Consider the following 57,671-nt stretch of genomic DNA (forward strand, 5'->3'; position numbering starts at 1 on the left):
AATTGATTATATATTTAAAAAATATTTTTAAATTAAAATATTATTCAAAATCAAAAAATTTATCTTTATATTCAAATAATAATATTATTAATATATCTATTATTGGAAAACCAAATGTTGGAAAATCTACTTTAATAAATAAATTAGCAAATGATAAAAATAGAGTGATTACTTCTAAAATATCTGGAACTACAGGAGATTCAGTTTTAGTTTCTGTATATTATAATAATCAAAAATATAATATTTTTGATACTTCAGGAATTAGAAAAAAATCAAAAATAAAAAGTTCTTTAGAAAAAATTTTTATAAAAAAATCTATCTCTACTATAAAAAAATCTAATTTATCTATATTAGTAATAGATGCTTCAGAAAAAATCATTTCTAAACAGAATTTAATTTTATTTAATTTAATTAATAAAATTGGTCGTTCTGTAATTTTTTTAGTAAATAAGTGGGATTTATTAACTAAATCAGAAAAATCAGATTTTAAAAAACTATTTTTTTTTCGTTTTCGATTTATGAAAAATTTATCAGTTCTTTTTATTTCTTTTTTGTTTGAAAATAATTTAAGAAAATTAATATTTAAGTTAATAAATAAAATGTATTTTCTTACTAAAAAAAGATTTAATAGTGCTTTTTTAACAAAAATATTAAAAAAAGCTGTATTAAAACAAAAACCTCCATTTTTAGGAAATAAGAGTAGATCAAAACTTAAATTTGCTCATTCTGGTGGAATAAATCCACCAATTATTGTAATACATGGAAATAAATTAAATAATTTATCTCGGTCATATAAAAAATATTTAATAAATTTTTTTTCTTTAGAATTAAATTTATTTGGATTTCCTATTTTCTTAGAATTTAAGAATAGTAATAATCCTTATATTTATAAAAATAAATAATAAAAAAAATCTATTTTTTTTTATTTTCTTGAATATGATTTGCTGTATACAAAGGTATTTTTATTTTAACATTTTTATTTCCTAATTTTGCTTGACAAGATAATCTACTTTTTTCAGTTAATCCCCATGCTTTATCTAAGATATCTTCTTCTTTTTCTTTCATTTTTGATAATGTAGAAAATCCTTTTTTTATAATACAGTGACATGTACTACAAGAACAAGATTTTTCACATGCATGTTCTATTTTTATATTATTTCTTAATGCTACATCTAAAATAGATTCTCCTTTTTTTCCAAAAAAAGAACCTCCTTTTGGTAGTAATTTTTTATGTGGTAAAAATTTTATTATAGGCATTTTATAACTCTTTTTTTAGATAAATAAAATATTTATATTTTTAAAAAATTAACTTTTATAAATTATTTTTATGTTATTAATTTTTTATTTTTTCTTTTTTTTTTAGTTTTTTTTTTTTTTTTTTCATTATTTTCTTTTTTTTATATATATATTTTTTTTTAATTTTGAATTATTAATTTTTTATTTTTTCTTTTATTTTTTTTAAAAATATAATTTTTTGAAAAATAAAAAATGAATTTTTCCATAATTTTTTTGAAAGTGTAATTCTAATTTTTTTTTTATTTTTTTTTAATAAGTTATTTATTTTTATATAAAATTTTTCAATTTTTTCTTTGTTTTTTGAATTATTAATTTTTTCTAATTTTTTATAATATTTATATTGTTTTTTTAAAAATTTTTTATTAAAACAAATTTTTTCTTTGTTTTTTTTAATATTAAATCCATTAATTTTTAAAATATATTTTATTCTTTTTGTGGAATTTTTTAATGTTTTGTAACATTTATTAATATAAATACATTTTTTTAAAAAATGCTTTTTTTTTTTTTTGAGCTATTTTGATGTAAATCTGGATGATATTTCTTTTGTAAAGAATAATATTTTCTAGATAATTTTTTTTTATTAATTTCAAAACTTTTAGGTAATTTAAAATAGGAAAAATAATTCATTAAGTTTTCTCGAATTAAAATTTTAATGATTTTTTTAATGTATTTTTAAAAATATTAAAATATTTATTTTAAAATAAATAAAATTTGTTAAGATTGATTTTTTTTTCTATAATCTTGAATTGCAGCTTTAATTGCACTTTCAGCTAAAACTGAACAATGTATTTTGACTGGAGGTAAGCTAAGTTTTTTTGCGATATTTTTATTTTTTATTTTATTTGCAGAATTAATTGATTTTCCTTTTATCCATTCTGTAATTAAAGAACTAGAAGCAATAGCTGAACCACATCCATATGTTTTAAAACGTACATCTTTAATAATTCCTTTTTTATTTACTTTTATTTGAAGTTTCATAACATCTCCACAAGCTGGAGCTCCTACTAATCCATTTCCTATTTTTTTACTTTTTGAGTTTTTAAATGAACCAACATTTCTAGGATTTTCATAATGATCAATTACTTCTTTACTATATGTCATAAAAATTTCTCCTAATTTAATTATTAATTTATAAAAATATTAAAATTTTTTATTCTTTCCAATTAACTTTATTTAAATCTATTCCTTGTTTAAACATTTCCCATAAAGGTGATAAATTTCTTAATTTTTTTACAGATTTTTTAATTAGTTTAATAGTAAAATTAATTTCTTTTATAGATGTAAATTTTCCTATAGAAAATCTTATAGAACTATGTGCTAATTCATCTTTTAATCCTAATGCTTTTAAAACATATGATGGTTCTAAACTTTCTGAAGTGCATGCCGATCCAGAAGAAATTCCAATATTTTTTAAAGACATAATTAAAGATTCTCCTTCAATGTAATTAAAACTTATATTTAAAATATGAGGAACTCCTATTTTTAAATTTAAATTACTATTTAAAGAAATTTCTTTAATTTTAGAAAGGCCTTTCCATAAAGTATTTCTTAATTTTTTTATTTTTAAGAAATCTTTTTTTTTATTTTTTCTTGCAATTTTACATGCTTCACTCATTCCTATAATTTGATGTACAGGTAATGTTCCAGATCTCATTCCTCTTTCATGACCACCTCCATGAATTTGAGGATTTAATCGTATTCTTGGTTTTCTTTTTACGTATAATACTCCAATGCCTTTTGGACCATATATTTTATGAGCAGAAAAAGATAATAAATCTACTTTTAATTTTTTTATATTGACAGATATTTTACCTACACTTTGTGTTGCATCTACATGAAAAAAAATATTTTTTGAAATACAAACTTTAGATATTTTTTTTATATCTTGTATTACTCCTATTTCATTATTTACATGCATAATAGAAATTAAAATAGTTTTTTTAGTAATTTTTTTTTTTAATTCTTCTATATCTATTAATCCATTTTTTTTTGGTGTTAAATATGTTACTTTAAAATTTTTAGTTTCTAAATATCTACATGTATCTAATACTGATTTGTGTTCGGTTTTACAAGTTATTATATGATTTCCTTTTTTTTTATAAAATGAAGTAATTCCTTTTATTGCTAAATTATTTGATTCTGTTGCTCCAGAAGTAAATATAATTTCTCTTGGATCAGCATGAATTAATTTTGAAATTTCATATCTAGAAGTATTAACAGCTTCTTCAGCTGACCATCCAAATTGATGTGATCGAGAGGAAGAATTTCCAAATATTCCTTTTATAGTAAAATAATTCCTCATTTTTTTTTCAACTAATGGATCTAATGGAGTTGTAGATGCATAATCTAAATAAATAGGAAGTTTCATTTTTTTAACTCTTAATTAAATTTTGATAAAATAAATTTTTTATATTTTTTTTTAAAAAATTTTTAGATGTATATAATAAATTTTTTTTATTAAAAAAACGAAATTAATTATACTAAATATTATTATACATTATAGTATAATAAATTATTAAATTTTGTTTTTTTTTACTAAAAAATTTAAAAAAAATTAATTTTCATTAACTTGATTTTTTATTAAAATTATATTATATAAATTAGTTATAATAACTATTTAAATAAGGGTGTAGTTCAATTTGGTAGAGCATCGGTCTCCAAAACCGACTGTTGGGGGTTCAATTCCCTCCACCCTTGTAATTTTTTTTAATAAATTTTTTAACATTTATTATTAATAAAATAATATTTAATATTTTTTTAATTAAAAATTTTTATAAAATTTTATTAAAAAATTTTTTATGGATACAAAATATGCCAGAATATCGTTCTAGAAAAACTACTCATGGAAGAAATATGGCTGGAGCAAGAGCTTTATGGAGAGCTACTGGAATGACAGATCAGGATTTTGGAAAACCTATTATTGCTGTAGTAAATTCTTTTACAGAGTTTGTTCCTGGACATATTCATTTAAGATCTGTTTCAGATATTATTTCTAAAGAAATATATAAACAAGGAGGAATTCCAAAAGAATTTAATACTATTGCAATTGATGATGGAATTGCTATGGGTCATTCAGGTATGTTGTATTCATTACCTTCACGTGAGTTAATTTCAGATTCAGTAGAATATATGATTAATGCACATTGTGTAGATTCTATGATATGTATTTCTAATTGTGATAAAATTACTCCTGGGATGTTAATGAGTGCATTAAGATTAAATATTCCTACTGTATTTGTTTCTGGTGGACCAATGGAAGCTGGAAAAAATAATTATCATAAGAAAAATATTTTAAATAGTTCTAAATTAGATTTAGTAGATGCAATTATGAGTGGTGCTAATTCTCAATTTTCTGATTTAGAAGTAGATAAAATTGAAAAAAATGCTTGTCCAACTTGTGGTTCTTGTTCTGGAATGTTTACTGCTAATTCTATGAATTGTTTAATTGAAGCATTAGGTTTATCTATACCTGGAAATGGGACGCTTTTAGCTACACATATTGATAGAAAAAAATTATTCTTAAAGGGAGCTAAATTAATTGTAAAAATTTCTAAAAAATTTTATGAAGATAATGATATTTCTTTATTACCTAGAAAAATTGCAAATAGAAAATCTTTTTTAAATGCTATGTCTTTAGATATAGCAATGGGTGGATCTACAAATACTATTTTACATTTATTAGCTGCAGCTCAAGAAGGAAAGATAAATTTTAGTATTAAAGATGTAGATATTTTATCTAAAAAAATTCCTCATTTATGTAAAGTTTCTCCTAGTACTTCTTTATATCATATGGAAGATGTACATCGTGCGGGAGGTGTTTTTTCAATTTTATCTGAATTAAATAAAAAAAAATTGATATATTCTATGACAAAAAATGTTTTTGGTTTAACATTAAATGAAATGTGTAGTAAATATGATATTTTATTAAATAAAAATAAAAAAATAAAAAAAATGTTTTTAGCTGGTCCTATGGGTTTAAGAACTAAAAAAGCTTTTTCTCAATCATTTCGTTGGAAAAATTTAGATTTAAATAGAAATAGTGGTTGTATTCGTTCAGTTGAGAATGCATATAGTAAAGATGGAGGATTAGCTGTTTTATATGGAAATTTAGCTTTAAATGGAAGTATTATAAAAACTGCTGGAGTAAGTAAAAAATTACATATTTTTAAAGGTCCAGCAAAAGTTTATGAATCTCAAGAAGATGCTTCATTTGCAATATTAAATAAAAAAGTTCATTCTGGTGATGTAATTGTTATTCGGTATGAAGGACCAAAAGGTGGTCCAGGAATGCAAGAAATGTTGTATCCTACAACATATTTAAAATCTGTAGGTTTAGGAAAAAAATGTGCATTAATAACAGATGGAAGATTTTCTGGAGGAACTTCAGGTCTTTCTATAGGGCATATATCTCCGGAAGCAGCAAATAAAGGCTTAATTTCTTTAGTTAAAAATGGTGATTTAATTGATATTAATATTCCTAAAAGAATTATTAGATTATTAATTTCAAAAAAAGAAATAATTAAAAGAATGAATGAACAAGATAAAAGAAATAAACCTTTTACACCTAATAAAAGAAAAAGAAAAATATCATCTGCTTTAAAATTTTATTCTTTTTTTGCAACTAGTGCAGATAAAGGTGCTATTAGAGATCAAGATAAGTTAAGAAATTTAAATTTTTTATAAAAATTTAATATTTTATAAATTTTTTTAAAAAAAATTTTAATATAATAATTTTTATTAATAGTGGAGTATTTATTTAATATGTTAAATTATTTTAATCAGTTAAATTTTCGTGAAAAAAATAAAGAATTAAAAGATTGTATATTAATAAAAAAATCTCGTTTTAAAAATAAACTAAGAATATTAAAAAACAAAAAAATAGTTATAGTAGGATGCGGTTCTCAAGGTTTAAATCAAGGTTTAAATATGAGAGATTCAGGATTAGATGTATCTTATGCTCTTAAAAAAAGTAGCATATTAAAAAAAAATATTTCTTGGGTTAGAGCTGTAAATAATAATTTTGTATGTGATACATATGAATCTCTTATTCCAAATGCAGATTTAGTAATTAATTTAACTCCAGATAAACAACATAAAGATGTAATAAAAAAATTACAACTTTTAATGAAAAAAAATTCTGTTTTAGGATATTCTCATGGATTTAATATAGTAGAAATGGGAACTGTAATTCGTCCAGATATTACTGTGATTATGGTAGCTCCAAAATGTCCAGGAACTGAAGTTCGTGAAGAGTATAAGAGAGGTTTTGGAGTTCCTGCATTAATTTCAGTTCATAAAAAAAATAATATTTTTAAAAATGGTATAGAATATGCTAAAGCATGGGCTTATTCTATTGGTTCACATAAAGCTGGAGTATTATATTCTTCATTTTCAGCTGAAGTAAAATCTGATTTAATGGGTGAACAAACTATTTTATGTGGTTTATTACAATCTAGTTCTATTGTTTATTATGAATATTTAATTAATCAAGGTTATGATAAAGGATATTCTGGAAAATTTATACAAAATGGTTGGGAAGTTATGACTGAATCTTTAAAACATGGAGGCATTACTTTGATGATGGATCGATTGTCTAATGAATCTAAAATTAAATCTTATGAATTATCCGAATATTTTAAAACAATTTTCAAACCTCTTTTTAGAAAACATATGGATGATATACTTTCAGGAACTTTTTCTAAAAAAATGATTCGAGATTGGAATAATAAAGATAAGAAATTATTATTTTGGAGAAAAGAAACAAAAAATTCTTTATTTGAAAATTCTCCTAATTATAATAAAAAAATTCAAGAAAAAGAATATTTTGAACGTGGAATATTCATGATTTCTATATTAAAATCAGGAATTGAATTAGCATTTGAAACTATGTTAGAAGCTGGAATTTGTAAAGAATCTGCTTATTATGAATCTTTACATGAATTACCATTAATTGCGAATACTATTTCTAGAAAAAAATTGTTTGAAATGAATTTAGTTATATCAGATACTGCAGAGTATGGAAATTATTTATTTTCTAATAGTGCTGTTCCTTTATTAAAAAATTCTATTTCTCATTTAAGAAATGAAAATTTAGATGAAATTCGTTCATGTGAAAGAATTGATAATATTGTTTTAAAAAAAATTAATGACAAAATTTATTATCATCCAGTTGAAAAAATTGGAAGAAAGTTAAGAAAATATATGAAGAATATGAAAAAAATTCAATTAAATTAAATAATTTTTTATACTTTTTTTTTGTTAATATTTTTTAAAATATTTCAATAGTATTAAGTAGATTAATAAATTTAAAATTTTATAGAGATTTTATATATGAATAAAAATATTCAACATTTAACAGATAAAAATTTTAAAGATTATATTTTAAATTGTAAAAAGTACATTTTAGTAGATTTTTGGGCAAATTGGTGCGCTCCATGTAGATCTTTATCTGTAAATTTAAAAAAAATTCAAAATGAATATATTAATAATTTAGAAATTGTAAAAGTAGATATTGAAAAAAATTCGAATACTGCTTTAAAATATTCTATTCAAAGTATACCTACTTTAATATTATTTAAAAATAATAAAGTTTTAAAAATAAAAACAGGTTTTCTTTCTAAAGAAGATTTGAAATTTTTTCTAGATAAATATATTAAATAATAGTTATAAAAAATTTTTTAAAATTTTTTATTAATAAATAATTTTTTAATGAGTATTAATTTTAAAATAAATATAATTTTTTTAAATTTAATGAATATTTCGAATAGTAATTACCTCGATTTTTATTAAGAAACCCACCATTATGAATCTTACTAATCTTAAAAATACATTGTTTTCTAAATTAATTATACTTGGCGAAAATATGGGGTTAAAAAATCTCGCTCGTATGAGAAAACAGGATATTATTTTTTCTATTTTAAAAAAACGTATAAAAATTGGAAAAGATATTTTTGGAGATGGAGTTCTTGAAATATTACAGGATGGTTTTGGTTTTTTAAGATCTTCAGACAGTTCTTATTTAGCTGGATCTGATGATATATATGTTTCTCCTAGTCAGATTAGAAGGTTTAATTTAAGAACTGGAGATACTATTTTAGGAAAAATAAGACCTCCTAAAAAAGGAGAAAGATATTTTGCTTTATTAAAAGTTAATAAAGTAAATTATGATCAACCTGAAAATTCAAGAAATAAAATTTTATTTGAAAATTTAACTCCTTCACATGCTAATTCTCGTTTAAGAATGGAGCGTGGAAATGGATCTACAGAAGATTTAACAACTCGAGTATTAGATTTAGCATCTCCTATAGGAAGAGGTCAAAGAGGTCTAATTGTAGCTCCTCCTAAAGCTGGAAAAACTATGTTATTGCAGAATATTGCACAAAGTATAGCTTATAATCATCCTGAATGTTTATTAATGGTTTTATTAATTGATGAACGACCTGAAGAAGTTACAGAAATGCAAAAATTAGTAAAAGGAGAAGTTATTGCATCTACTTTTGATGAACCCGCTTCTCGCCATGTTCAAGTAGCTGAAATGGTTATTGAAAAAGCTAAAAGATTAGTTGAACATAAAAAAGATGTGATTATTTTACTAGATTCAATTACTAGATTAGCTCGTGCATATAATACTGTTGTTCCATCTTCTGGAAAAGTATTAACAGGGGGTGTTGATGCTAATGCATTACATAGACCAAAAAGATTTTTTGGAGCTGCAAGAAATGTAAAAGAAGGAGGAAGTTTAACAATAATTGCGACCGCATTGATTGATACTGGTTCAAAAATGGACGAAGTAATTTATGAAGAATTTAAAGGAACAGGGAATATGGAACTTCCTTTATCTAGAAAAATTGCAGAAAAAAGAGTTTTTCCAGCAATTGATTATAATCGTTCTGGTACAAGAAAAGAGGAATTATTAACATCAATAAGTGAATTACAAAAAATGTGGATTTTAAGAAAAATTATTCATCCTATGTCTGAAATCGATGCAATGGAATTTTTAATTAATAAATTATCTATGACTAAAACAAATAATGAATTTTTTGATATGATGAAACGTTCATAAAATTAATATTTTAAATTATAAAATATATTAAAAAATTAATTAGATGATTCTAAAGCGCTTTTTTTTTTTAATTTATAATTTTTTATTAACATTAATTATTTTAAATTTTTTAAAATAAATATAAATTTTAAATATTAATTATTGTAAATTCTAATAAAAAAATAAATTTTAAATTTATTAAAAAAAATATTATTATTAAAAATAAAAATTTCAGGTAATATTTTTTTTAGGTATATAAAAATATAAATTTTGTTTATATTGATAAATTTTTTATTTTATAATATTATTAATAAATAATTAAAATTTTTGGTGGCTATAGCTCAGTTGGTAGAGTCCTGGATTGTGATTCCAGTTGTCATGGGTTCAAGTCCCATTAGCCACCCCATTTTAAAAAAATATTATATTTTCTTTTTTTTTTCTTTTTCTTATTTTTTTTTTTTTTTTTAATTTTTTATTTAAGAGCAAATTAATTTAAAATTTTTTATTATCGGCGAATAGCGCAGTTTGGTAGCGCAACTGGTTTGGGACCAGTAGGTCAGAGGTTCAAATCCTCTTTCGCCGAAAAAAATAAAAAAAATAAAAAAAAAAATATATAATTTTTTTTAAAATTTAACAAAAAATATTCTCTTTTATGTGTTTTTTAAAAAAATTATTTAAAAATTTTTTTATTTCAATATTATTTTTTTTACATATCCATTTTTTATTTTTATATTTAAAATAATATCCTTTATATTTTGTAGCTATCCAAATTTGTTTTAAGAATTCTTGTCTACTTATTATCATTTCATTTTTATATTTTATATTAATTTTTAGTATTTTATTATACGATTCATAATCAATATTTAATTTTCCATTATATTTATCTAATTTTTTTTCTATTTTAAGTATTAATTTATTAACTAAAATATGAAATTTTTTTGTTGTTAGTATTTTTTTTTTTAACATAATATTTTTTAACCATTTTATTTTTAATTTTATAAATTTTTATATAATTTAAATTTTATTTTTTTATAAATAATTTATTATAAAAATTTTTATATATATATTAGAATTAATATTTTTTTTTATAAAGTGAATTTTATATGAAAAATTTAAAAAAATTATATTTTTCTAAAATGCATGGGTTAAAAAATGATTTTATGTTAGTTGAAACTTTAACTCAAAAATTTTTTTTTACAAAAAAATTAATACAAAAATTTTCTAATAGAAATACTGGAGTTGGATTTGATCAATTACTTATAGTAGAAAATCCAATATTTAAAAATACAAATTTTAATTATCGTATTTTTAATTCAAATGGATTAGAGGTAGAACAGTGCGGGAATGGTGCAAGATGTTTTGCTAGATTTGTTTTTAAAAAAAAATTAATCAAAAATAAAAAAATTAAAGTAAGTACGAAGAATAGAATTATTACTTTAACAATAAAAAATAATAATAATGTATTAGTTAATATGGGTAGTCCAGAATTTAATCCAAAATGTATTCCTTTTTTAAGTAATTTTGAAAAATCTTTTTATTCTTTATATATTAATAAAAAAAAATATTTTTTTGGAGTTGTTTCATTAGGTAATCCACATTGTGTTTTAATTGTAAAAGATATCAATAAATGTGAAATTAATAAAATAGGTTCTATTTTAGAGAATCATTATTTTTTTCCTAATAAAGTAAATGTTAGTTTTATGCAAATATTAAGTAAAAATCATATACTTTTAAGAGTTTTTGAAAGAGATGTAGGAGAAACTCAATCTTGTGGAAGTGGAGCTTGCGCTGCAGTTATAGTTGGAATTAAACAAAAAAAGTTATTTCATAAAGTTAAGGTAGATTTATTAGGTGGAACATTAAAAATTTTATTTAATAAAAATAAAAATTTAATATATATGCTTGGTTCTGCTCAACATGTATATGATGGAATAATATATTATTAATTTTATTTTTAATTATTTATTTTTCTTATTTTTTTCTTTTTTTTTTTTTATTTTTAATTTTTTTTTTTTTTTTTGTTTTATATTTTTTTTCTTTTAAAATATGTTAAATATATATTTATTCTGATATTTGGATTATATTATATATGTTAAAAAATAATAATCGTGTTTTTATTCATAAAAAAATTAATAATAAATATATAAAAAAAAATACTACAGATTTTTATAAAACTATTTTTTCTTTGTTTTTAGCTGGTTTTTCTGCTTTTTCTATTTTATATTCTATTCAACCTATTTTACCTATTTTTTCAAAAATTTTTTATTTAACTCCTTTTCAAAGTAGTTTAGCTTTATCTGTTTCTACTATTTCTATGGCATTAGGTACTTTATTTATTGCTTCTATTTCAAATTGTATAGGAAGAAAACAAGTTATGTTTGTATCCTTGTTTTTAGCTTCTTTATTAACAATTATATGTTCGTTTTCTAAGAATTGGTTTGAAATTGTTTTTCTTCGATCGTTAATTGGATTTTCTTTGAGTGGAATTACTTCTATTGCGATTATTTATTTAAGTGAAGAAGTTGAAATTAGTATTTTACCTCTTTGTATTGGTTTATATATTAGCGGAAATACCATTGGTGGTTTTTTTGGAAGATTAGTTAGTAATATTATTATAAAATATTTTTCTTGGAATTTAGTTTTTATTTTAATTGGTTTTTTTTCTTTGTTTATTTCATTTTTATTTTTTTTAAATTTACCTTCTTCTAAAAATTTTACAATTTCTGTTTTAAATTTTAAAATTTTATTAAAAAATCTTTATAAATCATTTCAAACAAAATTATGTATTTTTTTGTTTTTAATTGGTTTTTTTTTAATGGGAAGTTTTGTTACTTTATTTAATTATATTGGATATAGATTAATCATTAAACCTTTTTCTTTAAATTCTGTTTTTATTTCTTTTTTATCACTTATATATTTAATAGGAGTATATTTTTCTCCAAAAGCTAGTTTTTTATCTAAAAAATACGGTAAAATAAATTTATTAATAGGTTCTTTTTTTTTAATGATTTTAGGAATTTTTTTAACATATTATAATTTTTTATTTTTAATAATTTTTGGTTTATTTTGTTTTACATCTGGATTTTTTTTAGTTCATTCTACTACTAGTAGTTGGATAAGTTTTTTATCAAAAAAATATCAAGTTGAAATTTCTTCTTTATACTTTTTTTTTTATTATTTAGGTTCAAGTTTATTTGGAAGTATAGGTGGATTTTTTTGGTTTTATTGGGGTTGGAGTGGAGTTTTTTGTGTAATTAATTTTATGTTAACGTCTTGTTTAATTTTTATTCTATTAATAAAATATGATTATTAATATATGTTTTTTTTATCTTTATAATAAATATCAAATCTAATTTTTTTTCCATAAATAATGTGATTTGGTTTTTTGTTAGATAAAAATGGAGCTTTAATAAATCTTTTTACAACTACTTTTGTTTTAGCTGCTTTAATTGCTGAAGGTAATAAACATTTTTTATTTTTATTTTTTTTTAATAAAATTCTTAAAAAAAATAAATCTTTTTTAGGAAGAGATTTTTTTTTTTTTATAAACATAGGATCTAAATAAATAACATCTGCGATTATTTTTTTTTTTTTGAATATTTTAAAACTATCATTGTGAAATAAAATCATTCTTTTTTTTATCCATTTTCCTATTTTTTTATCTTTTTTTGCTCTTTTTAATCCATTTGATAGTAATTTATAAATAGTTTTATTTTTTTCTATCATAAAAACTTTGTATCCTAAAGAAGCTAAAATAAAAGAATCTTTTCCTAATCCTGCTGTTGCATCTAATACAGTTATTTTTTTTTTATTTTTTATTCTGATTGCTCGATTAATAATTTCTTTTTTTTTTGTATATTTTCTTCTAAAATTAATTGATTTGGATAGAAAATTAATAGATAATGAATTTATTTTTTTTTTTTTATTAAATCTATTTGATATAATTTTAATTTATTTTTTTTTTTTAATAAAATAATTTTAATTTTTGTTTTTTTCATTTTCTTTTTTTTATTTCTTTTTTTAAATTTCGTTATGATATAATATAACAAAAATTTTTATAAAAAATTTTATTTATTAATTTATATATTTATTATTTATATTTTTTTGATATTTTTTTCTTAAAAAATTATTTTTGATAATTTTTTCAACTGTTAATATTAATTTAAATAAAAAAATTTAAATTAATTTAATTATTTTATAAAATTTGTAAGTATTCCGAAAAAGGATAAAAATATGATTTCTGTTTTCAATCTTAAAAAAACAGATTATATTTATTCTAAAAAAAGAATAAATTCTAGTTCTTCAAAAAAAAATCATACAAATCATATACGTACTAATAACATAAAAAATAATCTTATTTCTTTTAAATCTTTTCAATTTGAATCAAATAATATAAATAAAAATTTAAAATTAAGAAATATATTTTTTAAAAGTTTTATTAATAAATTTTTGTTTAATAAAAAAAAACATTTTAATTTAGATAATAAAAAAAACGTTTTTTTAAAAAATAAAAAAAATTCTTTTCATATAAATAATAATAAAAAATTTTTAAATAATTTAAATTCAAATATTTATTTAAAAAATTTAGGTATTTATAAAAAAGTTTATAATGAAATAGATGATAATTTAGACGATAATTCTACTATAGAAGATTATTTAAACAGTTTAAAAGAAAAATTATCTGAAATGACTCCGAATGATTCTAAAGATGATGTTTGTGATGATATTATTAGTTCTGATTTAGTTAATATTAACTGGAAAGATTTCAATCAAGTAAATGATTATGATAGTTCTAAATCATTATTATATAATTTACAAAAAAAATATTTGAATTTAATTAAAACTAAAAATTTATCTTCAGATTTTGATATATATGATTCTACATCAAATTTTAAGTTTGAAAATCATTATGTATATAAACATTCTAAATGTGCAATTTTAAATAATTTAAAAAGATTTTTTCCAAATTTAGAAGATAGACAATTAATTTCTAATTATGTTAATGGAAAAGTTTTACTCAATGCACATAAAATTTTTTTAAGTGAAAAACCTGAATTTAATAAATTTTATCCAAATAATTCGCATATGAATTATGTAATTACAAAATTGCCAGATGGATATATTAGATTAATAGTAATGTATTTTACTCATTTAGGTCAGTTAGACGATAATTCTGATAGTTCAGATTATTCTCGTTTTGGAATGCGCGCTGTATTTATTTTATCTAAAGATCATCTTCCAAATGTAAAATATACTTATTTTTTTAAATAAATTATTTTATAAAATTTTATAAAAAATAAAATAACAGAGTACATTTTAAAAAAATTATTTTGTGCTCTGTTTTGAATTTATATAGAATATATTTTTTTATAAATTTTTTAAATTTAAATAATTTAATTTTTATAAATAAATTAAGTGTTTTTTAATAAATTTTTACCAATAATTTTCTCTTGTTATATTTCCAGGTTTTGATCTTAGGTTTTTTGTCATTTTTTTATGTTTTTTTAATAAATTAAACATTTCTTTTACCATGTTAGGATTTCCGCATAACATAACATGAGAATTTTTTTTATTCATTTTAGTTTTTGTATGTTTTTCAAAAGTTTTTTTTAAAAATAAATTAGTAATTCTTCCATGAAAGAAATTTTCTTTTTTTTCTCTACTTATTGTAATTAATATAATTAGTTTTTTTTTATATTTTTTTTGTATTTTTTTTATTTTGTTTAAATATTTTAAATCAGAAAAATAACGTACTGAATGAATTAAAATTATTTTTTTGAATTTTTTAGTATCTTTTTGTTCTTGTAAAATAGAAAAATATGGTCCAATTGCAGTTCCAGTTGAAAACATCCATAATATTTTAGATGGTTTTATTTCTTTTAAAGTAAAAAATCCGTAAGAATTTTTTGTAATAAATAATGTTGATTTTTTATTTAAAATAGCTAATTCTGAACTCATTTTTCCTTTTTTAATTAATGTTATATAAAATTCTATTTTTGAAGAGCTAGGCGGATTTACAAATGAATATGCTCTTTGAATATTTTTTTTATTTTTTTTATTTTTAATTAATATTTTAGAAAATTGTCCTGCTATAAATTTATTAATAGGTGCTTTTAAAATTATTTTAATAAGATTTTTTTTACAATTTTTTATTTTTTTTATTTCTGCTTTAATCCATTTAGTCATATATTTCCTGAAAAAAATTAAATTTTTTTAATAAAAATATTTTAATTTATATTTTTTATATTATTTAAATATTAATATATAATTTTATTTATATATTAATATTTAACATTAAAATATATAATATTTTTTATTTATAAATTTTTATATAAAATTTTATTATTTTTAAAATATAGTTTTTTAAAAATTTTTATTTTTTTTATATTATAAAATAAATTGGTTAAGATTTTCTTTAGATTTTAGTTTATTTAAATGTTTATTTACGTATTTTTCATCAATAATAATTTTTTTCCCTTTTTTTTCACTAGCATTAAAAGAAATATCTTCCATTAGTTGTTCTAAAACTGTATATAATCTTCTTGCTCCAATATTTTCCATACTTTCATTAACTTTCCATGATATTTCAGCTATTTTTCTAATACCTTTTTTTGTAAAGTTTATTTTTACGTTTTCTGTTTTCATTAAAGCTTTATATTGCATAGTTATAGATGCTTTAGGTTTTGTTAAAATTTTTTCAAAATCATCTATTGTTAGTGCTTTTAGTTCTACTCGGATAGGTAATCTTCCTTGTAATTCAGGTATTAAATCTGAAGGAGAAGATATTTGAAAAGCTCCAGATGTAATAAATAAAATATGATCAGTTTTTACTGTTCCATATTTTGTAGATACTGTGCATCCTTCTACTAAGGGTAATAAATCTCTTTGTACACCTTCTCTTGATATATCTGGTCCAGAACTATTATTTCTTTTGCATATTTTATCAATTTCATCAATAAATACTATTCCATTTTCTTCAACTGAATTAATAGCTTCTTTTTTTAATATTTCTGGATTTACTAGTTTTGATGCTTCTTCTTCTATTAAAAGTTTCATTGCATCTTTTATTTTTAATTTTCTGATGTTTTTTTTTGATCCATTTAAATTTTGAAATAATGATTGTAATTGATTTGTAAGTTCTTCCATTCCTGGAGGAGCCATAATTTCTATTCCCATAGGTGATTTTAAAACGTTTATTTCAATTTCTTTTTGATCTAATTTTCCTTCTTTAAGTTTTTTTCTAAATGATTGTATAGTGCTTAAAGGTCTTTCATTTTTATTTTCTTTTTTTGTTTTTAAATGTTCTTTTGCTCCTGGAACTAAAACTTCTAGAATTCTTTCTTCTGCTAGTTTTTTTACTTTTTTTTTGTTATTTTTTATAGTTTTTATTCGAATCATTTTTATTGAAATATCTGTTAATTCTCTAATAATTGAATCTACTTCTTTTCCAACGTATCCTACTTCTGTAAATTTTGTAGCTTCTACTTTAATAAAAGGAGCATTAGATAATTTTGCTAATCTTTTAGCTATTTCAGTTTTTCCAACCCCTGTAGGACCAATCATAAGTATATTTTTTGGAGTTACTTCATTTTTTAGTTCTTTATCTAATTGCATTCTTCTCCATCTATTCCTTAAAGCAATTGAAACTGCTTTTTTAGCTTCTAATTGTCCAATAATAAATTTATTTAATTCTTTTACAGTTCTTTGAGGTGTCATGTCAGGCATAACTATGTTCCTTACTTTTCTGTAGATAGTTCTTTTATAGTAAAAGTATGATTTGTATATATACAAATATTTGCAGCTATTTTTAATGATTTTTTTACAATATCATAAGCGTTTAAATTAGTATTATCTAATAATGCTTGAGCTGAAGCTTGTGCATAACAACCCCCTGAACCAATAGCTATTATTTTTCCTTCTGGTTGTATAACATCTCCATTTCCTGTTATTATTAATGAATATTTTTTATCAGCAACAGCTAATAAAGCTTCTAATTTTCTTAAAATTCTGTCACTTCTCCAATCTTTTGCGAGTTCTATAGCTGCTCTTTTCAGTTGACCTTGATACATTAATAATTTTTTTTCAAATAATTCAAATAAAGTAAAAGCGTCAGCTGTACCTCCTGCAAAACCTGATATAACTTTATTTTTATATAATGTTTTAACTTTTTTTACATTACTTTTCATTATAGTACTCCCTAAAGTTGCTTGTCCATCTCCACCAATTACTACTTTATCTTTAGATCGAATACTTAATATAGTTGTCATTTTTTTTTTCTTAATAAATTTTAATAAAAATTTAATTTTTAATAGTTTATAAATTATTTTTTTTTAAATTTTAATTTATTTTATATAAATAATATATATTATTTAATAAATGATTTAATATATATTTTTTAAAATTTTTTTAATATAATATAGTTTTATAAAATAAATATTTATTTTTTATGTTTAATATATTAATATTATTTTTTATGAATTTAATTTTAGAGGATTTTATGAAAAAAAATATTCATCCTAAATATTTTTCTAATTCTGCGAAATGTTCTTGTGGAAATATAATAATTTTTTTTAATACATTAGGAAATGATATAAATTTAGATATATGTTCTAATTGTCATCCTTTTTATACTGGAAAGCAAAGAGTAGTTGATACTGGAGGAAGAATAGAATTATTTAATAAAAGATTTAATATATCTAATTAGTAAAAATTTTTAAAAAATATATAATAAAAATTTTTCTAAAATATTTTTAATATTTAATTATTTGCCCACAATATAGTATTATCTAATATTTTTTTTCCATGTGTAGTTAAAATAGATTCTGGATGAAATTGAAAACCACAAATTCGATTTTTATTATCTCTTACTGACATTGCTAATTTTTTTATTTTTGAATTAATTTTTAGTTTTTTAGGTATATTTTTACATGTTAAGGAGTGATAACGAGCTACGCTTAAAGGATTTTTTATTTTTTTAAACATATATTTTTGATCATGATATATTATTGAAGATTTTCCATGTATCATTTTTTTTAATTGATATATTTTACCTCCATAAGATTGAATAATTGCTTGATATCCTAAGCAAATTCCAATAATTGGTATTTTTCCTTTAAATAAATATAAAATTTTCATCATATTTCCAGAATTTAATGGATTTCCTGGTCCTGGAGATAACATTAGTATAGGATTTTTCATATTTAAAATTTTTTTATTGATTTTAGATATTGATATATTATTTCTATATACAATTACTTTATGAAAACTAGTTTTTAATTGATCAACTAAATTATATACAAACGAATCAAAATTATCTAAAAGTAAAATTTCAGACATTTTTAAAACCTTTTTTTTTAAGAATTACAAATAGATTTTATAACAGCATGTGCTTTGTTCCATGTTTCTTTGTATTCTTCTTCAGGAATAGAATCTAATACAATTCCAGCTCCGGATTGTATTGTTGCAATTTCTTTTTCTATATATGCTGATCTAATTATTATACAAGTGTTTAATTTTTTTTTTCCAGTAAAATATCCAATAGAACCTCCATAACTTCCTCGTGTTTCTTTTTCAATTAATGAAATTAATTCCATTGCTTTTATTTTAGGAGCTCCTGTTAAAGTTCCCATATTCATACATGCTCGATAAGCATGAAAAATATCTAGTTTTTTTTTTAATTTTCCGATTACTATTGAAACTAAATGCATTACATGTGAATATTTATCTACTTGTGTTAATTTTTTTACATATCTACTTCCTTTTTTACAGATTTTTGCTAAATCATTTCTTGCTAAATCAACTAACATAATATGTTCTGAAAGTTCTTTTTTATTCATTCTCATTTCTAATTCAATTCTGCTATCTAAGTCATAATCAATTTTTCCATTATTATTTATTCCTCTAGGTCTAGTTCCAGCAATAGGATGAATTTCTATAATTCTATTTTTTGGTTCAAATTTTAAAAAACTTTCTGGAGATGATCCAAATAATATAAATTTTTTATCTTTCATAAAAAACATATATGGACTTGGATTATTTTTTTTTAGTTTTTTGTATGAATAAATTGGTGATAAGCATTTTATAAAAAATTTTCTTGATAATACAATTTGAAATATGTCTCCGTTTTTTATGTATTTTTTTGCATTTTTTATTTTTTTTGAAAATTCTTTTTTGTTTTGATTTTTTTTTATTTTATTTGAATTTTTTTGAGAATAAATTTTATCAAAATTTTTTTCATTAATAATATTTTGAATATTAATTATTCTTTTTTTTATTTTTTTATTTTCTAATACATCTTTTGTAAATATTGTAGATTGAATTTTTGATTTTTTTTTTTTATGGTTAAAAAAAATCATAGTTTCAGATAAATAAAAACAAAAATCAGGACATTTTTGAATTTTTTTTGTTTTTGGAATTTTTTCAAATTGTGTAATTAGATCATAAGAAAATAATCCTCCAAAAAAAATAGATTTTGAATAATTTTTTAAATCTACAATATTATCAATTATTATTCTAAAACAATCTAGTACAGATTTTTCTTTTAATTTAGAATCTTCATCAATATTTTTTATAGATTTAATTTTAAAAATTAATTTTAAAGTATTTTTTTTTTTTTTTATTTTTATTTTTTTTGAAATGATAGATTCTATAAATTTAGTTAAAAATAAACCATTTTTTGTTAGTGGTTTTAAATAAACAATATTTTTTAATAAATAAATTCGAATTGCGCTATCAATAATAATAATACTTTTTAAATTTTTTTTATTACTAATATCTGCAGATTCTAAAAGTAGTGTATTATTTTTAAATTTACAAAAGTGATTAAATATTTTTAATGGATTTTTATAATAATTTATTTTTTTTTGAATAACTTTAATTAAACATTTTTTTTTCATCTGTTACTTTCCATTTCTTTTTTAAAAAAATTAATAAATTTTATAGTATAATTTTTTATATGAAATAGCAGTATTAAGATATTTTAAAAAAAAATTTATAAAAAATTTTTATAAAAAATTTAAATTTTTTTTTTATTAATAAGGTTTTTTAATTTTTCTAAATAATATTAAATATATTTAATATAATGAAAATTAATTTTTTTATTAAATTTCAAAAATTTAAATATATTTAAATATTTTTTTATTAGCGGGAAACGAGTCTCGAACTCGCGACCTCAACCTTGGCAAGGTTGCGCTCTACCAACTGAGCTATTCCCGCAATTTAAAGATTTTTATTAATAAAATTAATTTTAAAAAATACTTATATATATTATATTATATACTAAATATTTTCAAGATATCTTTACAATTAAGTAATTATTTTATAAAAAAATTTTTTTTATAAAATAATAGTTCTTTAATAGAATCTCTAATATCTTGTAAAGCTGAATGATTATTTTTTTTATTATAATTTTTCCAGTGGTTTTTTTTCCATCTATGATATAATTCTTTAATAGTACTAATATCAATGTTTCTATAATGAAAATAAGATTCTAGATTTGGCATGTATTTTTTTAAAAATTGTCTGTCTTTCCAAATTGTATTACCACATAAAGGAGATTGATTTTTTTTTATCCATTTTTTTAGAAAATTTATAATTATTTTTTCTGCTTTTTTTTCATCGTATTTACTTTTTTTTACTTTTTTAATTAAACCTGTTTTATTATGAGTTTTTTTATTCCATTCATTCATTTTTTTTAGTTCTTTAGAACATTGATGTATATTTATTACTAATTCTTTTGTTAAAATATTTAAATTAGAATCTGTTATTGATACTGCAATTTCTAAAATTTTATGTTTTTTTGGACATAATCCAGTCATTTCTAAATCTATCCAAACTAAATTTTTTTTCATCATATATAAAAATAATTTTTTTTAAATTAAATATATTTTTATCATACATATTTTTTTTTTTTTTTAAAATCTTTTTTTTTTATATATAATTATTTTATATTTTTTTTCATAAAAAAAGTGATCATAATAATGAAAAATATTAATCCAATTTTTACTAAATCTTGGAAGAAATTATATAAACATTTTTTAGTAATAAAAGATAAACATATGAAAGATTTTTTTTTAGAAGATGTAAATAGATTTAAAAAATTTTCATTAAGTTTTAAAGATTTAATATTTTTAGATTTTTCTAAAAATAGAATTACAGATAAAACATTAACTTATTTAATAAATTTGGCTAAAGAATGTGGTTTAAAAAATTCTATATTATCCATGTTTAATGGAAAATTTATTAATGTTACAGAAAATAAACCAGTTTTACATACAGTTTTAAGAAATTTTGATAAAAAAAATATATTTATAAACGGAAAAAATATTTCAAAAAAAGTTTTTCAATCATTAAAAAAAATGAAAAATATTTCTAATTTTATTATAAATAAAAAATGGAGAGGTTATACAGGAAAATATATTACCGATATTGTAAATATTGGAATAGGAGGATCAGATTTAGGTCCTTTAATGGTTACTGAATCATTAACTCCTTATAAAAATCGTTTAAAAGTTCATTTTGTTTCTAATCTTGATGGAAGTCATATTTTTCAAATATTAAAAAAAATTAATTTAGAATCAACTATTTTTTTAATTTCATCAAAAACTTTTACTACACAAGAAACAATGACTAATGCAAAAACTGTAAAAAAATTATTTTTAAAAAATTCAAATTTTTTAAAATCTGATTTATCTAAACATTTTATAGCTTTATCGGCAAATAAAAATAAAGTAATGAAATTTGGAATTGATAAAAAAAATTTTATTCCTTTTTGGGATTGGGTTGGAGGTCGTTATTCTTTATGGTCTTCTATTGGATTTTCTATTGTTTTATCTATTGGGTATGATAATTTTTCTTTATTACTTGAAGGTGCTTATGATATGGATAATCATTTTTTAAATTCTCCTTTTAAAAAAAATATTCCAGTTTTATTAGCTTTAATAAGTATATGGTATAATAATTTTTTTAAATCACAAACAGAAGCGATTTATACATATGATCAATATATGCATAAATTTTCTTCATATTTACAACAGTTATATATGGAATCTAATGGAAAAAGAATAGATCGAAATTTTAATGTTGTTTCTTTTCAAACTGGATCAATTATTTGGGGAGAAAATGGAACTAATAGTCAACATTCATTTTTTCAACTTTTACATCAAGGTACAAAATTAATTCCTTCAGATTTTATTATTCCTATTCATACTCATAATAATATTAATAATCATCATATTAAATTAATTTCTCATTTTTTTGCTCAAACGAAAGCATTAGCATTTGGAAATTCTTTAAACAAAAATTCTAAAAATAAAATTTTTAAAAATAAAGAAATTAAGAAAAAATTTTTTATTTATAAAGAGTGTCCAGGTAATCAACCTACAAATTCTTTTTTAATTGATAAAATTACTCCTTATACTTTAGGAGCATTAATTGCTATGTATGAACATAAAGTTTTTTCTCAAGGAGTTATATTAAATATATTTAGTTTTGATCAATGGGGGGTAGAATTAGGAAAGAATATTGCTAAAGATATTTTATTAACTTTAAAAAAAAAAAATATTTCTAATAAATATGATTGTTCTACAAATGGTTTAATAAATTTTTATAATTCAAAAAAATAGATTTTTTATTTATTTTTTTTATATAATATTTTAAACAAAAAATTATTTTTATAAATTATATGAATAATAGTAAAAAAAATGTTATTTTTTTAATGGGTCCTACTGCTTCTAATAAAACAAAATTAGCTATTAAATTAAGTAAATTTTTACCTATTGATTTAATTAGTGTTGATTCTGGTTTAGTTTATAAGGAATTAGAAATAGGAACAGCTAAACCTACTAAAGAAGAATTAAAATTTGCTCCTCATAGTTTAATTAATATTAGAAGTATTAATGAATATTATTCTGCTGAGAATTTTAAACAAGATGCATTATTTGAAATTAAAAAAAGTTTTTCTAATAAAAGAATTCCTGTATTAGTTGGAGGAACTATGTTTTATTATAATTCTTTATTAAATGGTTTATCTCCTCTTCCAGCTAGAAATGATAATTTAAGAAAAGTTCTTTTAAAAAAATTTTTTCATAATTCAAAAAATAATTTACATAAAAAATTAATTTCAATAGATCCTATTTCTGCTTTTAGAATTCATCCTAATGATTCTCAACGAATATTAAGAGCTTTAGAAGTATATTATTTATCTAAAAAAAAGATGAGTGATTTAATTAAATTTAAAAATTATAAATTTCCATATAATTCATTAAAATTTATTATTTCTCCAAAAAATAAAAATATTCTACATAAAAAAATAGAATATAGATTTGAAAAAATGTTATCTTTAGGTTTTCAAAAAGAAGTAGAAAATCTTATTTCTAAAAAATTTTTTAATAAAAATAGTCCAGGAATGAATTGTTTAGGTTATAAAGAAATGTATGATTATATTTTTGGTCATATAAATTATAAAAAAATGTTTTTCCAAACTGTTTTATCTACTAAAAAATTAGCAAAAAATCAAATGAAATGGTTAATAAATTACAAAGATGCATTTTGGATAGATAGTGAAAAATTAAAATTTTCTATAAATTTTATTTTAAATAAAATAGAAAAATTTTTTTTAAAATAATAAAAATATTTTATTTTTTAAATTTAAAAAAAAAAATATTCTTTTATGTATAAAATAAATTTTTAAAAAATAAAATTAAAAATATTTTTTTAATATTAAAAATAAATATTATAATAGGTGAAATCTATTTTGATTAAAAATATTGCTGTATTAGGAATGCAATGGGGTGATGAAGGAAAAGGTAAAATTGTTGATTTATTATCTAAAAATTCAAATTATGTTGTTAGATATCAAGGAGGAAATAATGCAGGTCATACTTTATTAGTAGATAAAAAAAAGACTATTTTACACTTAATACCTTCTTGTGTATTATATAAAAATGTAAAAGCAGTTTTAGGTAATGGAGTAGTTGTTTCTTTACCTGATTTAGTTAAAGAAATAAATTTTTTAAAAAAAAATAAAATTTTTATTCAAGATCGTTTAATATTATCTAATTCTATTTCTTTAATTTTTGAATATCATATTTCTTTAGATAGAGCTCGTGAAAAAAATAAAGAATCTAAAATAATTGGAACTACTCATAAAGGAATTGGGCCAGCTTATGAAGATAAAATAGCTAGAAGATCTATTAGAATAAGTGATTTGTATGATACTAATTATTTTTCTTATATTTTAAAAAAAAATGTTCATTATTATAATTTTCAATTAGTTAATTATTTTAAAAAAAATCCAGTATCTTATAAAAAAATTTATTTTGATTCTTTAAAATATTTTAATAAAATAAAGAATATGATTCAAGATGTTAGTAAATTATTAAATAAAAAAATAAAAAAAAAATCAAAAATAATATTTGAAGGTGCTCAAGGATCTCTTTTAGATATAGATTATGGAACATATCCGTATGTTAGTTCTTCTAATAGTAGTATTGGAGGAATTATTACTGGAACTGGTTTAGGAATTAAAAATATTAATTATATTATGGGAATTTCTAAAGTTTATACTACTAGAGTAGGTAATGGACCTTTTCCAACTGAATTATTTAATGACGTTCATAAATATTTATGTAAAATTGGAAAAGAGTTTGGAAGTACAACTGGAAGAAAAAGAAGAACTGGATGGTTAGATTTAGTTTTATTAAAAAGAATGATAAAAATAAATTCTATATCTGGTTTATGTTTAACAAAGTTAGATGTTTTAGATAATTTAAATGAAATAAAAGTTTGTATTAAATATATTAATAAATTTTCTAAAAAAGAAATTAATTTTTATCCTATAACTCAGAAAGATTGGGAAGAAATTATTCCAGTTTATAAAGTTTTTAAAGGTTGGAAGAAATCTATTCGAGGAATAGTTTTATTTAAAGATTTACCAGTATTAACTCAAAAATATATTAGTTTTATTAAAAATTTTATTAAAATTGATATAGATTTAATTTCTACTGGTCCAGAACGTAATAATACTATTTTCATTAATAATAAAATAAAAACTTTTGTAAATTATAAAAATTAAAATTCATGTATTAAAAATAATTATAAAAAATAATTTTTTTAATTTAAGTTAATTTTTAAAAATATATATAATAAAAATATTAAAATTTTAATTTTATTAAATATGTTTTAATATAAAATAGGATAATTAATATAAAAATATTTAAAAAAAAAATAAATGCTATTAGTATTTGTAATCAAGCATTAAAAAAATTTAATATTCCAAATTTTTGGTCAAATAAAATTATTAAAGAAATTAATACATTAAAAAATAAAACATTTAAAAATAATTTTAAATCTAGAAAAGATTTAAGAAATATTTCTTTTATTACAATTGACGAAAAAGATTCTTATGATTTTGATGATGCAATTTATTGTTATAAAATAAAAAATGGTTTTCAATGGAAGCTTTTAGTAGCTATATCAGATGTAAGTTTTTATGTTAAAAAAAATTCTTTTTTAGATAAAGAAGCTTTTAATAGAGGAACTTCTATTTATTTTCCTTTAAAAGTTATTCCTATGTTTCCCGAAGAATTATCCACTAATATGTTTTCATTATTACCTAATCAAGAAAAATTTTGTATTATATGTGAAATGACTTTATCTAATAAAGGAGATTTATTAAGTTATAAACATTATAAAGCTGTGATTAGATCTCATGCAAGATTAACTTATTCTAATGTAATTAAGTTATGGAAAAAAAACAATTTTTATAAAAAAAAATTTTCTAATATAAGAGATAATTTAAAAAATTTATATTTTTTAAATAAAATTTTATCTAAAAATAAAAATTTAAAAAAAATGATTTTATTTCAAAATAATGAACCTATTTTTATTTTTGATACGTATTTTAAAATAAAAAAAATATTAACTAAAAAAAAAAATAAAGCTCATAATTTAATTGAATCATGTATGATATTAGCAAATAAATCTACTGCTATTTTATTAAATAAATATAATGTTTTTTCATTATTTAGAAATCATGAATATCCTAATGATATTAAAATTAAAAACTTTAGAAATTTATTAAAAAAATTTAACCTTATATTAACTGGAGGAAAAAAACCTTTATTAAACGATTATTTTAAATTATTTTATAAAATTCGAAGTAAACCTTATAAAGAGATTATAGAATTAGCTTTATTAAAATCTACTAAAAAAGCTTTTTATAGTGAAAAAAATATTGGACATTTTGGTTTAGCTGAGAAATTTTATACACATTTTACTTCTCCTATTAGAAGGTATTCAGATTTAACAGTTCATAGAGCTGTTAAATTTTTTTTAAAAAATAAAAATAAAAAAAAATTATATAATATTAATTCTAAAAAAAGTTTTTCTTTTAATTTAAAAGATTTTAAAAAAATTGGTAAAAAATGTTCAATAACTGAAAAAAGAGCAGATAAAGCTTATAAATTTGTTATTGAAGTATTAAAGTTAGAATATATGAAAAAAAAAATAGGAAAAAGTTTTTTAGGAATAATTTCTCATATAACTGAATTTGGTTTTTTTGTTAGATTAAATTCTTTTTTTATAGAAGGGTTGGTTCATGTATCTCAATTAAAAGATGATTATTATTATTATAATAAAAAAAATATGACTCTTCATGGAAAACGGTCTAAAAAAAAATTTTCTATTGGAGAGAAAGTTTTTGTAAAAATAATATCTATTCAAAAAAGAAATAAAACAATGAATTTATCTCTTTTATAATTTAGTTTTTTAAACTAATTATAATATTTTTATTTCTAAAGTATTCTTGTGGTAATATATTTTATTAATATTATTTTAATAAAAAATTTTAATATAAGGAATTTTTTAACGTGCGTTATTACGAAATCGTTTTTATGATTCATCCAGATAAAAGTGAAAAATCTAATAAAATTATTTTAGAATATAAAAAAATTATATCTGATCTTTCAGGTAATATTACTCGTTTAGAAGATTGGGGAAGAAGACAGTTATCATATCAAATTAAAAAATTAAGTAAAGCTCATTATATTTTAATAAATATAGAATTACCTTCTAAAAATATTAATAAAATCGAAAATAATTTAAAATTAAATGATTCTATTATTAGATATATTATTATTGGAGTAAATAAAAAAATTTCAAAAATGTCTCCGATTTTAAAAGAAAAATTAGAAAATCAAGATAAAAAAGAAAATATTGTTATAAAAAAAATTAATGTATAATTTTTTTTTTATTTATTTATAAATTTAGGAAAAAATATGATTCGTTATTTTCGTAGAAGAAAATTTTGTAGATTTACATCTGAAGGTATTAAAAAAATAGATTATAAAGATATTTTTATTTTAAAAAATTATATTACTGAAAGTGGAAAAATTGTTCCTAGTAGAATTACTGGAACAAAAGCAAAATATCAACGTCAGTTATCAAAAGCTATAAAAATAGCTCGTTATCTTTCTTTAATTCCATATACTGATCATCATAAATAAAAACTTTTTTTATATTTTAATATAAGGGTTAACATATGAATGTTATACTTTTAGTTTCTTTTAAAAGATTAGGATTATTAGGAGATATTGTTAAAGTAAAACCAGGTTATGCAAGAAATTTTTTATTTCCTAAAAATATTGCTTTACCTGCTTTTCAAGAAAATATAAATTATTTTGAAAATAAAAAAAGAATTTTAGAAGAAAAAATTTCTAAAGCATTGATTTTAGCAAAATTACGTGCAAAAGAAGTTAAAAAATTTAAAAATATTGTTTTATTTTCTAAATCAGGAAGTAATGGAAAATTATTTGGGTCTATTAATTCTCGTGATATTTCTAGAAAATTTTTAGAGTTAGGAATTAATATAAAAAAATCAGAAATAAAATTAAAAAATAAAGTATTGAAAACTGTTGGAGAGCATTTTTTTATTTTTAAACCGCATAAAGAAGTTAGTGTTCAAATAAAAATTTTAATTAAATCTAAAGAAAATACATAATAAGATTTTTCGCTTATTTTTTTATCTTTAATAATATTTTTTAAATTAATTAAATTAAACTTATATAGATAATATTTTTATGAAAAAAATTGATATAAAAATTTTAAAATCAAGTTCAAAAAATAAAATTTTTATTCCTGAATATTCTACTTTTGGTTCTTCTGGAATGGATTTAAGAGCATGTATTTTAAAAAAAATTGTTTTAAAAGGTAATGAGTCTTTTTTATTTCCTACTGGAATTGCTATTGATATTCAAGATTCTTCTATAGCATGTATTATACTTCCTCGTTCTGGTTTAGGTCATAAACATGGAATTATATTAGGAAATTCAATTGGTTTAATTGATTCTGATTATCAAGGAGAAATTATGATTTCTTTATGGAATAGAAGTAATAAGAAATATATTATTTATCCTAATGATAGAATTGCTCAAATGTTATTTTTTTCTATTAAAAAGGTAAAATTTAATATTGTAAAAAATTTTTCTAAAAAAAGCAAAAGAGGAATTAAAGGTTTTGGTCATACTGGAATTTCTTAGTTTTTTCGAATTCTTTTTTTTTTAATTTATGTTTAATTAATATTTTTAATTCTTTTTTCATTATATTTTTTTTTTTTAGATAATGAATAATATCATTTATATTAATTATTGAAGATATTTGAAACGAATTTTTTTTCCTTTTGTTTTTAGATAAATTTAATTCTTTAAATTCTTTTCTATCTAATGATAATAATATATGTTTTATTTTTATATCTTTATATTTTTTAATAATTTTAATAGCATTTTTTATTGCTGTTCCAGAAGTGAATACATCATCTATAATTATTATTTTTCCTTTAATTAAATTTCCAACAATATTTCCTTTTTCTCCATATGTTTTGGTTTCTTTTCTATTAAAAGAATAAGGAACGTTTATATTAAATTTATTTTTTAAAGCAATTACTGTTGCTATAAGAATAGGAATTCCTTTATATGCTATTCCAAATAAAGAATCAAATTTTATATTTAATTTAATTAAAGTTTTAGCATAAAATTTTCCTAAAGTATACAAATCTTTTCCAGTAGATAATGAAGAAATATTAAAAAAATATGGACTTTTTATTTTTGATTTAAGGATAAAATTTCCAAATATTAAAATTTTTTTTTTTAATATAAATTTAATAAATTTTTTTTTTATTTCTTTCATTTTTGAACCTTTTTCTTTAAATTCTATGTTTTTTATTTAATAAATTAATTAAAATTTTTGGCCCTTACTGGATTTGAACCAGTGACCAAGCGATTATGAGTCGCCTGCTCTGACCACTGAGCTAAAGGGCCTAAAAAATTATTAAAATTTTTCTATAAATTAGAATTATAATAGAATTATGAATAATAATCTACTAATCTTTATATAAAATAAAATAATTTTATAAATAACATTTATATATTGATTTTTTTTATAATTTTATGGTATAGTTTAATTTTCCTCTGTAGTTCAGTTGGTAGAACGGCGGACTGTTAATCCGTATGTCACTGGTTCGAGCCCAGTCGGAGGAGCTATTTACGTTTTATAATAAAATTTATTTTATAATTTATTAAATATTTTTTTTATTAAATTTTTTAAAAATTTTTTTTGCTTATTTTTTTATTTTTTTTTTTTTTTTTTTTCTTATATATATAATTATTAATTAATTTTATATTTATAAAAATAAATTAATTATGAAAAATTTATTAAATTTTAGTTTTTTATTTTACGATTATGAAACTTTTGGAAAAAATCCGGTTTTAGATAAACCTGCTCAATTTGCTTGTGTAAGAACAGATATTAATTTAAAAATTATTTCTAAACCTTTTGTTTTTTATTGTTATCCTTCTATAGATTATTTTCCTGATCCAGAAGCAGTTTTAATTACTTCTATTACTCCTCAATATACAAGAATTCATGGAATGAATGAATCAAATTTTTCAAAAAAAATTTATGATATTTTTATTCAATCTAATACTTGTATTTTAGGTTTTAATAATATTTTATTTGATGATGAAATTACTAGAAATCTTTTTTATAGAAATTTTTTTGATTCTTATGAATGGAGTTGGAAAAAAAATAATACTAGATGGGATGTTATTAATGTAATTCGTGCTTTTTATGCTTTACGTCCTGAAGGAATTGTTTGGCCTAAAAATAAAAATAATTGTGTTTCTTTTAAATTATTTGATTTAGTTAAGAAAAATAAAATTAATTATTATAGTTCTCATGATGCTTTATCAGATGTTTATTCTACAATAAATTTATTAAAATTAGTTAGAAATAATAATGAAAAATTTTTTAATTTTTTATTTTTAATTCGAAAAAAAAAAAAATTATTATTGTTAATTAATAAAAGAAAAATGAAACCTTTAATTTATATTTCTCATTATTATGGTTCAAAAAATAAAAATATAGGTAGAATTTTTCCTTTAATTTTTCATAAAAAAAATAAAAATATTTTAATTGTATTTGATTTAGATAGAGATTATTCTTCAAATTTTTTTCTAAAAAATTATTATAAATTTGGTAATTTAAATTATTTGTTTTCAGAAGGAATGAGATTTATTTATTTAAATAAAGCTCCTATTATTCTTCCTACAAATGTATTAAGAGATATAGATATTTCTCGATTAAAATTAAATGAAAAAAGATATTTAAATAATATAAATTTATTAAAAAATTTTTTTAATTTAAAAAGAAGAAAAAAATTATCTATGTTAAAGTTTAAAAAAAAAAAATTTTTACATAGTGATTGTAAGTTATATAAAAATTTTTTTAGTTTTAAAGATATAAAAAAAATAAAAATATTAAGAAAATTAATAAATTTGAAAAATATTAATAATAATATTTTTATAGATGATAAACGTTTTAAAGATCTTTTTTTCTTTTTTAAAGCAAGAAATTATCCAAATTTTTTAAATAAAACAGAAAAAATAAAATGGATTAAATATTTAAAAAATATTTTCTCAAAAAAAAATATTAAAAATTATAAAAAAAAAATATTTATTTTAAAAGAAAAAAATAAAAATAATTTAAAGAAAAATAAATTATTAAATAAATTATTGTTATATATAAAATATATTAAAAATATATATAATAATTTTAATTAATTTTTATTTTTTTTTTTTTTTTTTTTTATTTTTTTTAGATTTTTTATAAAGAAATTTTATCATTTCTTTATAAATTATTTTTTGGTCTTTTTTAAATAACATATTTAATTTTTTTTCATTTATTATTATTGTTTGTTTTTTTATCCATTTATTCCATGCTTTTTTAGAAATTTCATTATATATTTTTTTTCCTAATTTTCCTGGATATATTTGAAATTCTAATCCAGTCATATTTTTTTTAAAAAATTTACAATATATTTTTCTTTTCATTGTTTTTTTTTTTTTTCTCTTTTTATTTTATTTTTTTGTTATTTTTTTTAATAATTTTTATATATTTTTTTATAATTTTTTTTATAGGAGAAGGAGTTCCTATTTCTTTCATTTTAAAAAAATTACACCAAATTCCATTTTTTTTTTTTAGATATTTTTTTTTTTTAACTTTAATAATAATTGTTTTTATAAGTAAAGAATATTTATTAAATTGATGTAAAAAAGGTTTTATTTTTTTATTTTTTTTTGTTATTTTTTCTTTTTTTAATTTTTTTTTTAATTTTATTTTTTTAAAATATATTGGAAAATAATATAAATTTTTCCAAATATTATATTTTTGTTTTTTTAAAAAATAAAAATTTTTATATGTTTTTAATAAAAACCAACATTTTTTAATTGTTTTTTTCTTTTTTTTTATATCTTTTTTTTTAGTAATAGATTTTTTATTTATAAAAAATAAACATTTTTTTTTAAGAGGGCATATATTACATAGAGGATTTTTAGGTTTACATATTTTTTTTCCTAAATCCATCATAGATTGATTAAATTTTTGTGCATTATGAATAGGTATTAATAAATTTAATTTTTTCCATATTTTTTTTTCTAGTTTTGTTTTTTTTATTTTTAAATTATAAAAATTTCTTAATACTCTTTTTATGTTTCCATCAAGTATGGGAAAATAATAGTTATATGTTAAAGAAAGTAATGCTCCTGCAGTAGATTTTCCTATTCCAGGAAATTTAATTAAAGTATTAAATTCTTTTGGAATTTTATTTTTATATTTTCTTTTTATAATTTGAGCTGTCTTATATATATTTTTTGCTCTATTATAAAATCCTAAACCACTCCATATAAAAAGTATTTCATCTAAGGAGCTTTTTGAAAGAGTTTTAAAATTTGGAAATTTTTTTATAAATTTTTTAAAATATGGAATAACAGTTTTTACTTGGGTTTGTTGTAACATTATTTCTGAAATCCAAGTTTTATAAATATTTTTATTAATCTGCCATGGTAATTTTTTTCTTCCATGTTTATGATACCAATTTATCATAGTATTTGAAAAATTAAAAATATCGCTCATAAATTTTTTTATTTCCTTTTTTAAATCTTTTTTTTTAAAAGTTGTAATTTTTTTAAATTTTAATATAATATTTATAAATTTTAAAAATATAATTTTAAGGATTTTTTGTTATTTTTTATTATGAATATAAAAAAATATAAAATTGTTAAAACTTTTAAAATAAGGAATAGAAAATTAAGTAAAAAAAAAAAATATCTCCTTAATTTTTTATGGCCTTTAATTGGAATAAATTTAAAAAAAAGTTTTATTAAAAAATATAATTTTTTTCATTTCCAAGCTCCAATTATTTTAGAAATTGGTTTTGGAAGAGGAGATTCTTTAATACATTTATCTAAAATTTTTAAAAATATAATTTTTTTAGGAATTGAAATGTATATTCCTGGAATTTGTTATTGTTTAGAAAAAATTTATAAAAATAATTTAAATAATGTAAAAATAATTTATTGTGATTTTATTATATTTTTAAAAAAATATTGTAATGGAATTTTTTTTCATAGAGTAAATATATTTTTTCCTGATCCTTGGCCAAAAAGAAAACATTATAAAAGAAGAATTATTAATAAAAATATTTTAAAATCTCTTTTTGATAAGTTAATTTTAGGAGGAATATTACATATTATGACAGATTGTTTATCTTATGCAATGAGCATTTTAAAAAATTTAAATAAATTAAATTCTTTAAATAAAATTTCTTTTATAAAAAATCATCATTTTTTTAAAAATTATAATTTTTTTACTTGTTTTAAAAACAAAGCTAAAAATAATAAAAAAACAATATATGAAATAATATTTCAAAAAAATTTTTAAAAAATGAAAAATTATATTTTTAAAAATAATTCTAATAAATCATTTAAAAATAATTTTCCTTTTTTTGTTTTTTTCCAAAATTTTTTATTTTCAATGATATATTTTTTTTTTATAGCTTTTTGCATTGTTTTTTTTATTTTATTTTTTTTTATTCCAGTATATATTTCAAAATCTTTTTTTTTACATGGTTTATTTAATCTAAAATTATTTAAAAAAAATTCAAATGGAAGATTTTTTTTTTTTACGTAAATAATTTTTTTTGTATATTTTCCTTGTAAGAACTCATTAATATTTTTATTTTTAAACGTTCTTAATATTTTTCCATTTTTTAATGTTATTTTTCCATGAGCTCCACATCCTATACCTAAATAGTCTCCAAATTTCCAATAATTTAAATTATGTTTACATTGATTATTTTTTTTAGCATAAGCAGATATTTCATATTGTATGAAATTTTTTTTTTTTAATTTTTTATGGCCTTGGACAAACATTTTCCAAGATTCATTTTCATTAGGTAATTTTGGAGTTTTTTTATAGAAAAAAGTTTTTGGTTCAATACAAAGTTGATACCATGAAATATGAGAAGGTTTAAATTTAATAGCGTATTTTAGATCTTGAATTGCTTCTTTTTTTTTTTGTAAAGGTAAAGAATACATTAAATCAAAATTTACTTGATTAAAATTTATTTTTTTTATAATTTGAATAGTTTCAATTAATTCTTTAAATGTATAATTTCTATTAATTTTATTTAAAATTTTTTCATTAAAACTTTGAATTCCTAAAGATAAACGATTTATTCCAGATGATTTATATTTAAAAAAATAATCCTTTTTTATAGAATTTGGATTAGATTCAAGAGTTATTTCTATTTTTTTATCAAAATTAGTTCTTTTTTTTATTTCTTTCATTAGATATTTTATATATTTTGGTTTTATTAAATTAGGCGTTCCTCCTCCTATAAAAATAGAGTGTATTTTTCTAGATTGAATAAATTTTATATTTTTATCTAAATCTAAAATTAAATTTTGTATATATTTTTTTTGTGGAATTTTTTTTATTTTTATAGATTTTGAATAAAAATCACAATAAGGACATTTTTTTAAACACCATGGTATATGAATATATAAACTTAATAATGGAAGTTTCATAAAGTAATCTTTTTAAATAAAATTTATTAATTTTTTTATTTTAAAAATTTTTTTAGAATAAAATTTAAAAAAAAAAAAGATTAAAATTATTATATTGATTATAAATTTATTTGTTTTGAAATTATTTTTTTATATTAAATGGAAAGTTCTATTAAAAAAATTTTAATTTTCTTTTATTTTTTTGTTTCTTTTTTTCATATAACCAGCTTTTTAAAATAATATATGCTGAAGTAGAATTAATTTTATTTAAAGTAAGTAATTTTGATCCTTTTTTTTTGAATAAAATCGATTTTGCTTCAATTGTTGAGAATCTTTCATCATGTAATATTACTTTTATATTAAATTTTTTAAATATATTTAATGCAAAATTTTTAGCTTTAACAGTAGTTTTTTGAAATTTTCCTTTATAATTTAATGGTAATCCTACAATTATTTTTTTAGGTTTCCATTCATATATTATTTTTTCTATATGTATTAAATAATTTTTTTTATAAGAAATACATTTTATTGGTCTAGCAATAGAAGTAAAAAATTCTCCTATAGCTACTCCTATTTTTTTTGTTCCATAATCAAAAGCTAAAATTATCATTTTTTTAAATTTATCCATTTTTTATTATTAAATTATGAAAATTTTTTATTCCTATTTTTTTCATAGATTTTTCCCATTTATTTTTAATAGATATATTAAATAATATATTTTTGTTTGAGAGTGTTAGTAACCAATTATTATTATATATTTCTTTTTCTAATTCTTTTTTTTTCCATGAACAATGTCCTAAGATTATTAACATTTTTTTAAAATGCTTTTTTTTTTTTAAATATTTTAAAATATCTTTAGATTTTGTAATAGAAACAGATGGTGAAACGTATATGTTTGATAAAAAAATTTTTTTAAAACAATGTATAACTAATCCTTTATTTTTTTCTTTTAATCCTCCTAATATAATTGGATTATTTATTTTATTTAAAAATTTTTTTTTCATAATTTTTATATTTGTTTTTTTTAAGAAACTTTTTACTGTTAAATTTTTTATTTTTTTATTTATTATTACTCCATTAATTTTAAAATTATTATCTTTATATATATATATTACTGTACGATAAAAAAATGAATTAGAAAGTTTTTGTGTAGAAATTAATAAATGATTTTTAAAATTAACGATATTCATTTTTATTACCTAATTTACATAAGTTAATAAACATATAATAAATAAAAAATTTTTATAATAAATTATTTATAAAAAATATTTAAACCAATTCTTTTAATATAATTTTATATTATACAAATTTTTTTAGTTTTTATAATTTTTTTTATAATTTTATTATTTTTTTTTATTTTTCTTCATATAAGTTTTCTGCATAATTATCAAATCTAGAAAAATTTCCATTAAATGTTAAACGTATAGTTCCTATAGGTCCATTTCTTTGTTTTCCAATGATTATTTCTGCTATTCCTTTAAGATTTGTTTCTGGGTGGTAAATTTCATCTCTATATATAAATATAATTAAATCTGCATCTTGTTCAATTGAACCAGATTCCCTTAAATCCGAGTTTATAGGTCTTTTATCTGATCTTTGTTCTAATGATCGATTTAATTGTGATAATGCAATAATAGGAACTTTTAGTTCTTTAGCTAAAGATTTTAGATTTTTTGAAATTTCAGCTATTTCTAAATTTCTATTTTCTGATATTGAAGGAGCATTCATTAGTTGTAGATAATCTATCATTATTAAACTAATTCCTTTATTTTTTTTATATATTTTAAGAGCTCTTGTTCGAATTTTATTTGGAGTTAAATAAGATGAATCATCTATATATATATTTTTTTTTTTTAACAAAATATTTATTGTACTAGAAATTCTTGACCATTCTTCATCATTAATTTTTCCAGTTCTTAGATTTTTTTGATTAACTCTAGATAAAGAAGATAACATTTTTGTTATAATTTGTTCACATGGCATTTCTAAACTAAAAATTAAAATTGGTTTTTTATAAATCATAGAAGCATTTTCACATACATTCATTGCAAAAGTTGTTTTTCCCATAGAAGGTCTAGATGCTATAATAATTAAATCTGATTTTTGTAGTCCAAATGTTTTTTTATTAAGATCTTTATATCCTGTATCAATTCCTGTTATTTTATTTTTTGGATTTTTTAAAAGTTTTTCTAAATTTTTTATTGAAATATTAAGAATTTCTTTAATATTTTTTGGTCCTTTTTTATTTTTTGATCTTTTTTCATTAATTTTAAATATATATTTTTCTAAATAATTTAAAATTTCTTCACTTTTTTTTCCATTTGAATTATATCCTAAATTTTCAATTTTTTTTGCCATAAAAATTAATTCTCTCATAAGAGAATTTTCTTTTATTATTTTTGCATAAGATATAATGTTTGAAATACTAAAAATATTATTTGATAGTTCAGCTAAATAAGAAAAATTTCCAATTTTTTTTAATAATTTTTTATTTTTTAAAGATTCTGATAGTGTAATTAAATCTATTGGTTTTTTATTATTTGCTAGATTTTTCATTTCATTAAAGATAATTTGATGAGAATGGCTAAAAAAATCTTTTTTTTTTAAACATTCTGATATTTCACTCCATTTTTTATTTTTTAACATTAATCCACCTAAAACTGATTTTTCTGCTTCAATAGAATAAGGTGGTATTTTTTCATTAAAAAACTTTTCTCCATATTTTTTGTTTTTTTTGTATAAATTAGACATTTTTATTTTAAGCCGTAGTTTTTTTAATATTTTAGATATTTTTTAAAATCTAAATTAATATTAACATTTTTTTTTTTTTTATTTATTTCATTTAAAAATTTTTTCCATTTTTTAGAATTTTTTTTTTTATAAAAAATTCCATTTATATGTCTAGTAATAGAATTTAAAGTTGTTTTTTTTTTTATTTCTTTATTTATATATTTAGATATTTTAAATAATATTTTTTTGATTTTAATTTTCTTTTTTTTTTTGAATATTTTTTCTTCAATTTTTTTTAAAATTAATGGATTTTTATATGCATATCTTCCTAACATAACTCCATTTACGTTTTTTAAATGGTTTTTTATTTCTTTTATTGATTTAATTCCTCCATTAATAATAAATGTTAAATTAGGAAAATCTTTTTTTAATTGATATACATATTTATATTTTAATGGTGGTATTTCTCTATTTTTTTTTGGACTAAATTTGTTAAGAATAGCGTTTCTTGCATGAATAATAAATATTTTACATAATTTGTCTTTTGATGTTTCATAAACAAAATTACTAAGAAAATTATATGTATTATTATTATTAAATCCTATTCTTGTTTTGATACTAATAGGTATAGGAATAGAATTTTTTATTAATTTTAATGAATTTACAATTATTTTTGTTTTTTTCATTAAAGTAACACCTAAATTATTTTTATTCATTTGAATAGATGGACATCCTATATTTAAATTTATTTCATTATATTTTTTTTTATATGCTAATTTTGCACATTTAGCTATTTTTTTTGGTTTATTTCCTATAATTTGTAAAGAGACCATTTTTTTTGAATCTTTATTTTTAAATAATTTAAATTTTTTATTTAATAATGCATTTGTTGTAATCATTTCAGTATATAAGAATGCTTTTTTTGTTAATAATCTATGAAAATATCTACAATGTTTATCTGTATATTTAAACATTGGAGCAACACATAATTTATGTTTATTCATTTTTTTATTTGATAATTTATAATTAAATAGTTAATTATAAAGTATTTATTTTATAAATATAGTATTATTAAAAATTAAGTTTTTATATTGGGGTTAGAATATGGCTAGTAGAGGAATTAATAAAGTAATTTTAATAGGTTATCTTGGTCAAGATCCAGATATTCGTTATATGACTAATGGATCAGCTGTAGCAAATATTAATATAGCTACTTCAGAAAGTTGGAAAGATAAAAATACTAATGAAATTCGAGAAAGAACTGAATGGCATAAGGTAGTTTTATTTGGAAAGTTAGCAGAAATTTCAGGAGAATATTTAAAAAAAGGATCTCAAGTATATATTGAAGGTTCTTTACAAACTAGAAAATGGAAAGATAAAAATAATTTAGAAAGATATACTACAGAAATAATTGTTAATATTAATGGATCTATGCAAATGTTGGGAAATAGAAATAATTTTTCTAAATTTAAAGATAATAATTTAAGTAATTATAAAGAAAAATCTAATTTAAAAAAAAAAAATAAATATTCTTTAAATAATTCCAATAAAAAATTATTATTAGATGACGAATCAAATACAGATTATGAAGATGATATTCCTTTTTAATAATTTTTTTAAATAATAATATTTTTTTAAAACTTTCGTATAATTAGATTATTATGTTTTTAATCTAATAAACGAAAGTTATTTTATAAAAATACTTTATTTATTTCTATTTTTTATCTTATTAATATATTTTTTTATTTTTTTATAAAATATGTTTAAATTAGATATAAATGGAGCATGATTTGATTTTTTTATGATTATAGATTGTTTATTTTTTAAAATTTTATCAACTAAATAAGATATTTTTTTTGGAACTATAATATCTAATTTTCCGTAAATTCTAAAAAATGGAATTTTTATTTTTTTTATTAATTTTCTTGTATCTATTTTATATAATATTTTTATATTAAATTTAATACATTTAGAATTAGGTTTTTTATATTTCTCTATTTTTTTTTGAAGTTTTTTTATTTTTTTTTTATTTTTAGATTGAATTTGAAGTATTAAAAAATTTTTTATAGATTTAGAATAATTTTTTATTAAATCATTTTCCATTTTTTTTATTTTTTTGTATTTTATTCCAGGCCAATATTTTTTTTTAATAAAATATGGAGAGGAACATATTGTAATAATAGCAATTATTTTTTTTTTAGATTTTAAAGTTAATAAAGTTGCTAAAATTCCTCCTATAGACCATCCTATTATTATAGAATTATTTTTAATTTTAAATAAATTTTTTCTTAAATATTTTTTTAGTTCAATATAAAAAAAATTTTTTTTTTTTTTTGGAGTATGAAGATTTATTGTATAAATATTATATTTTTTTTTTAATTTTTTTTTTAAGAAAAACCATATTTTTTTATTAAATCCTAATCCATGTATTAATATTAAATTAATTTTTTTTTTCATTATTTTTTTTAGATATTTTTTTTTTTAAAATATTTAAATAGTTTATTAATAAAATTAATTATATATTTAATTAAAATTTTATTATAAAATTGATTTAATATTAATAAATTTAATGTATATTTTACAATGATTATTATTTCTAAAAATGCACAAGAATATATTTATAGATTACTTTTAAAAAAAGAAAAAAATACACATATTAAAATATTTGTTAAAAATGCTGGAACTGAAAAAGCAGAATGTAATATAGAGTATATATCTTTTAAAGATATTAAAGATAATGAAAAAGAAATTTGTTTTAATAAATTTAATGTTTATGTTAATAAAAGTGATATACCTTTTTTAAAAAAATCTATAATAAAATTAGTAAAAAATGATTTAAATTTTGAATTAATGTTAAGTTCTCCTTATATTAAACAACCTATTAATAAAAATTTTTCTTCTTTGAGTGAAGAAGTTAATTATTTTATTAATATGCATATTAATCCATTACTTTTATCTCATGGAGGAAAATTAATTTTAATAAAAATTAATAAAAAAAAACAAGCGATTATAGAATTTCAAGGAGGTTGTAATGGTTGTTCTATGGTAAGTTCTACTTTAAAAAATATGGTTGAAAAACGTTTACTAAATAATTTTAGTCAACTAACTCAAGTTATTGATTTTACTAAACATAAACCTAATAAATTTTCTTATTATTAATTTTTTTTTATAAGTTTGATTTTTTATTTATATAAAATTTTTAAAATTATTATATTATTTTTTATAATTTAGAAGTTATTTCGCCTCTTAGATTTTCTTTTATTTTCATTTTAATTTTTTTAATTGAAATTTTTTGACTGAATAAAAAATGTAATTTTGTTAAAGTAGCTTCAATTGTTAAGTCTAAACCACTAATCACTCCAAATTTAGAAAGAGTTTTCCCAGTAGAATAATTATTCATATTTACTGTTCCTGATATACATTGAGTTAAATTTACAATGATTATTTTTTTTTTTCTAGCTTTTTTAAATTGATTTAAAAATTTTTTATTTTGAGGTGCATTTCCTGTTCCATAAGAACATAAAATTACTGCTTTTACTGGTTTTAGAAAATAATTTTTTAAAATTTTTTCAGAAATTCCAGGATATATTGTTATAATATTAATTGGTTGATTAGAAATTTTATGAACAATGAGTTTTTTTTTTTTATTTTTTATTTTTTCAATTCTTTTTTTTTTTCCTATTTCAAATAAAGGAGGTAAATTAGGAGAAGAAAATGCATCTAATCCATTTGCATTAATTTTTGTAGTTCTATTTCCTCTATATAATTTATTATTAAAAAATAATGTTACTTCTTTTATTGAATAATTAGCTGCAATTAAAAGGGAATTAATTAAATTTTTTTTTCCATCAGATTTTTTTTCACATAAAGGAATTTGAGATCCTGTAATAATAACTGGTTTTTCTAAATTTTCTAATATAAAAGATAAAGCAGAAGCAGTATAGGACATTGTATCAGTTCCATGTAAAATAATAAATCCGTCATATTTTTGGTAATTATTTTTTATATCATAAGCTATTATTTTCCAGTTTTTAGGTGTCATGTTAGAAGAATCTATTAATGGTTGATATTCTTTTATTTTAAATTTAGGAAGATATTTTTTTTTAAATTCTGATATTTTTTTAATTTGTTTTTGTAAAAATCCAGAAATTGGAATGTAACCATTTTTAGATTTTTTCATTCCTATAGTTCCTCCAGTGTAAGCTATATAAATTTTTTTTTTCATATTATACTCTTTATGTAAGAAATTTATTATAAATTTTTTATTAATTAATTTTAGTTCAATATTATATTTTAGTAATATAGTATAAAATTAAATAGAATTTTAAAAAAATATTTTTTTTAGTTTTGTAATTTTATAATATTTTTTTATTTTTTATTTTTTATCTTTTTTTTTTAAATTTTAAAAAAAAATAAATTTAACAAGAGAATATTTTTATTTAATGAAACCAAAAATTTTAGATTGTCATAGTATTGTTCAAATTAAGAAAAGATGTACTTTTGCTATCATTTCTCATCCAGATTCAGGAAAAACAACAATTACAGAAAAGTTTTTATTATTAGGAAAAGTAATTCATGAAGCTGGAACTATTAAATCTAGAAAATCTAAAAAATATGCTAAGTCTGATTGGATGAGAATTGAACAAAAGAGAGGAATTTCTGTTACAACTTCTGTAATGAAATTTTCTTATTTAAAACGTTATATTAATTTATTAGATACTCCTGGTCATGAGGATTTTTCTGAAGATACTTATAGGGTTTTAACTGCTGTAGATAGTTGTTTGATAATTATTGATGCATCAAAAAGTGTTGAAAAACGTACTAAAAAATTAATGAAAGTTGCAAGATTAAAAAAAATTCCTGTTATTACATTTATAAATAAATTAGATAGAAATTCTTATGATTCATTAAAAATTTTAGATGATATTGAAAAAAAATTAAAAATTTTATGTGTTCCTATAACTTGGCCTATTGGATCAGGAAAATTTTTTAAAGGAGTTTTTAATGTTTATGATAATACAGTATCTTTGTATAAAAAAAATTTAAAAAATTTTAAAGAAAATATTTCTATTTATGATTATTCTTATTTAAAAAAAATTTTTTCTAAATATGAATTTAAGAAGTTAAGAGAAGATTGGGAATTAATTACTTCTTGTTACCAAAATTTTAATAAAAAAAATTTTAATAAAGGAATAGAAACACCTGTATTTTTTGGAAGTGCATTAGCAAATTTTGGAATTGATCATGTATTAAATAAACTAGTTAAATGGGCTCCTTGTCCGACTTTTAAATATAGTTCAAAAAGAAAAATATTTTCTATAGAGAAAAATTTTTCGGGATTTGTATTTAAAATACAAGCAAATATGAATCCTAAACATCATGATAGAATAGCTTTTATACGTATTGTTTCTGGAAAGTACAAAGAAGGAATGAAATTATATCATGTTCAAAATAAATCTATTTATGTTGTTAAAAATGCTATTAATTTTTTAGCAGGAGAACGTTTTATTATAAAAGAAGCGTATCCTGGAGATATTATTGGAATTTATAGTAAAGGAAATATAAAAATAGGAGATACTTTTACAGAAGGTGAAAATATAAATTTTTATGAAATTCCAAAATTTCCTCCAGAATTATTTAAATGCATATATTTAAAAGATTCTTTGCAACAAAAAAAATTATTATCTGGTTTAAAACAATTATCTGAAGAAGGAGCTGTACATATTTTTAAACCATTTGTTAACAATTATATTATATTGGGAGTAATTGGTTCTTTACAATTTGATGTTATTTTAGAAAGATTAAAAATAGAATATAATGTTTTAGCAAATTATAGATCTACAAATATATCTTTTATTCGTTGGATTACTTGTAATGATTTAAAATTGTTAGAAGAATTTAAATTAAAAAATTATTCTTCTTTAGCATATGATAGTAATAATGAAATTGTTTATTATTCTAATAGTTTATTTAATTTAAATATAATTATTTCTAAATATAAAGAAATATGTTTTTTAAAAACAAAATAAATTTTTTATTTTTTAAAATTTTATTTAGTATATTTTTTTAATTAAAAAATTTAAAATAATAATTAATTTTTTTAATAAAAAATTTTTTATAGTTTTTTTTATACATTAAAAATTTAAATTTAATAAAAAATTTTATAATTTTATTTTTTTTTATTTTTTTTTTTAATATATATCTTTTAGGAATTAATTTAATAAATATTTATATAAGTTTAAGTATAAAAAATTAGATATTTTAGATTATAACTTAATATTTTTATTATTTTAGATATAAATTTTTTTAAACAAAATTTTTTAATTTTTTTTAAAATATATAAAGCTTTAAGATATTCGTATAAAAAAATTTAAAAAGGTTGAAATAAAATTTCTAAATTTATAATTAATTATAGATATAGTTAGATTTATAAAATTAAAGATAATTTTTATATATATATTAGGAAATTAATAATTTTTTCTATTTTAGATAAAAAGAGTTATTTTTATAAAATAGAAGATATTTTTAAAAATTTATTTTAAAAGAAATTTCTAAAAAAAACTGGAATATTAAATTTTTTAAGAAAATTTTATTTTTCTAAAACTGATATTATAAATTTATATAGAAATAAAAATATTAAAAATAAAAAATTAAATTTTTTTTTATTTTTTTTAAATTTTTGGTTTATTTTTTATTTAAAACTTTTTAAATTTTTAAAAAATAAAACCAATTTTTTTTTAATTATTATTTTTACAATGGTTTTAACTATAATTAGAAAAGCACGAATAATATTAGAGAGAATTTTCTAGTACTTTTATATAAAAAATTTAAATATAAACATATTTAAGTTTAAGAAAAATTTTCTTCATATTTTTAAAACTATTTTAAAATATTTTAATATTTTGAAAATGGAGTTTAGAAAAATTTTAATAAAAGTTTGTATTAATAAATTATTACTATCAATAGGAAAAATATTAATATGGTTACTCCACATTTAAATTCTAATATTTCAGATATTTCTGATGTAGTAATTATTTCAGGAGATCCATTAAGAGCAAAATATATTTCTAAAAATTTTTTAAAAAATTCAATTCAAATAAATAATGTTCGTTCTATGTTTGGATATACTGGATATTATAAAAAAAAAAGGATTTCTATAATGAGTCATGGAATGGGTATTCCTTCTTTATCAATTTATGTGAATGAATTAGTATCAGAATATAATGTAAAAAAAATTATTCGTTTAGGAACTTGTGGAGGAATTAATAAAAAAGTAAAAATAAAAGATATTGTTTTTGCTATGGGAGCTTCTACAGATTCTTCAATAAATCGATTACGTTTTGGTGGTTATGATTTTTCTTCTATTTCTGATTTTAAAATGTTATATCAAGCTTATATAATTTCTAAAAATTATAATTTTAATGTTCATATTGGTAATATTTTTACTACTGATTCTTTTTATGGAAAAGATTCTATTTTTTTTAATTTAATTAAAAAATTTAATATTTTAGCAATTGATATGGAAACTTCTGGTTTATATAGTTTATCTTCTGAATTAAAATTTAAATCTCTTTCTATTTGTACAGTTTCTGATGAAATTTTTAGTAAAAAAAAAATTACTTCACTTGAAAGAGAAAAAACTTTAAATAATTCTATTTTAATTTCATTAGATTTAGCTTTATTAAATTAGTTTTTTTAAAAAATTTAACAAAATATTTTAAAATAAAATATTTTGGTGAGAAAGGGATTCGAACCCTTGATACGTTTCCATATACACGCTTTCCAGGCGTGCTCCTTAAGCCTCTCGGACACCTCACCAAATTTTGATCTTTTAATAATTTTAATAAAAAATAAAAAAACGTCAAGTTTTTATTTTTAAAAAATTATTTTTATTATAATTATTTTTTATATAAAAAATTTTTTTAAAATTTAAGTATTTTTTTAAATTAATTTAATTAGGATATAATTTTTATTATAAGAAAAAATTAATTTTTCTTTTTTTTTTAATTCATTATAGACATTTTAATTTATTTAATTTTTATAGAAATAAAAATATGAAAAAAAAAAATTTATTTTTAATAGGTCCTATGGGTGCAGGAAAAAGCACAGTAGGGAAATATTTAGCAAGAAGACTTAAGATGAAATTTTATGATTCTGATCAAGAAATAGAAAGAAGAACTGGAGTAGATATAAATTGGGTTTTTGATGTGGAAGGTGAATCTGGATTTAGAAAAAGAGAATCTCGTATAATTTCTGAATTAACAGAAAAAAAAGGTATTGTTTTAGCTACTGGAGGAGGATCAGTAATTTTAAGTAAAAATAGAAAATTTCTTTCTTCTAGAGGAATTGTTATTTATTTAAATATTACTATAGAAAAACAATTAATTCGTACAAGGAAAGATAAAAATAGACCTTTATTACAAATAAAAAGTTCTCTAAAAGAAACTTTAAAAAAATTAGGTAAGGAAAGAAATTTTTTGTATAAAAAAATTTCTGATATTATGATTAATGCAGATAATTATAGTGCTCCAACTATAGTTCAAAATATTATTAATACATTAAATTTATGATATTTAATAATGTTTTTTTTATTTTTTTAATAAAAGAGAAAATAATGTTTAAAAAAATTATCGTTAAATTAAAAAAACCTTATCCAATTATTATTGGTTTTGATATTTTTAAAAAAAATAAAATAATTTCATATTTTAATAAAAAAAAAAAATATGTTTTAATTACTAATCCAATATTATTTAAAATTTGGGCAAAAAATATTATAAAATATTTAAAAATTAATAATTTTATAATAGATTTTATTATAATACCTGATGGAGAACGTTATAAATCTTTAATAGAAATTAATAATATTATTACACAGCTTTTAAAGAAAGAATATGGAAGAGATACTGTTTTAATAGCTTTTGGAGGAGGTGTGATTGGAGATATAACTGGTTTTGTTGCTTCTATTTATCAAAGAGGAATAGAATTTATTCAAATTCCTACTACTTTATTAGCTCAAGTAGATGCTTCTATAGGAGGAAAAACTGGTGTTAATCATGATTTAGGAAAAAATATGATTGGATCTTTTTGGCAACCTAAATATGTTATTATTGATTTGTTTTTTTTATCTACTTTATCTAAACGTGAATTATTTTCAGGATTTTCAGAAGTAATAAAATATTCTATTATTTTTGATAAATTTTTTTTTATTTGGTTAGAAAAAAATTTTAAAAAGTTAATTTTATTAAAAAAAAAACAATTATTTTATTGTATAAAAAAATGTTGTAAATTAAAATCTCATGTAATTTCTTTAGATGAAAGAGAAGAAAATAATTTTAGAGCTTTATTAAATTTTGGTCATACTTATGGTCATGCTATTGAATCATATACACGTTATAGTAAATTTTTACATGGAGAAGCTATTTCTATAGGTATGGTTATTGCATTGAGAACTTCAAAAATATTAGGTTTATTAAAAAAAAATATAATTAATAGAGTTATTTTTTTATTAAGATCTTTTAATTTACCTATATATTCTCCTACTAATATTCCTATTTTTAGTTATTTAAAATATATGAAACGAGATAAAAAAAATTTTTCAGGAAAAATAAAGTTAATTTTACCTCATAAAATTGGTTTAGTAAAAATTTATGATAATGTTTGTGAAAAAGATATTCTTGATGCAATAAAAAGTTCTATTAAATAAATATTATTGAATATTTATTTGATTAAATTTTTTCTATTTTTACTTAAAAATGGTTAATAAAACATGAATAAAAAATTTTTATCTGCATCTATTTTGTCAGCAAATTTTTCTATTTTAGGAAAAGAAATAAAAAATGTTTTAAAATCTGGAGTAGATATGATTCATTTTGATGTAATGGATAATCATTATGTTCCAAATTTAACTTTTGGACCAATGGTTTTAGATTCTATTAAAAAATTAAATTTTTCTGCTCCGATTGATGTTCATATTATGGCAAAACCTGTAGATGATCTTATTTTAAAATTTGCTAAATGTGGAGCTACTTTTATTACTATTCATCCTGAATCTACTAAACATCTTAATAGAACTTTAGATATTATTAAAGAAAATGGATGTAAAGTTGGTTTAGCTATTAACCCAGCTTCCTCAACAAAAATTTTAGATTATGTTATAGAAAAATTAGATTTGATTTTAATAATGTCTGTAGATCCAGGTTTTTCTAATCAGAAATTTATATTAAATACTTTTAAAAAAATACATAAAGTAAAAAAAAAAATAAATTTAATAAAAAAAAAAATATATATTTCTGTAGATGGGGGGATTAAGATTTGTCATATTCAACCTTTATTAAAATTAGGTGTAGACATTTTAGTTATAGGATCATATATATTTAATAATAATAATTATAAATATATTATTAAAAAAATTAAAAATAAGATGAATTTTTTATAAAATTTATTTCATATAAATATTTTTTTAATAATTGAGATATAAAAAATAATGAATAAAAAAAATTTAGTAGTTTTTAGTGCTATTCAACCTTCAGGAAATTTAACTATAGGAAATTATATTGGTGTTTTAAAACATTGGAAAAAATTTCAGAAATTTTATAAATGTATTTTTTGCATTGCTGATTTACATTCATTAACTTCTTTAAATAAAGAAAACATTTTAGATAGAAAAAAATCTATTTTAGATACTTTAGCATTATATTTAGCTTGTGGAGTAGATCCAAATAAAAGTATTATTTTTATACAGTCTTCTGTTAGTGAACACTCTGAATTAAATTGGATTTTAAATTGTAATACAAATTTTAAAGAGTTAATGAGAATGACTCAATTTAAAAATAGTCTTAAAAATATTAATAATAATTTAAATGCAGGTTTATTTAATTATCCAACTTTAATGGCTGCTGATATTCTTTTATATGATACTGATAAAGTACATATAGGTAAAGATCAGAAACAACATTTAGAATTAACAAGAAATATTGCTATTCGTTTTAATAATTGTAATAAAAATATTTTTAAGATACCTGATTTTTTGATGATTAAAACTGGTTCTAAAATTATGTCTTTATTAAATCCTAAAAAAAAAATGTCTAAGTCAGATAAAAATCATAAAAATGTAATATTTTTGTTAGATAATTCTGAGGAAATATTTAAAAAAATTAAATCTGCTGTAACAGATTCAAATAATCCTCCAAATATATTTTTTGATCCTAAAAAAAAACCAGGAATTTCAAATTTATTAGTAATTTTTTCTACTTTAAGTGGAATATCTTTGTGTGATGTTAAAAGTTATTTTTTAGGAAAGTCTTATTCTCAGTTTAAAAATATAGTATTTAAAGTTATTAATAATTGTATTAAAAAAATTCAAAAAAAATTTTTTTTCTATAGAAAACAAGAAGAATTATTAATAAAAATAGCTTTTGAAGGAGCAAAAAAAGCTTCTTTTATTGCTAAAAGAAAATTAAGTGAAGTTTATAATTCTTTAGGATTATTAAAAAAATTTTAATTTTTTTTTTTTTTTTATTTATTTATTTTATTTTTTATATATTTTAATTAATTTTATTAAAATATATAAAAAATTTTTGTTTAAAATTATATAACTTTTTTTCTTTTTTTTTATTTTATTTTTTATGTAATTTATTTATTATTTTTTTTTTATAAAATAATATTAAAAATATAAAAAATACTATTAAATATAAAATATTAGAAAAAAATAAAGAGTATTTTACTCCTTTTAAACGTACAATTGGAGAAGTAATTAAAAAATTAAGCATAGTTCCTATTGTTCCAGAAAATAAAGTAAAATTAATTATCTTTTGAGATGGTTTTTTTGTTTGTAAAGAAGAAAGAGTGATAATCATGCTATAAATAGAACTTGAAAAAAAACCTAAAAGAGAAATTAAGAAAAGAGATAAATAATAATTTTTATTTTGTATAAATAAAAACATAATTATTGTGGATATACTAGATAAAAAAAGAATAATTTTTTTTAAGTTAAAAAATTTTATAATATAACTAAAAAACCACATTCCAATCATATAATTTATCCAAAAACTACTAATAATAGTACTAGATTTTTCAATTGTAATATTCATATTTTTTATAGAATTTTCAGGAATCCAAGATATAAATCCTAATTGTCCTAAAATATATATTAATGCAGAAAAATATAAAAGAATTACATTTATATCTAGATATTTATTATCATAATTTTTTTTTTTTTTTTCTTTTTTTAAAATTTTTGGGTATTTTATTTGGTTAGAAATTAAAAATATTATAAAATATATTAAACTTATCAATATATATATATAATTCCATTGAATTTTATAAGTTATAAAAAATACATTAATTGTTGGAAATACGAATCCTGATATACTAAAGAAAGAATCTGTTAATAACATTTTTTTTATTCTTTCTTTTTTTTTATATAAATTTGTAATTAAAAATGTTCCAATAGATAAAGTTGTTCCACTTATTAATCCAAATAAAAATATACTAAAACAAAACATGTTTATATTTTTTAATATTATTGATGTAGTTGTTGCTAATATCATTAAAATAAATCCAAAAAAAATTTGTTTTTTTAAAGAAAATATTTTTATTAACCAAGAATTAAAAAATATAGATATTAATATTCCTATATTTAAAAAATTAAATATATTACTAGCATTTGTGATAGGTATTTTAAATTGATGAGAGATATTTTGTATAACTAACCCAGTTACACTAATTAATGCACCCATAAAAGCATATGATAGAAAACTAATATAAGTTAGTAATTTTTTATTTTTATTTTTCATATTTTTTTAAAATTTAAATGTAAGAAAAAATTTTTTTAAAGATATAATAATTATTATATTGAATTTTTTCTTTGTTGTTATTAATTTTGTTTTATATTTTTCAATATTTAGGAGTTATTTTTTTGATTTATACTATTATGGTTAAAGGTCCTGCATATGGAACAGAAAATTCTATGAGTGCATTGTTATTTTCTCGTGCTTTAATTATAAGAAAAAAACATATTATTAAAAGTATTTTTTTTTATAGTGATGGAGTTTTAAATTCTAATAAATTTTTTTCACCTGGAGTAAAAGATTATGATATTAAAAAAGAATGGAGTATTTTTAGTATACAAAATAAAGTTAGATTAAATGTTTGTTTTAGTGCTGCATTAAGACGTGGTATTATTGGTGTAAAAGAAACATGTAATCAAAAAATATTAGAGGGTAATTTAGATGTTTTTTTTAAAATTTCTAATTTAGATACTTTATCTAGAGATATTAAAAAATCTGATCGTATTATACAATTTTAATTATTTAATATATTTTAAATACTTTTTTATGAAAAATATTGCTGTTGTTTTTACTCATTCTCCTTATGGAAATACTATAGGTCAAGAAGGTTTAGATGTAATAATTTCTTTAGCTTCTTACACTAATAAAATTAGTGTATTTTTTTTTGGTGATGGAGTTTTTCAATGTATAAAAAAATTTTTTATTAAATGTATTAATTTTTATGATTATTCTAAGAAATTTAAAATTTTAACTATTTTAGGTATAAAAAATTTTTATTGTGAAAAATTATCTTTAAAAAGTAGAGGTTTATTTGATATTAATAATTTTTTTTTAAAATTAAAAGTTATTAAAATGAAAGTTTTTTTAAAAAAATTATCTAAATTTGATCATATTTTAAATTTTTAAGGAAGAAAATGATTCTTCATACTTTAATGAGTTCTCCATTTAAAATCGATTTAATATTATTTAATCAATCTATTTTAAAAAAAGATGCATTAGTTGTTTTACAAGACGGTGTTTTATTTTCAATAAAAAACAATTTTTTATTAAAAACTTTTATTTTTAAAACAAAAAAATTATATGTTTTAAAAAATGATTTAAATATTAGAGGTATTTTAGATTCTAAAGTTTCTAATTTATTTTTTTCAATAGAATATTTAGATTTTGTTGTATTAACAGAAATTTATTCAAAACAAATGGTATGGTAATTAAATTATTTTTTTAAATTTTTTATAATTTTTTTATAAAAAATTATATTACAGGAGAATATATGTCTACTATTAATCAATTAGTACGTAAATCTAGATTTAAAAAAAAAAAGAAAAGTAATGTTCCTGCTTTATCTAAATGTCCTCAAAAAAGAGGAGTATGTTTAAGAGTTTATACTACTACTCCAAAAAAACCGAATTCAGCTCTTAGAAAAGTTTGTAGAGTAAGACTTACTAATGGTTTAGAAGTAACTGCTTATATAGGTGGAGAAGGTCATAATTTACAAGAACATTCTGTTATTTTAATTAGAGGTGGTAGAGTAAAAGATCTTCCTGGAGTAAGGTATCATATAGTTAGAGGTGCTTTAGATTGTGCAGGAGTTAAAGAACGAAAAAATGGACGTTCTAAATATGGAGTTAAAAAACAAAAAAACTAAATTTTTTTATATTTATTTTTAAATTTATTATATTAAAAAAAGGAATATTTATGCCTCGTAGAAAAGTAATTGGTTGTAGAAAAATATTACCTGATCCTAAATTTTCTTCTGAATTATTAGGTAAGTTTATAAATATATTAATGATAGATGGAAAAAAATCTATTTCAGAAGAAATTGTATATTGTGCTTTAAAAGAATTATCAAAAAAAACTAAGAAAACACCATTAGATTCTTTTGAAAGCGCTTTAGAAAAAGTAAAACCAGTCGTAGAAGTAAAATCAAGAAGAGTGGGAGGATCAACATATCAAGTTCCTATTGAAGTAAGACCTATTAGAAGAAATACTTTAGCTATGAGATGGATTATATCTTCAGCGAGAAAAAGAAAAGATAAATCTATGTCTATGAGATTATTAAACGAATTATTTGATGCAATATCAAATAAAGGAAATGCTGTAAAAAAAAAAGATGAAGTTCATAAAATAGCGGAAGTAAATAAAGCTTTTGCACATTATAGATGGTAAAATAAAATAATTTTGAGGAATAGAATGTCTCGTATTACACCTATTAAAAATTATAGAAATATTGGAATTAGTGCACATATAGATGCTGGGAAAACTACTACAACTGAAAGAATTTTATTTTATACTGGTGTAAATCATAAGATTGGAGAAGTACATGATGGTGCTGCTACTATGGATTGGATGGAACAAGAACAAGAAAGAGGAATTACTATTACTTCCGCAGCTACTACAGCATTTTGGTCAGGTATGGAAAAAAAATATTCTTCTCATAGAATTAATATAATTGATACTCCAGGTCATGTAGATTTTACTATAGAAGTAGAACGATCTATGAGAGTTTTAGATGGAGTTATTATGGTATATTGTGCTGTTGGAGGTGTTCAACCGCAATCAGAAACTGTTTGGAGACAAGCAAATAAATATTGTGTTCCAAGGATAGCTTTTGTTAATAAAATGGATAGGTTAGGAGCAAATTATTTTGAAGTTATAAATCAAATGAAGACTAGGTTAAATGCAAATCCTGTTCCTATACAGTTAGCTATTGGTTCAGAAGAAAATTTTATTGGAGTTATTGATTTAATTAAAATGAAAGCTATATATTGGAATGAATCAGATCAAGGAATTACTTTTAAATATAAAAAAATACCTGATTATTTAATGATTGAATCAAAAAAATGGAATCATAAAATTATTGAATTAGTTGCAGATTCTAATGAAATTTTAATGGAAAAGTATTTTAATGAAAAACCTTTTTCTGAAAAAGAAATAAAAACTGTATTAAGAAAAAAATCTTTAAATAATGAGATTGTTTTAGTAACCTGTGGATCTGCTTTTAAAAATAAAGGAGTTCAAGCTTTATTAGATTCCGTTATTGATTATTTACCATCTCCTATAGACAGAAAATCTATTCAAGATACTAAAGAAAATAAAAAAAGTAATTGTAAAGTTCATATTTTTCAAGATAAAAAACCTTTTTCAGCATTAGCATTTAAAATTTCTACAGATCCATATGTTGGTAATTTAACTTTTTTTAGAGTATATTCAGGTATGATTCGTTCTGGAGATATTATTTTAAATGCATCAAAAAATAAACGCGAAAGATTAGGAAGAATAGTTCAAATGCATGCTAATAAAAGAGAAGAAGTAAAAGAAGTTTATTCTGGAGATATAGCTGCAGCTATTGGTTTAAAAGATGTTGTAACTGGAGATACTTTGTGTAATCCAGAAAATAAAGTTATTTTAGAACAAATAGAATTTCCTGAACCAGTTATTTCTATTGCTGTAGAACCAAAAACTAAAGTTGATCAAGAAAAAATGGGGACTGCTTTAAATAGATTAGCTAAAGAAGATCCATCTTTTAAAGTATGGACAGATCAAGAATCTAATCAAACTATTATTGCTGGAATGGGAGAATTACATTTAGAAATTATTGTTGATCGAATGAAGAGAGAATTTAGTGTTGAAGCTAATATTGGAACTCCTCAAGTAGCTTATCGAGAAACTATTGGAATAAAAGTTAAAAATATTGAAGGAAAATATATTAAACAATCTGGAGGAAGAGGTCAATATGGTCATGTTGTAATTGATATTTTTCCATTAAAATCGAGTTCAAAAGAAGGATATCAATTTCTTAATAAAATAAAAGGAGGAGTTATTCCGGGAGAATATATTCCTGCTGTTGATAAAGGAATTCAAGAACAATTAAAATTTGGACCATTAGCTGGTTATCCGGTAGTAGATATTGGAGTAATATTACATGATGGATCTTATCATGATGTTGATTCTTCTGAAATAGCTTTTAAATTAGCTGCATCAATTGCTTTTAAAAATGGATTTAAAAAAGCTAAACCTATTTTATTAGAACCAATAATGCAGGTAGAAGTAGAAACTCCGGAAGATTACATGGGTGATGTAATAGGAGATTTAAATAGAAGAAGAGGAATTATTGAAAGTATGATTGACCAAGATTTTAGAAAAATAATTAAATCTTTAGTTCCTCTTTCAGAAATGTTTGGATATGCAACTGATTTAAGATCTCAAACTCAAGGGAGAGCTTCATATTCTATGGAATTTTTAAAATATTCTGAAGCTCCTAATCATATTTCTAAAAATATTATTGAAAAAAAAAATAAATAAATTTTAAATGATAAAAAAAAAGTAATTTTTTTTATTTTATTAAAAGGTAAGATTATGTCAAAAGAAAAATTTCAACGTTTAAAAGTACATATTAATGTAGGAACAATAGGTCATGTGGATCATGGAAAAACTACTTTAACTGCTGCAATAACTACGGTTTTATCTAAAGTTTATGGAGGTTCTGCTCGAGCTTTTGATCAAATTGATAACGCTCCTGAAGAAAAAGCTCGAGGTATTACAATTAATACATCTCATGTTGAATATGATACAAAAAATAGGCATTATGCGCATGTTGATTGTCCAGGTCATGCTGATTATATTAAAAATATGATTACTGGAGCTGCTCAAATGGACGGTGCAATTTTAGTTGTTGCAGCTACTGATGGTCCTATGCCTCAAACTCGAGAACATATTTTGTTAGGTAGGCAAGTAGGAGTTCCTTATATTGTTGTTTTTTTAAATAAATGTGATATGGTTGATGATGAAGAATTATTAGAATTGGTTGAAATGGAAGTGAGAGATTTATTAACTCAATATGAATTTCCAGGTGATGATACTCCAATTGTTAGAGGTTCAGCTTTAAAAGCGTTAGAAGGAGATGCTAAATGGGAATCTAAAATTATTGATTTAGCAAATTTTTTAGATAATTATATACCTGAACCAAAAAGAGCAATTGATAAACCTTTTTTATTACCTATTGAAGACGTTTTTTCTATTTCTGGTCGAGGAACAGTAGTTACAGGTAGAGTTGAACGTGGAGTTATAAAAGTAGGAGAAGAAGTTGAAATAGTTGGTATTAAACCTACTAGTAAAACTATTTGTACTGGTGTAGAAATGTTTAGAAAATTATTAGATGAAGGACGTGCTGGAGAAAATATTGGAGTATTATTAAGAGGTACTAAAAGAGATGATATAGAGAGAGGTCAAGTATTATCTAAACCTGGAAGTATATTACCTCATATAAAGTTTGAATGTGAAGTATATGTTTTATCAAAAGAAGAAGGAGGAAGACATACTCCATTTTTTAAAGGTTATAGACCTCAATTCTATTTTAGAACGACAGATGTTACAGGTTTTGTTGAATTACCTAAGGATGTTGAAATGGTAATGCCAGGAGACAATATAAAAATGACAGTAACTTTAATACATCCTGTTGCAATGGCAGATGGTTTACGTTTTGCTATTAGAGAAGGAGGAAGAACAGTAGGAGCAGGTGTTGTTTCAAAAGTTTTAAGTTAGCTTTTATTTTATTTAATAATATATTTTTTATTAAAATATATAATAATCAAGAAAAGTTTTCTGCTTTTCTTGATTTTATTTAAAAATTAAATTTTTTTAATTTTTATTAAAGAAAATTTTTATAAAATATAATATTCAGTATTAATTTGTAAAAAAAGTTTTTTTATAATATTATTTACAGAGAATTTATAAGTTTTTTTTAATAAATCTAATATTTTATTTAATATTAGAATAAATTATTCTAAAATACTCTCTAATAATTTTATAGAGAGTAATTTTTAGTTTTTATTATAATCATAATTGGAGTTCTGATATTATGCAGAACCAAAGAATTAGAATACGTCTTAAAGCGTTTGATCATAAATTAATAGATTATTCTACTACAGAAATTGTGGAAACAGCTAAAAGAACTGGTGCACAAGTATTAGGACCTATACCTTTACCAACTAGAATAGAGAAATTTACTATATTAATTTCTCCTCATGTTAATAAAGATGCACGTGATCAATATGAAATTCGTACACATAAAAGATTAATAGATATTGTAGAACCAACAGAAAAAACTGTTGATGCTTTAATGAAATTAGATCTTGCAGCAGGTGTAGATGTTCAAATAAGTTTAGGTTAATCATATAAATTAGGAGTTAATAAAATTGTGTTTGGATTAGTTGGTAAAAAGCTTGGAATGACAAGGTTATTTCATAAAGAAGGTTATTCTATTCCAGTTACTGTTATTGAAGTAGTTGAAAATAGAATTACTCAAATTAAACATCAAAATTTAAAAAAATTTTGTATGATACAGGTAACGACTGGAATAAAAAAATTTCATACTTTAAATAAACCAAAATTAGGACATTTTAAAAAAAATAAAGTTAATTCTGGTCGTGGTTTATGGGAATTTAAGGTATTTAAAAAAAATAATTTTAAAGTTGGTCAAAGTATTAATGTAAATTTTTTTAATGATATTAAGAAAGTTGATGTTACTGGATTTTCTAAAGGTAAAGGATTTTCTGGAACTATTAAACGTTGGAATTTTTCTTCACAAGATGCTTCTCATGGAAATTCTTTATCTCATAGAGCTCCTGGTTCTATTGGTCAAAATCAAACTCCTGGAAGAGTGTTTAAGGGAAAAAAAATGGCTGGTCATTTAGGAAATAAAAAAATAACTGTTCAAAGTTTAATAGTAATTAAAGTTAATGTTAAAAAAAATTATATTTTGATAAAAGGTTCAGTTCCTGGTTCTTTAGGTGGAGATTTAATTATTAAACCAGCTATAAAAAATTATTAAGGAGAAAAAAATAATGGAATTAAAATTAAAGGATACAAGAGAAATAGTAAAAATTTCTGAATTAGTTTTTAATAGAAATTTTAATAAATCTTTAGTAAATCAAGTTTTAAAATCGTTATGTTCTTCTAAAAGACAAGGTACTAAATCTCAAAAAAGTAGAGCTGAAGTTTCTGGATCTGGAAAAAAACCTTGGCGTCAAAAAGGAACAGGAAGGGCTAGAGTTGGTTCTATTCGAAGTCCAATTTGGCGTTCTGGTGGGGTTACATTTGCCTCGAAAAATAGAGATTATAATAAAAAAATTAATAAAAAGATGTATCGAGGAGCGTTAAAATGTATTTTTTCTGAATTAGTTAGAAAAAATAGATTAATTATTTTTAAAAATTTTAAAATAAGTAACATTAAAACAAAAATTTTAATAAATAAATTAAAAAAATTAGATTTATTTGATGTAATGATAGTTAAAAAAGAATTAGATAAAAAATTATTATTATCATCTAGAAATATATATAAAGTTAAATTTATTTGTTTAAGTTCATTAAATCCTTTAAATTTATTAACTCATAAAAATGTTTTAATGACTTTGTCTGCAT

General features: G+C 19.2%; 61 protein-coding genes and 7 tRNA genes (2 of these 68 running past the window's edge). 41 read left to right on the forward strand and 27 right to left on the reverse strand.

Annotation, left to right across the window (positions count from 1 at the left end; all coding sequences use genetic code 11):
- Positions 1-902, forward strand: the 3' portion of a protein-coding gene (gene der / locus M5J13_RS00545) for a ribosome biogenesis GTPase Der (protein WP_252837382.1). The gene continues 475 nt to the left of window position 1, outside the view; 902 of the gene's 1,377 nt are visible here — the last part of the coding sequence; the start codon falls outside the window, past its left edge; its stop codon occupies positions 900-902.
- A gap of 10 nt (positions 903-912) precedes the next feature.
- Here der and fdx read toward each other — a convergent pair whose 3' ends face one another.
- From fdx to M5J13_RS00565, 5 genes are all read right to left on the reverse strand, one after another.
- On the reverse strand, positions 913-1,257 hold the full coding sequence (fdx, locus tag M5J13_RS00550; protein ID WP_252837383.1) for an ISC system 2Fe-2S type ferredoxin: 345 nt from the start codon (positions 1,255-1,257) through the stop codon (positions 913-915).
- A gap of 172 nt (positions 1,258-1,429) precedes the next feature.
- Positions 1,430-1,771, reverse strand: a complete 342-nt coding sequence (locus tag M5J13_RS02270; protein ID WP_354667638.1) for a hypothetical protein — start codon at positions 1,769-1,771, stop codon at positions 1,430-1,432.
- A gap of 8 nt (positions 1,772-1,779) precedes the next feature.
- Complete coding sequence (locus M5J13_RS00555) at positions 1,780-1,923, reverse strand: hypothetical protein (protein WP_252837384.1); 144 nt, start codon at positions 1,921-1,923, stop codon at positions 1,780-1,782.
- An 87-nt stretch (positions 1,924-2,010) separates the two neighbouring features.
- Positions 2,011-2,397 (reverse strand): Fe-S cluster assembly scaffold IscU, encoded by a 387-nt coding sequence (gene iscU, locus M5J13_RS00560; protein WP_252837385.1) that lies wholly within the window; start codon positions 2,395-2,397, stop codon positions 2,011-2,013.
- Between the two features lie 49 nt (positions 2,398-2,446).
- Positions 2,447-3,664 (reverse strand): IscS subfamily cysteine desulfurase, encoded by a 1,218-nt coding sequence (locus M5J13_RS00565; protein ID WP_252837386.1) that lies wholly within the window; start codon positions 3,662-3,664, stop codon positions 2,447-2,449.
- Positions 3,665-3,919: 255 nt separating this feature from the next.
- On the opposite strand from M5J13_RS00565, the gene M5J13_RS00570 reads away from it, so the two are divergent.
- From M5J13_RS00570 to M5J13_RS00600, 7 genes are all read left to right on the forward strand, one after another.
- A tRNA-Trp gene (locus M5J13_RS00570) sits at positions 3,920-3,993 on the forward strand.
- Between the two features lie 114 nt (positions 3,994-4,107).
- Positions 4,108-5,979 (forward strand): dihydroxy-acid dehydratase, encoded by a 1,872-nt coding sequence (gene ilvD / locus M5J13_RS00575; protein WP_252837387.1) that lies wholly within the window; start codon positions 4,108-4,110, stop codon positions 5,977-5,979.
- Between the two features lie 78 nt (positions 5,980-6,057).
- Positions 6,058-7,530: a ketol-acid reductoisomerase gene (ilvC, locus tag M5J13_RS00580; RefSeq protein WP_252837388.1), complete on the forward strand. Its 1,473-nt coding sequence runs from the start codon at positions 6,058-6,060 to the stop codon at positions 7,528-7,530.
- Between the two features lie 96 nt (positions 7,531-7,626).
- On the forward strand, positions 7,627-7,956 hold the full coding sequence (gene trxA / locus M5J13_RS00585; RefSeq protein ID WP_252837389.1) for a thioredoxin: 330 nt from the start codon (positions 7,627-7,629) through the stop codon (positions 7,954-7,956).
- A 142-nt stretch (positions 7,957-8,098) separates the two neighbouring features.
- Positions 8,099-9,358 (forward strand): transcription termination factor Rho, encoded by a 1,260-nt coding sequence (rho, locus tag M5J13_RS00590; protein ID WP_252837390.1) that lies wholly within the window; start codon positions 8,099-8,101, stop codon positions 9,356-9,358.
- Positions 9,359-9,667: 309 nt separating this feature from the next.
- Positions 9,668-9,743: transfer RNA gene (locus tag M5J13_RS00595), tRNA-His, on the forward strand.
- Positions 9,744-9,846: 103 nt separating this feature from the next.
- Positions 9,847-9,920: transfer RNA gene (locus M5J13_RS00600), tRNA-Pro, on the forward strand.
- 47 nt (positions 9,921-9,967) lie between these two features.
- Here the strand turns inward: M5J13_RS00600 and cyaY are convergent.
- Positions 9,968-10,303, reverse strand: coding sequence for an iron donor protein CyaY (gene cyaY / locus M5J13_RS00605; protein WP_252837391.1), 336 nt, complete (start codon positions 10,301-10,303; stop codon positions 9,968-9,970).
- A 137-nt stretch (positions 10,304-10,440) separates the two neighbouring features.
- Here cyaY and dapF point away from each other — a divergent pair, with 137 nt between their 5' ends.
- Together dapF and M5J13_RS00615 are read left to right on the forward strand one after the other, a co-directional pair.
- The gene (gene dapF, locus M5J13_RS00610; protein WP_252837392.1) at positions 10,441-11,283 is read left to right on the forward strand and encodes a diaminopimelate epimerase; all 843 of its coding nucleotides are present in this window, start codon (positions 10,441-10,443) and stop codon (positions 11,281-11,283) included.
- 143 nt (positions 11,284-11,426) lie between these two features.
- Positions 11,427-12,650: an MFS transporter gene (locus M5J13_RS00615; protein ID WP_252837393.1), complete on the forward strand. Its 1,224-nt coding sequence runs from the start codon at positions 11,427-11,429 to the stop codon at positions 12,648-12,650.
- Here the strand turns inward: M5J13_RS00615 and M5J13_RS00620 are convergent.
- On the reverse strand, positions 12,647-13,288 hold the full coding sequence (locus M5J13_RS00620) for a class I SAM-dependent methyltransferase (protein WP_354667639.1): 642 nt from the start codon (positions 13,286-13,288) through the stop codon (positions 12,647-12,649). The two genes, M5J13_RS00615 and M5J13_RS00620, sit on opposite strands and share 4 nt — an antisense overlap.
- Positions 13,289-13,570: 282 nt before the next feature.
- On the opposite strand from M5J13_RS00620, the gene M5J13_RS00625 reads away from it, so the two are divergent.
- Positions 13,571-14,608 carry a hypothetical protein gene (locus M5J13_RS00625; protein ID WP_252837394.1) on the forward strand — a complete coding sequence of 346 codons (1,038 nt, stop codon included), beginning with the start codon at positions 13,571-13,573 and terminating at the stop codon, positions 14,606-14,608.
- Between the two features lie 162 nt (positions 14,609-14,770).
- Here the strand turns inward: M5J13_RS00625 and M5J13_RS00630 are convergent, their stop codons facing one another.
- The 3 genes from M5J13_RS00630 to hslV all read right to left on the reverse strand — a co-directional run bounded on the left by M5J13_RS00630 (position 14,771) and on the right by hslV (position 17,604).
- Positions 14,771-15,523: an FAD-binding oxidoreductase gene (locus M5J13_RS00630; protein ID WP_252837395.1), complete on the reverse strand. Its 753-nt coding sequence runs from the start codon at positions 15,521-15,523 to the stop codon at positions 14,771-14,773.
- Between the two features lie 201 nt (positions 15,524-15,724).
- On the reverse strand, positions 15,725-17,062 hold the full coding sequence (gene hslU / locus M5J13_RS00635) for an HslU--HslV peptidase ATPase subunit (protein WP_252837396.1): 1,338 nt from the start codon (positions 17,060-17,062) through the stop codon (positions 15,725-15,727).
- Positions 17,063-17,073: 11 nt separating this feature from the next.
- A complete protein-coding gene (gene hslV, locus M5J13_RS00640) occupies positions 17,074-17,604 on the reverse strand; it encodes an ATP-dependent protease subunit HslV (protein ID WP_252837397.1) in 531 nt (176 codons plus the stop codon).
- A gap of 230 nt (positions 17,605-17,834) precedes the next feature.
- On the opposite strand from hslV, the gene rpmE reads away from it, so the two are divergent.
- Complete coding sequence (rpmE, locus tag M5J13_RS00645) at positions 17,835-18,041, forward strand: 50S ribosomal protein L31 (RefSeq protein ID WP_252837398.1); 207 nt, start codon at positions 17,835-17,837, stop codon at positions 18,039-18,041.
- A 53-nt stretch (positions 18,042-18,094) separates the two neighbouring features.
- Here the strand turns inward: rpmE and M5J13_RS00650 are convergent, their stop codons facing one another.
- The 4 genes from M5J13_RS00650 to orn form a co-directional block, all read right to left on the reverse strand.
- Positions 18,095-18,673 carry an aminodeoxychorismate/anthranilate synthase component II gene (locus M5J13_RS00650; protein ID WP_252837399.1) on the reverse strand — a complete coding sequence of 193 codons (579 nt, stop codon included), beginning with the start codon at positions 18,671-18,673 and terminating at the stop codon, positions 18,095-18,097.
- 17 nt (positions 18,674-18,690) lie between these two features.
- Complete coding sequence (locus tag M5J13_RS00655; protein WP_252837400.1) at positions 18,691-20,232, reverse strand: anthranilate synthase component 1; 1,542 nt, start codon at positions 20,230-20,232, stop codon at positions 18,691-18,693.
- A gap of 246 nt (positions 20,233-20,478) precedes the next feature.
- Positions 20,479-20,551: transfer RNA gene (locus tag M5J13_RS00660), tRNA-Gly, on the reverse strand.
- A 98-nt stretch (positions 20,552-20,649) separates the two neighbouring features.
- On the reverse strand, positions 20,650-21,186 hold the full coding sequence (orn, locus tag M5J13_RS00665; protein ID WP_252837401.1) for an oligoribonuclease: 537 nt from the start codon (positions 21,184-21,186) through the stop codon (positions 20,650-20,652).
- 129 nt (positions 21,187-21,315) lie between these two features.
- On the opposite strand from orn, the gene pgi reads away from it, so the two are divergent.
- From pgi to dut, 8 genes are all read left to right on the forward strand, one after another.
- Entirely contained in the window at positions 21,316-22,959 is a 1,644-nt protein-coding gene (gene pgi / locus M5J13_RS00670; RefSeq protein ID WP_252837402.1) for a glucose-6-phosphate isomerase, read from the forward strand.
- Between the two features lie 59 nt (positions 22,960-23,018).
- Positions 23,019-23,960, forward strand: a complete 942-nt coding sequence (gene miaA / locus M5J13_RS00675; RefSeq protein WP_252837403.1) for a tRNA (adenosine(37)-N6)-dimethylallyltransferase MiaA — start codon at positions 23,019-23,021, stop codon at positions 23,958-23,960.
- A 129-nt stretch (positions 23,961-24,089) separates the two neighbouring features.
- Positions 24,090-25,409, forward strand: a complete 1,320-nt coding sequence (locus M5J13_RS00680; protein WP_252837404.1) for an adenylosuccinate synthase — start codon at positions 24,090-24,092, stop codon at positions 25,407-25,409.
- 167 nt (positions 25,410-25,576) lie between these two features.
- Entirely contained in the window at positions 25,577-27,094 is a 1,518-nt protein-coding gene (locus M5J13_RS00685) for a ribonuclease R family protein (protein ID WP_289846680.1), read from the forward strand.
- 110 nt (positions 27,095-27,204) lie between these two features.
- Positions 27,205-27,576: a 30S ribosomal protein S6 gene (gene rpsF, locus M5J13_RS00690; RefSeq protein WP_289846677.1), complete on the forward strand. Its 372-nt coding sequence runs from the start codon at positions 27,205-27,207 to the stop codon at positions 27,574-27,576.
- Between the two features lie 36 nt (positions 27,577-27,612).
- Positions 27,613-27,840 carry a 30S ribosomal protein S18 gene (gene rpsR, locus M5J13_RS00695; protein ID WP_252837406.1) on the forward strand — a complete coding sequence of 76 codons (228 nt, stop codon included), beginning with the start codon at positions 27,613-27,615 and terminating at the stop codon, positions 27,838-27,840.
- Positions 27,841-27,875: 35 nt separating this feature from the next.
- Positions 27,876-28,334: a 50S ribosomal protein L9 gene (rplI, locus tag M5J13_RS00700; RefSeq protein WP_252837407.1), complete on the forward strand. Its 459-nt coding sequence runs from the start codon at positions 27,876-27,878 to the stop codon at positions 28,332-28,334.
- 79 nt (positions 28,335-28,413) lie between these two features.
- On the forward strand, positions 28,414-28,872 hold the full coding sequence (dut, locus tag M5J13_RS00705; protein WP_252837408.1) for a dUTP diphosphatase: 459 nt from the start codon (positions 28,414-28,416) through the stop codon (positions 28,870-28,872).
- Here dut and pyrE read toward each other — a convergent pair.
- Positions 28,841-29,518, reverse strand: a complete 678-nt coding sequence (gene pyrE, locus M5J13_RS00710; protein ID WP_252837409.1) for an orotate phosphoribosyltransferase — start codon at positions 29,516-29,518, stop codon at positions 28,841-28,843. The two genes, dut and pyrE, sit on opposite strands and share 32 nt — an antisense overlap.
- Positions 29,519-29,576: 58 nt before the next feature.
- Positions 29,577-29,649: transfer RNA gene (locus M5J13_RS00715), tRNA-Ile, on the reverse strand.
- 146 nt (positions 29,650-29,795) lie between these two features.
- Here M5J13_RS00715 and M5J13_RS00720 point away from each other — a divergent pair.
- Positions 29,796-29,868, forward strand: a tRNA-Asn gene (locus M5J13_RS00720).
- Between the two features lie 162 nt (positions 29,869-30,030).
- Positions 30,031-31,449, forward strand: a complete 1,419-nt coding sequence (sbcB, locus tag M5J13_RS00725; RefSeq protein ID WP_252837410.1) for an exodeoxyribonuclease I — start codon at positions 30,031-30,033, stop codon at positions 31,447-31,449.
- 3 nt (positions 31,450-31,452) lie between these two features.
- Here the strand turns inward: sbcB and M5J13_RS00730 are convergent, their stop codons facing one another.
- Both M5J13_RS00730 and mutY read right to left on the reverse strand, forming a co-directional pair.
- A complete protein-coding gene (locus M5J13_RS00730) occupies positions 31,453-31,719 on the reverse strand; it encodes an oxidative damage protection protein (protein ID WP_252837411.1) in 267 nt (88 codons plus the stop codon).
- Between the two features lie 22 nt (positions 31,720-31,741).
- Complete coding sequence (gene mutY, locus M5J13_RS00735; protein ID WP_252837412.1) at positions 31,742-32,800, reverse strand: A/G-specific adenine glycosylase; 1,059 nt, start codon at positions 32,798-32,800, stop codon at positions 31,742-31,744.
- A 120-nt stretch (positions 32,801-32,920) separates the two neighbouring features.
- Here mutY and trmB point away from each other — a divergent pair, with 120 nt between their 5' ends.
- The gene (gene trmB / locus M5J13_RS00740) at positions 32,921-33,607 is read left to right on the forward strand and encodes a tRNA (guanosine(46)-N7)-methyltransferase TrmB (RefSeq protein WP_252837413.1); all 687 of its coding nucleotides are present in this window, start codon (positions 32,921-32,923) and stop codon (positions 33,605-33,607) included.
- 11 nt (positions 33,608-33,618) lie between these two features.
- Here the strand turns inward: trmB and hemW are convergent, their stop codons facing one another.
- The 5 genes from hemW to dusA form a co-directional block, all read right to left on the reverse strand.
- On the reverse strand, positions 33,619-34,755 hold the full coding sequence (hemW, locus tag M5J13_RS00745; protein ID WP_252837414.1) for a radical SAM family heme chaperone HemW: 1,137 nt from the start codon (positions 34,753-34,755) through the stop codon (positions 33,619-33,621).
- A 151-nt stretch (positions 34,756-34,906) separates the two neighbouring features.
- The gene (gene ruvX, locus M5J13_RS00750) at positions 34,907-35,344 is read right to left on the reverse strand and encodes a Holliday junction resolvase RuvX (RefSeq protein WP_252837415.1); all 438 of its coding nucleotides are present in this window, start codon (positions 35,342-35,344) and stop codon (positions 34,907-34,909) included.
- A gap of 10 nt (positions 35,345-35,354) precedes the next feature.
- The gene (locus tag M5J13_RS00755) at positions 35,355-35,924 is read right to left on the reverse strand and encodes a YqgE/AlgH family protein (RefSeq protein ID WP_252837416.1); all 570 of its coding nucleotides are present in this window, start codon (positions 35,922-35,924) and stop codon (positions 35,355-35,357) included.
- A gap of 163 nt (positions 35,925-36,087) precedes the next feature.
- Entirely contained in the window at positions 36,088-37,485 is a 1,398-nt protein-coding gene (gene dnaB, locus M5J13_RS00760) for a replicative DNA helicase (RefSeq protein WP_252837417.1), read from the reverse strand.
- A 23-nt stretch (positions 37,486-37,508) separates the two neighbouring features.
- Complete coding sequence (gene dusA, locus M5J13_RS00765) at positions 37,509-38,468, reverse strand: tRNA dihydrouridine(20/20a) synthase DusA (protein ID WP_252837418.1); 960 nt, start codon at positions 38,466-38,468, stop codon at positions 37,509-37,511.
- 100 nt (positions 38,469-38,568) lie between these two features.
- On the opposite strand from dusA, the gene ssb reads away from it, so the two are divergent.
- Positions 38,569-39,072, forward strand: a complete 504-nt coding sequence (gene ssb / locus M5J13_RS00770) for a single-stranded DNA-binding protein (RefSeq protein WP_252837419.1) — start codon at positions 38,569-38,571, stop codon at positions 39,070-39,072.
- Between the two features lie 96 nt (positions 39,073-39,168).
- Here the strand turns inward: ssb and M5J13_RS00775 are convergent, their stop codons facing one another.
- Entirely contained in the window at positions 39,169-39,921 is a 753-nt protein-coding gene (locus tag M5J13_RS00775) for an alpha/beta fold hydrolase (protein WP_252837420.1), read from the reverse strand.
- Between the two features lie 126 nt (positions 39,922-40,047).
- Between M5J13_RS00775 and M5J13_RS00780 the strand changes: the two genes are divergently transcribed.
- Positions 40,048-40,623: a NifU family protein gene (locus tag M5J13_RS00780; RefSeq protein WP_252837421.1), complete on the forward strand. Its 576-nt coding sequence runs from the start codon at positions 40,048-40,050 to the stop codon at positions 40,621-40,623.
- Between the two features lie 61 nt (positions 40,624-40,684).
- On the opposite strand, the gene ansA is transcribed toward M5J13_RS00780, so the two are convergent.
- Positions 40,685-41,689: an asparaginase gene (ansA, locus tag M5J13_RS00785; protein ID WP_252837422.1), complete on the reverse strand. Its 1,005-nt coding sequence runs from the start codon at positions 41,687-41,689 to the stop codon at positions 40,685-40,687.
- A 217-nt stretch (positions 41,690-41,906) separates the two neighbouring features.
- On the opposite strand from ansA, the gene M5J13_RS00790 reads away from it, so the two are divergent.
- Positions 41,907-43,493 carry a peptide chain release factor 3 gene (locus tag M5J13_RS00790; protein WP_252837423.1) on the forward strand — a complete coding sequence of 529 codons (1,587 nt, stop codon included), beginning with the start codon at positions 41,907-41,909 and terminating at the stop codon, positions 43,491-43,493.
- Positions 43,494-44,443: 950 nt separating this feature from the next.
- Positions 44,444-45,154, forward strand: coding sequence for a purine-nucleoside phosphorylase (deoD, locus tag M5J13_RS00795; RefSeq protein ID WP_252837424.1), 711 nt, complete (start codon positions 44,444-44,446; stop codon positions 45,152-45,154).
- Between the two features lie 43 nt (positions 45,155-45,197).
- Here deoD and M5J13_RS00800 read toward each other — a convergent pair.
- Positions 45,198-45,282, reverse strand: a tRNA-Ser gene (locus M5J13_RS00800).
- 236 nt (positions 45,283-45,518) lie between these two features.
- Between M5J13_RS00800 and aroK the strand changes: the two genes are divergently transcribed.
- From aroK to trpS, 4 genes are all read left to right on the forward strand, one after another.
- Positions 45,519-46,034 carry a shikimate kinase AroK gene (gene aroK / locus M5J13_RS00805; protein WP_252837425.1) on the forward strand — a complete coding sequence of 172 codons (516 nt, stop codon included), beginning with the start codon at positions 45,519-45,521 and terminating at the stop codon, positions 46,032-46,034.
- 44 nt (positions 46,035-46,078) lie between these two features.
- Positions 46,079-47,167, forward strand: a complete 1,089-nt coding sequence (gene aroB / locus M5J13_RS00810; RefSeq protein ID WP_252837426.1) for a 3-dehydroquinate synthase — start codon at positions 46,079-46,081, stop codon at positions 47,165-47,167.
- 63 nt (positions 47,168-47,230) lie between these two features.
- Positions 47,231-47,899, forward strand: coding sequence for a ribulose-phosphate 3-epimerase (gene rpe / locus M5J13_RS00815; protein WP_252837427.1), 669 nt, complete (start codon positions 47,231-47,233; stop codon positions 47,897-47,899).
- A 48-nt stretch (positions 47,900-47,947) separates the two neighbouring features.
- A complete protein-coding gene (trpS, locus tag M5J13_RS00820) occupies positions 47,948-48,964 on the forward strand; it encodes a tryptophan--tRNA ligase (protein WP_252837428.1) in 1,017 nt (338 codons plus the stop codon).
- A gap of 115 nt (positions 48,965-49,079) precedes the next feature.
- On the opposite strand, the gene tsgA is transcribed toward trpS, so the two are convergent.
- Complete coding sequence (tsgA, locus tag M5J13_RS00825; protein WP_252837429.1) at positions 49,080-50,258, reverse strand: MFS transporter TsgA; 1,179 nt, start codon at positions 50,256-50,258, stop codon at positions 49,080-49,082.
- 122 nt (positions 50,259-50,380) lie between these two features.
- Here tsgA and tusD point away from each other — a divergent pair, with 122 nt between their 5' ends.
- The 10 genes from tusD to rplD form a co-directional block, all read left to right on the forward strand.
- Entirely contained in the window at positions 50,381-50,770 is a 390-nt protein-coding gene (tusD, locus tag M5J13_RS00830) for a sulfurtransferase complex subunit TusD (protein ID WP_252837430.1), read from the forward strand.
- Between the two features lie 28 nt (positions 50,771-50,798).
- Positions 50,799-51,158 carry a sulfurtransferase complex subunit TusC gene (gene tusC, locus M5J13_RS00835; protein ID WP_252837431.1) on the forward strand — a complete coding sequence of 120 codons (360 nt, stop codon included), beginning with the start codon at positions 50,799-50,801 and terminating at the stop codon, positions 51,156-51,158.
- A gap of 8 nt (positions 51,159-51,166) precedes the next feature.
- Entirely contained in the window at positions 51,167-51,460 is a 294-nt protein-coding gene (gene tusB / locus M5J13_RS00840) for a sulfurtransferase complex subunit TusB (protein WP_252837432.1), read from the forward strand.
- A 62-nt stretch (positions 51,461-51,522) separates the two neighbouring features.
- Positions 51,523-51,897 carry a 30S ribosomal protein S12 gene (gene rpsL / locus M5J13_RS00845; RefSeq protein ID WP_252837433.1) on the forward strand — a complete coding sequence of 125 codons (375 nt, stop codon included), beginning with the start codon at positions 51,523-51,525 and terminating at the stop codon, positions 51,895-51,897.
- Between the two features lie 50 nt (positions 51,898-51,947).
- Positions 51,948-52,418 carry a 30S ribosomal protein S7 gene (gene rpsG / locus M5J13_RS00850; protein WP_252837434.1) on the forward strand — a complete coding sequence of 157 codons (471 nt, stop codon included), beginning with the start codon at positions 51,948-51,950 and terminating at the stop codon, positions 52,416-52,418.
- Between the two features lie 24 nt (positions 52,419-52,442).
- Entirely contained in the window at positions 52,443-54,554 is a 2,112-nt protein-coding gene (gene fusA, locus M5J13_RS00855) for an elongation factor G (RefSeq protein ID WP_252837435.1), read from the forward strand.
- 54 nt (positions 54,555-54,608) lie between these two features.
- Entirely contained in the window at positions 54,609-55,793 is a 1,185-nt protein-coding gene (gene tuf, locus M5J13_RS00860; protein WP_252837436.1) for an elongation factor Tu, read from the forward strand.
- Between the two features lie 316 nt (positions 55,794-56,109).
- Positions 56,110-56,421: a 30S ribosomal protein S10 gene (gene rpsJ, locus M5J13_RS00865; protein WP_252837437.1), complete on the forward strand. Its 312-nt coding sequence runs from the start codon at positions 56,110-56,112 to the stop codon at positions 56,419-56,421.
- A 27-nt stretch (positions 56,422-56,448) separates the two neighbouring features.
- The gene (rplC, locus tag M5J13_RS00870) at positions 56,449-57,081 is read left to right on the forward strand and encodes a 50S ribosomal protein L3 (RefSeq protein ID WP_252837438.1); all 633 of its coding nucleotides are present in this window, start codon (positions 56,449-56,451) and stop codon (positions 57,079-57,081) included.
- Between the two features lie 13 nt (positions 57,082-57,094).
- A protein-coding gene (gene rplD / locus M5J13_RS00875; protein ID WP_252837439.1) for a 50S ribosomal protein L4 crosses the window boundary here: on the forward strand, positions 57,095-57,671 show its 5' portion. Its footprint extends 29 nt past the window's final position; the window shows 577 of its 606 coding nt (coding positions 1-577); it begins with the start codon at positions 57,095-57,097; its stop codon lies off the right edge, out of view.

It is taken from the genome of Buchnera aphidicola (Periphyllus lyropictus), assembly GCF_024029895.1.
GTDB classification, from domain to species: Bacteria; Pseudomonadota; Gammaproteobacteria; order Enterobacterales; family Enterobacteriaceae; genus Buchnera_J; species Buchnera_J aphidicola_BA.

Coding starts and splice junctions, on each gene's coding strand:
- M5J13_RS00650 (WP_252837399.1), bottom strand. CDS start 18,673: ATGTCTGAAATTTTACTTTTAGATAATTTTGATTCGTTTGTATATAAT.
- rplI (WP_252837407.1), top strand. CDS start 27,876: ATGAATGTTATACTTTTAGTTTCTTTTAAAAGATTAGGATTATTAGGA.
- miaA (WP_252837403.1), top strand. CDS start 23,019: ATGAATAATAGTAAAAAAAATGTTATTTTTTTAATGGGTCCTACTGCT.
- M5J13_RS00625 (WP_252837394.1), top strand. CDS start 13,571: ATGATTTCTGTTTTCAATCTTAAAAAAACAGATTATATTTATTCTAAA.
- ssb (WP_252837419.1), top strand. CDS start 38,569: ATGGCTAGTAGAGGAATTAATAAAGTAATTTTAATAGGTTATCTTGGT.
- fdx (WP_252837383.1), bottom strand. CDS start 1,257: ATGCCTATAATAAAATTTTTACCACATAAAAAATTACTACCAAAAGGA.
- rpsL (WP_252837433.1), top strand. CDS start 51,523: ATGTCTACTATTAATCAATTAGTACGTAAATCTAGATTTAAAAAAAAA.
- rpsJ (WP_252837437.1), top strand. CDS start 56,110: ATGCAGAACCAAAGAATTAGAATACGTCTTAAAGCGTTTGATCATAAA.
- tuf (WP_252837436.1), top strand. CDS start 54,609: ATGTCAAAAGAAAAATTTCAACGTTTAAAAGTACATATTAATGTAGGA.
- orn (WP_252837401.1), bottom strand. CDS start 21,186: ATGAAAAAAAATTTAGTTTGGATAGATTTAGAAATGACTGGATTATGT.
- ruvX (WP_252837415.1), bottom strand. CDS start 35,344: ATGATAATTTTAGCTTTTGATTATGGAACAAAAAAAATAGGAGTAGCT.
- dusA (WP_252837418.1), bottom strand. CDS start 38,468: ATGAATAAACATAAATTATGTGTTGCTCCAATGTTTAAATATACAGAT.
- M5J13_RS00790 (WP_252837423.1), top strand. CDS start 41,907: ATGAAACCAAAAATTTTAGATTGTCATAGTATTGTTCAAATTAAGAAA.
- M5J13_RS00780 (WP_252837421.1), top strand. CDS start 40,048: ATGATTATTATTTCTAAAAATGCACAAGAATATATTTATAGATTACTT.
- tsgA (WP_252837429.1), bottom strand. CDS start 50,258: ATGAAAAATAAAAATAAAAAATTACTAACTTATATTAGTTTTCTATCA.
- rpmE (WP_252837398.1), top strand. CDS start 17,835: ATGAAAAAAAATATTCATCCTAAATATTTTTCTAATTCTGCGAAATGT.
- ansA (WP_252837422.1), bottom strand. CDS start 41,689: ATGAAAAAAAAAATTTATATAGCTTACACTGGAGGAACTATAGGAATG.
- dnaB (WP_252837417.1), bottom strand. CDS start 37,485: ATGTCTAATTTATACAAAAAAAACAAAAAATATGGAGAAAAGTTTTTT.
- deoD (WP_252837424.1), top strand. CDS start 44,444: ATGGTTACTCCACATTTAAATTCTAATATTTCAGATATTTCTGATGTA.
- dapF (WP_252837392.1), top strand. CDS start 10,441: ATGAAAAATTTAAAAAAATTATATTTTTCTAAAATGCATGGGTTAAAA.
- mutY (WP_252837412.1), bottom strand. CDS start 32,800: ATGAGCGATATTTTTAATTTTTCAAATACTATGATAAATTGGTATCAT.
- aroB (WP_252837426.1), top strand. CDS start 46,079: ATGTTTAAAAAAATTATCGTTAAATTAAAAAAACCTTATCCAATTATT.
- aroK (WP_252837425.1), top strand. CDS start 45,519: ATGAAAAAAAAAAATTTATTTTTAATAGGTCCTATGGGTGCAGGAAAA.
- fusA (WP_252837435.1), top strand. CDS start 52,443: ATGTCTCGTATTACACCTATTAAAAATTATAGAAATATTGGAATTAGT.
- hslV (WP_252837397.1), bottom strand. CDS start 17,604: ATGACAACTATATTAAGTATTCGATCTAAAGATAAAGTAGTAATTGGT.
- dut (WP_252837408.1), top strand. CDS start 28,414: ATGAAAAAAATTGATATAAAAATTTTAAAATCAAGTTCAAAAAATAAA.
- ilvD (WP_252837387.1), top strand. CDS start 4,108: ATGCCAGAATATCGTTCTAGAAAAACTACTCATGGAAGAAATATGGCT.
- tusB (WP_252837432.1), top strand. CDS start 51,167: ATGATTCTTCATACTTTAATGAGTTCTCCATTTAAAATCGATTTAATA.
- cyaY (WP_252837391.1), bottom strand. CDS start 10,303: ATGTTAAAAAAAAAAATACTAACAACAAAAAAATTTCATATTTTAGTT.
- pgi (WP_252837402.1), top strand. CDS start 21,316: ATGAAAAATATTAATCCAATTTTTACTAAATCTTGGAAGAAATTATAT.
- M5J13_RS00565 (WP_252837386.1), bottom strand. CDS start 3,664: ATGAAACTTCCTATTTATTTAGATTATGCATCTACAACTCCATTAGAT.
- iscU (WP_252837385.1), bottom strand. CDS start 2,397: ATGACATATAGTAAAGAAGTAATTGATCATTATGAAAATCCTAGAAAT.
- trmB (WP_252837413.1), top strand. CDS start 32,921: ATGAATATAAAAAAATATAAAATTGTTAAAACTTTTAAAATAAGGAAT.
- ilvC (WP_252837388.1), top strand. CDS start 6,058: ATGTTAAATTATTTTAATCAGTTAAATTTTCGTGAAAAAAATAAAGAA.
- hslU (WP_252837396.1), bottom strand. CDS start 17,062: ATGCCTGACATGACACCTCAAAGAACTGTAAAAGAATTAAATAAATTT.
- rho (WP_252837390.1), top strand. CDS start 8,099: ATGAATCTTACTAATCTTAAAAATACATTGTTTTCTAAATTAATTATA.
- sbcB (WP_252837410.1), top strand. CDS start 30,031: ATGAAAAATTTATTAAATTTTAGTTTTTTATTTTACGATTATGAAACT.
- rpsR (WP_252837406.1), top strand. CDS start 27,613: ATGATTCGTTATTTTCGTAGAAGAAAATTTTGTAGATTTACATCTGAA.
- trxA (WP_252837389.1), top strand. CDS start 7,627: ATGAATAAAAATATTCAACATTTAACAGATAAAAATTTTAAAGATTAT.
- M5J13_RS00755 (WP_252837416.1), bottom strand. CDS start 35,924: ATGAATATCGTTAATTTTAAAAATCATTTATTAATTTCTACACAAAAA.
- trpS (WP_252837428.1), top strand. CDS start 47,948: ATGAATAAAAAAAATTTAGTAGTTTTTAGTGCTATTCAACCTTCAGGA.
- M5J13_RS00630 (WP_252837395.1), bottom strand. CDS start 15,523: ATGACTAAATGGATTAAAGCAGAAATAAAAAAAATAAAAAATTGTAAA.
- M5J13_RS00775 (WP_252837420.1), bottom strand. CDS start 39,921: ATGAAAAAAAAAATTAATTTAATATTAATACATGGATTAGGATTTAAT.
- M5J13_RS00555 (WP_252837384.1), bottom strand. CDS start 1,923: ATGAATTATTTTTCCTATTTTAAATTACCTAAAAGTTTTGAAATTAAT.
- M5J13_RS00615 (WP_252837393.1), top strand. CDS start 11,427: ATGTTAAAAAATAATAATCGTGTTTTTATTCATAAAAAAATTAATAAT.
- hemW (WP_252837414.1), bottom strand. CDS start 34,755: ATGAAACTTCCATTATTAAGTTTATATATTCATATACCATGGTGTTTA.
- M5J13_RS00655 (WP_252837400.1), bottom strand. CDS start 20,232: ATGAAAAAAAAATGTTTAATTAAAGTTATTCAAAAAAAAATAAATTAT.
- pyrE (WP_252837409.1), bottom strand. CDS start 29,518: ATGAAAGAAATAAAAAAAAAATTTATTAAATTTATATTAAAAAAAAAA.
- rpe (WP_252837427.1), top strand. CDS start 47,231: ATGAATAAAAAATTTTTATCTGCATCTATTTTGTCAGCAAATTTTTCT.
- rpsG (WP_252837434.1), top strand. CDS start 51,948: ATGCCTCGTAGAAAAGTAATTGGTTGTAGAAAAATATTACCTGATCCT.
- tusC (WP_252837431.1), top strand. CDS start 50,799: ATGAAAAATATTGCTGTTGTTTTTACTCATTCTCCTTATGGAAATACT.
- M5J13_RS00730 (WP_252837411.1), bottom strand. CDS start 31,719: ATGAAAAGAAAAATATATTGTAAATTTTTTAAAAAAAATATGACTGGA.